Annotated in this window: 50 protein-coding genes, 1 tRNA gene and 2 pseudogenes (1 of these 53 only partly in view); 25 read left to right on the forward strand and 28 right to left on the reverse strand. The window is 66.8% G+C overall.

Annotated elements, in window-relative coordinates; all coding sequences use genetic code 11:
* Positions 1-175: the final stretch of an aldo/keto reductase gene (locus AC50X6_RS14170; RefSeq protein ID WP_494966838.1), read on the forward strand. 761 nt of this gene lie to the left of the window's left edge; the window shows 175 of its 936 coding nt (coding positions 762-936); its start codon lies beyond the left edge, outside the window; its stop codon occupies positions 173-175.
* A gap of 76 nt (positions 176-251) precedes the next feature.
* Here the strand turns inward: AC50X6_RS14170 and AC50X6_RS14175 are convergent, their stop codons facing one another.
* On the reverse strand, positions 252-515 hold the full coding sequence (locus tag AC50X6_RS14175; protein WP_494966839.1) for a hypothetical protein: 264 nt from the start codon (positions 513-515) through the stop codon (positions 252-254).
* 39 nt (positions 516-554) lie between these two features.
* Here AC50X6_RS14175 and AC50X6_RS14180 point away from each other — a divergent pair, with 39 nt between their 5' ends.
* Positions 555-788, forward strand: a complete 234-nt coding sequence (locus AC50X6_RS14180; protein ID WP_494966840.1) for a DUF5703 family protein — start codon at positions 555-557, stop codon at positions 786-788.
* Positions 789-838: 50 nt separating this feature from the next.
* Here the strand turns inward: AC50X6_RS14180 and AC50X6_RS14185 are convergent, their stop codons facing one another.
* Both AC50X6_RS14185 and AC50X6_RS14190 read right to left on the reverse strand, forming a co-directional pair.
* Positions 839-2,002 (reverse strand): acyl-CoA dehydrogenase family protein, encoded by a 1,164-nt coding sequence (locus tag AC50X6_RS14185; protein WP_494966841.1) that lies wholly within the window; start codon positions 2,000-2,002, stop codon positions 839-841.
* Positions 2,003-2,016: 14 nt separating this feature from the next.
* On the reverse strand, positions 2,017-3,321 hold the full coding sequence (locus AC50X6_RS14190; RefSeq protein ID WP_494966842.1) for a M20/M25/M40 family metallo-hydrolase: 1,305 nt from the start codon (positions 3,319-3,321) through the stop codon (positions 2,017-2,019).
* 153 nt (positions 3,322-3,474) lie between these two features.
* On the opposite strand from AC50X6_RS14190, the gene AC50X6_RS14195 reads away from it, so the two are divergent.
* Positions 3,475-3,557 (forward strand) — tRNA-Leu (locus AC50X6_RS14195).
* 89 nt (positions 3,558-3,646) lie between these two features.
* Here the strand turns inward: AC50X6_RS14195 and AC50X6_RS14200 are convergent.
* Positions 3,647-4,633: a hypothetical protein gene (locus AC50X6_RS14200; RefSeq protein WP_494966843.1), complete on the reverse strand. Its 987-nt coding sequence runs from the start codon at positions 4,631-4,633 to the stop codon at positions 3,647-3,649.
* Positions 4,634-4,849: 216 nt separating this feature from the next.
* Entirely contained in the window at positions 4,850-7,012 is a 2,163-nt protein-coding gene (gene malQ, locus AC50X6_RS14205) for a 4-alpha-glucanotransferase (RefSeq protein WP_494966844.1), read from the reverse strand.
* Between the two features lie 76 nt (positions 7,013-7,088).
* On the opposite strand from malQ, the gene AC50X6_RS14210 reads away from it, so the two are divergent.
* From AC50X6_RS14210 to AC50X6_RS14225, 4 genes are all read left to right on the forward strand, one after another.
* Positions 7,089-7,454, forward strand: coding sequence for a TraR/DksA family transcriptional regulator (locus AC50X6_RS14210; RefSeq protein WP_494966845.1), 366 nt, complete (start codon positions 7,089-7,091; stop codon positions 7,452-7,454).
* A complete protein-coding gene (locus tag AC50X6_RS14215) occupies positions 7,451-8,227 on the forward strand; it encodes a M50 family metallopeptidase (RefSeq protein ID WP_494966846.1) in 777 nt (258 codons plus the stop codon). The genes AC50X6_RS14210 and AC50X6_RS14215 overlap by 4 nt, the downstream gene beginning before the upstream one ends.
* 9 nt (positions 8,228-8,236) lie before the next feature.
* Positions 8,237-9,304: a glutathione S-transferase family protein gene (locus AC50X6_RS14220; RefSeq protein WP_494966847.1), complete on the forward strand. Its 1,068-nt coding sequence runs from the start codon at positions 8,237-8,239 to the stop codon at positions 9,302-9,304.
* A gap of 196 nt (positions 9,305-9,500) precedes the next feature.
* Positions 9,501-10,514: an FUSC family protein gene (locus AC50X6_RS14225; RefSeq protein ID WP_494966884.1), complete on the forward strand. Its 1,014-nt coding sequence runs from the start codon at positions 9,501-9,503 to the stop codon at positions 10,512-10,514.
* A 75-nt stretch (positions 10,515-10,589) separates the two neighbouring features.
* Here the strand turns inward: AC50X6_RS14225 and AC50X6_RS14230 are convergent, their stop codons facing one another.
* Genes AC50X6_RS14230 through AC50X6_RS14240 form a run of 3 tightly spaced genes read right to left on the reverse strand, consistent with a single transcriptional unit; the run spans position 10,590 to position 14,269 of the window.
* Entirely contained in the window at positions 10,590-11,501 is a 912-nt protein-coding gene (locus tag AC50X6_RS14230) for a MaoC family dehydratase (RefSeq protein ID WP_494966848.1), read from the reverse strand.
* Complete coding sequence (locus AC50X6_RS14235) at positions 11,498-12,838, reverse strand: 3-oxoacyl-ACP reductase (protein ID WP_494966849.1); 1,341 nt, start codon at positions 12,836-12,838, stop codon at positions 11,498-11,500. Before AC50X6_RS14235 ends, AC50X6_RS14230 begins: the two co-directional genes overlap by 4 nt.
* Before the next feature lie 9 nt (positions 12,839-12,847).
* A complete protein-coding gene (locus AC50X6_RS14240) occupies positions 12,848-14,269 on the reverse strand; it encodes an acetyl-CoA C-acetyltransferase (RefSeq protein ID WP_494966850.1) in 1,422 nt (473 codons plus the stop codon).
* A gap of 61 nt (positions 14,270-14,330) precedes the next feature.
* Between AC50X6_RS14240 and AC50X6_RS14245 the strand changes: the two genes are divergently transcribed.
* Together AC50X6_RS14245 and AC50X6_RS14250 are read left to right on the forward strand one after the other, a co-directional pair.
* Entirely contained in the window at positions 14,331-15,170 is an 840-nt protein-coding gene (locus AC50X6_RS14245; RefSeq protein ID WP_494966851.1) for a TetR/AcrR family transcriptional regulator, read from the forward strand.
* Positions 15,167-17,308 (forward strand): acyl-CoA dehydrogenase family protein, encoded by a 2,142-nt coding sequence (locus AC50X6_RS14250; RefSeq protein WP_494966852.1) that lies wholly within the window; start codon positions 15,167-15,169, stop codon positions 17,306-17,308. Before AC50X6_RS14245 ends, AC50X6_RS14250 begins: the two co-directional genes overlap by 4 nt.
* Positions 17,309-17,404: 96 nt before the next feature.
* Here the strand turns inward: AC50X6_RS14250 and glgA are convergent, their stop codons facing one another.
* Positions 17,405-18,610 carry a glycogen synthase gene (gene glgA / locus AC50X6_RS14255; protein WP_494966853.1) on the reverse strand — a complete coding sequence of 402 codons (1,206 nt, stop codon included), beginning with the start codon at positions 18,608-18,610 and terminating at the stop codon, positions 17,405-17,407.
* 96 nt (positions 18,611-18,706) lie between these two features.
* Between glgA and glgC the strand changes: the two genes are divergently transcribed.
* The 4 genes from glgC (at position 18,707) to AC50X6_RS14275 (ending at position 22,864) form a co-directional block, all read left to right on the forward strand.
* Positions 18,707-20,122, forward strand: coding sequence for a glucose-1-phosphate adenylyltransferase (gene glgC / locus AC50X6_RS14260; protein ID WP_494966885.1), 1,416 nt, complete (start codon positions 18,707-18,709; stop codon positions 20,120-20,122).
* 109 nt (positions 20,123-20,231) lie between these two features.
* Complete coding sequence (locus AC50X6_RS14265) at positions 20,232-21,752, forward strand: SDR family oxidoreductase (RefSeq protein ID WP_494966854.1); 1,521 nt, start codon at positions 20,232-20,234, stop codon at positions 21,750-21,752.
* 114 nt (positions 21,753-21,866) lie between these two features.
* Positions 21,867-22,337, forward strand: a complete 471-nt coding sequence (locus tag AC50X6_RS14270) for a pyridoxamine 5'-phosphate oxidase family protein (RefSeq protein ID WP_494966855.1) — start codon at positions 21,867-21,869, stop codon at positions 22,335-22,337.
* Complete coding sequence (locus AC50X6_RS14275) at positions 22,292-22,864, forward strand: hypothetical protein (protein ID WP_494966856.1); 573 nt, start codon at positions 22,292-22,294, stop codon at positions 22,862-22,864. Before AC50X6_RS14270 ends, AC50X6_RS14275 begins: the two co-directional genes overlap by 46 nt.
* Positions 22,865-23,013: 149 nt before the next feature.
* On the opposite strand, the pseudogene AC50X6_RS14280 reads toward AC50X6_RS14275, so the two are convergent.
* From AC50X6_RS14280 to AC50X6_RS14300, 5 genes and pseudogenes are all read right to left on the reverse strand, one after another.
* Positions 23,014-23,112, reverse strand: a pseudogene (locus AC50X6_RS14280) (IS481 family transposase); the annotation flags it as partial.
* A 166-nt stretch (positions 23,113-23,278) separates the two neighbouring features.
* Positions 23,279-23,527, reverse strand: a complete 249-nt coding sequence (locus tag AC50X6_RS14285; RefSeq protein ID WP_494966857.1) for a DUF4389 domain-containing protein — start codon at positions 23,525-23,527, stop codon at positions 23,279-23,281.
* A 3-nt stretch (positions 23,528-23,530) separates the two neighbouring features.
* Complete coding sequence (locus AC50X6_RS14290; protein WP_494966858.1) at positions 23,531-23,734, reverse strand: hypothetical protein; 204 nt, start codon at positions 23,732-23,734, stop codon at positions 23,531-23,533.
* A 130-nt stretch (positions 23,735-23,864) separates the two neighbouring features.
* Complete coding sequence (locus AC50X6_RS14295) at positions 23,865-24,800, reverse strand: NAD(P)-dependent alcohol dehydrogenase (RefSeq protein ID WP_494966886.1); 936 nt, start codon at positions 24,798-24,800, stop codon at positions 23,865-23,867.
* A gap of 30 nt (positions 24,801-24,830) precedes the next feature.
* Positions 24,831-25,730, reverse strand: coding sequence for an oxidoreductase (locus AC50X6_RS14300; protein WP_494966859.1), 900 nt, complete (start codon positions 25,728-25,730; stop codon positions 24,831-24,833).
* An 82-nt stretch (positions 25,731-25,812) separates the two neighbouring features.
* Here AC50X6_RS14300 and AC50X6_RS14305 point away from each other — a divergent pair, with 82 nt between their 5' ends.
* Complete coding sequence (locus tag AC50X6_RS14305) at positions 25,813-26,511, forward strand: TetR/AcrR family transcriptional regulator C-terminal domain-containing protein (protein ID WP_494966860.1); 699 nt, start codon at positions 25,813-25,815, stop codon at positions 26,509-26,511.
* A gap of 534 nt (positions 26,512-27,045) precedes the next feature.
* Here the strand turns inward: AC50X6_RS14305 and AC50X6_RS14310 are convergent.
* The gene (locus AC50X6_RS14310; RefSeq protein ID WP_494966861.1) at positions 27,046-28,470 is read right to left on the reverse strand and encodes an MFS transporter; all 1,425 of its coding nucleotides are present in this window, start codon (positions 28,468-28,470) and stop codon (positions 27,046-27,048) included.
* Positions 28,471-28,670: 200 nt separating this feature from the next.
* Here AC50X6_RS14310 and AC50X6_RS14315 point away from each other — a divergent pair, with 200 nt between their 5' ends.
* Entirely contained in the window at positions 28,671-29,507 is an 837-nt protein-coding gene (locus AC50X6_RS14315) for a helix-turn-helix transcriptional regulator (protein ID WP_494966862.1), read from the forward strand.
* Between the two features lie 91 nt (positions 29,508-29,598).
* Here the strand turns inward: AC50X6_RS14315 and AC50X6_RS14320 are convergent, their stop codons facing one another.
* Positions 29,599-30,057 carry a VOC family protein gene (locus AC50X6_RS14320; protein WP_494966863.1) on the reverse strand — a complete coding sequence of 153 codons (459 nt, stop codon included), beginning with the start codon at positions 30,055-30,057 and terminating at the stop codon, positions 29,599-29,601.
* 46 nt (positions 30,058-30,103) lie between these two features.
* Here AC50X6_RS14320 and AC50X6_RS14325 point away from each other — a divergent pair, with 46 nt between their 5' ends.
* The 4 genes from AC50X6_RS14325 to AC50X6_RS14340 all read left to right on the forward strand — a co-directional run bounded on the left by AC50X6_RS14325 (position 30,104) and on the right by AC50X6_RS14340 (position 32,696).
* Entirely contained in the window at positions 30,104-30,466 is a 363-nt protein-coding gene (locus tag AC50X6_RS14325) for a MerR family transcriptional regulator (RefSeq protein WP_494966864.1), read from the forward strand.
* Positions 30,467-30,490: 24 nt separating this feature from the next.
* On the forward strand, positions 30,491-30,886 hold the full coding sequence (locus AC50X6_RS14330) for a GNAT family N-acetyltransferase (RefSeq protein ID WP_494966887.1): 396 nt from the start codon (positions 30,491-30,493) through the stop codon (positions 30,884-30,886).
* Positions 30,887-31,081: 195 nt separating this feature from the next.
* Positions 31,082-31,936 (forward strand): alpha/beta hydrolase family protein, encoded by an 855-nt coding sequence (locus AC50X6_RS14335; protein WP_494966865.1) that lies wholly within the window; start codon positions 31,082-31,084, stop codon positions 31,934-31,936.
* A 127-nt stretch (positions 31,937-32,063) separates the two neighbouring features.
* Positions 32,064-32,696: a CG0192-related protein gene (locus AC50X6_RS14340; RefSeq protein ID WP_494966866.1), complete on the forward strand. Its 633-nt coding sequence runs from the start codon at positions 32,064-32,066 to the stop codon at positions 32,694-32,696.
* A 20-nt stretch (positions 32,697-32,716) separates the two neighbouring features.
* On the opposite strand, the gene AC50X6_RS14345 is transcribed toward AC50X6_RS14340, so the two are convergent.
* The gene (locus AC50X6_RS14345; RefSeq protein WP_494966867.1) at positions 32,717-33,169 is read right to left on the reverse strand and encodes a universal stress protein; all 453 of its coding nucleotides are present in this window, start codon (positions 33,167-33,169) and stop codon (positions 32,717-32,719) included.
* A gap of 291 nt (positions 33,170-33,460) precedes the next feature.
* Here AC50X6_RS14345 and AC50X6_RS14350 point away from each other — a divergent pair, with 291 nt between their 5' ends.
* Positions 33,461-34,195 carry a response regulator gene (locus AC50X6_RS14350; protein ID WP_494966868.1) on the forward strand — a complete coding sequence of 245 codons (735 nt, stop codon included), beginning with the start codon at positions 33,461-33,463 and terminating at the stop codon, positions 34,193-34,195.
* A 19-nt stretch (positions 34,196-34,214) separates the two neighbouring features.
* Here AC50X6_RS14350 and AC50X6_RS14355 read toward each other — a convergent pair whose 3' ends face one another.
* A complete protein-coding gene (locus AC50X6_RS14355) occupies positions 34,215-35,915 on the reverse strand; it encodes a GAF domain-containing sensor histidine kinase (protein WP_494966888.1) in 1,701 nt (566 codons plus the stop codon).
* A 168-nt stretch (positions 35,916-36,083) separates the two neighbouring features.
* Between AC50X6_RS14355 and AC50X6_RS14360 the strand changes: the two genes are divergently transcribed.
* Positions 36,084-36,572 carry a pyridoxamine 5'-phosphate oxidase family protein gene (locus tag AC50X6_RS14360; protein ID WP_494966869.1) on the forward strand — a complete coding sequence of 163 codons (489 nt, stop codon included), beginning with the start codon at positions 36,084-36,086 and terminating at the stop codon, positions 36,570-36,572.
* A 101-nt stretch (positions 36,573-36,673) separates the two neighbouring features.
* Here the strand turns inward: AC50X6_RS14360 and AC50X6_RS14365 are convergent, their stop codons facing one another.
* Genes AC50X6_RS14365 through AC50X6_RS14375 form a run of 3 tightly spaced genes read right to left on the reverse strand, consistent with a single transcriptional unit; the run spans position 36,674 to position 40,062 of the window.
* Positions 36,674-37,525: a transglutaminase family protein gene (locus AC50X6_RS14365; RefSeq protein ID WP_494966870.1), complete on the reverse strand. Its 852-nt coding sequence runs from the start codon at positions 37,523-37,525 to the stop codon at positions 36,674-36,676.
* Entirely contained in the window at positions 37,522-38,448 is a 927-nt protein-coding gene (locus AC50X6_RS14370; RefSeq protein WP_494966871.1) for an alpha-E domain-containing protein, read from the reverse strand. Before AC50X6_RS14370 ends, AC50X6_RS14365 begins: the two co-directional genes overlap by 4 nt.
* Positions 38,449-38,505: 57 nt before the next feature.
* Positions 38,506-40,062, reverse strand: a complete 1,557-nt coding sequence (locus AC50X6_RS14375; RefSeq protein ID WP_494966872.1) for a circularly permuted type 2 ATP-grasp protein — start codon at positions 40,060-40,062, stop codon at positions 38,506-38,508.
* A 100-nt stretch (positions 40,063-40,162) separates the two neighbouring features.
* Here AC50X6_RS14375 and AC50X6_RS14380 point away from each other — a divergent pair, with 100 nt between their 5' ends.
* A complete protein-coding gene (locus tag AC50X6_RS14380) occupies positions 40,163-41,254 on the forward strand; it encodes a YeiH family protein (protein WP_494966873.1) in 1,092 nt (363 codons plus the stop codon).
* 49 nt (positions 41,255-41,303) lie between these two features.
* Positions 41,304-43,934: an aminopeptidase N gene (gene pepN, locus AC50X6_RS14385; protein WP_494966874.1), complete on the forward strand. Its 2,631-nt coding sequence runs from the start codon at positions 41,304-41,306 to the stop codon at positions 43,932-43,934.
* A gap of 113 nt (positions 43,935-44,047) precedes the next feature.
* On the opposite strand, the gene lplAB is transcribed toward pepN, so the two are convergent.
* From lplAB to AC50X6_RS14410, 5 genes are all read right to left on the reverse strand, one after another.
* Positions 44,048-45,151: a lipoate-protein ligase LplAB gene (gene lplAB, locus AC50X6_RS14390; protein ID WP_494966875.1), complete on the reverse strand. Its 1,104-nt coding sequence runs from the start codon at positions 45,149-45,151 to the stop codon at positions 44,048-44,050.
* 99 nt (positions 45,152-45,250) lie between these two features.
* Positions 45,251-45,508, reverse strand: coding sequence for a type B 50S ribosomal protein L31 (locus AC50X6_RS14395; RefSeq protein ID WP_326967305.1), 258 nt, complete (start codon positions 45,506-45,508; stop codon positions 45,251-45,253).
* Positions 45,509-45,679: 171 nt separating this feature from the next.
* Positions 45,680-46,489: a TrmH family RNA methyltransferase gene (locus tag AC50X6_RS14400; protein WP_494966876.1), complete on the reverse strand. Its 810-nt coding sequence runs from the start codon at positions 46,487-46,489 to the stop codon at positions 45,680-45,682.
* A gap of 59 nt (positions 46,490-46,548) precedes the next feature.
* The gene (locus tag AC50X6_RS14405) at positions 46,549-47,334 is read right to left on the reverse strand and encodes a sulfite exporter TauE/SafE family protein (RefSeq protein WP_494966877.1); all 786 of its coding nucleotides are present in this window, start codon (positions 47,332-47,334) and stop codon (positions 46,549-46,551) included.
* Between the two features lie 18 nt (positions 47,335-47,352).
* Positions 47,353-48,138 carry an ABC transporter ATP-binding protein gene (locus AC50X6_RS14410; protein ID WP_494966878.1) on the reverse strand — a complete coding sequence of 262 codons (786 nt, stop codon included), beginning with the start codon at positions 48,136-48,138 and terminating at the stop codon, positions 47,353-47,355.
* A gap of 91 nt (positions 48,139-48,229) precedes the next feature.
* Between AC50X6_RS14410 and serB the strand changes: the two genes are divergently transcribed.
* Positions 48,230-49,138, forward strand: coding sequence for a phosphoserine phosphatase SerB (serB, locus tag AC50X6_RS14415; protein ID WP_494966879.1), 909 nt, complete (start codon positions 48,230-48,232; stop codon positions 49,136-49,138).
* Positions 49,139-49,212: 74 nt separating this feature from the next.
* Here serB and AC50X6_RS14420 read toward each other — a convergent pair whose 3' ends face one another.
* Complete coding sequence (locus AC50X6_RS14420; protein ID WP_494966880.1) at positions 49,213-49,965, reverse strand: SDR family oxidoreductase; 753 nt, start codon at positions 49,963-49,965, stop codon at positions 49,213-49,215.
* A gap of 220 nt (positions 49,966-50,185) precedes the next feature.
* Complete coding sequence (locus AC50X6_RS14425; RefSeq protein WP_494966881.1) at positions 50,186-50,605, reverse strand: Hsp20/alpha crystallin family protein; 420 nt, start codon at positions 50,603-50,605, stop codon at positions 50,186-50,188.
* A 280-nt stretch (positions 50,606-50,885) separates the two neighbouring features.
* Between AC50X6_RS14425 and AC50X6_RS14430 the strand changes: the two are divergent.
* Positions 50,886-51,184, forward strand: a pseudogene (locus AC50X6_RS14430) (hypothetical protein); the annotation flags it as partial.

The raw sequence follows: 51,184 nt of genomic DNA on the forward strand, positions 1-51,184 counted from the left end.
CGGGCGGACCGCCCTGGACGTTTCGCTCAGCTGGCTGCTGTCCCGGCACGGCGTTGCCACCGCGGTTGTGGGCGCACGGACGCCCGTGCAGCTGAAAGAAGTCCTGGATTCGACGCTGGCGGCGCTGCCGCCGGAGATCGCCCAGGCGCTGGAGGACGTTTCCAGGCCTGCCTGAGCCGGTTTTTCCCCCGGCTGGTTCATAGGGTTTCTGGGGGCGCACAGGGTTCCTGGGCTTCCAAAGAGCCTGGGGATCAGTCCAGGAGTATCTCAAGTTCTTCATCGTCGACGTCCTCATCCTCGTCGTCGTCGCTGTCGTCCTCGATGACCTGCAGGGGTGTCACTTCCCCATACGCTTCGTAGAGCGAGTCGTCGTAGACTTCGAAGGCATCAGCAACGGCGAAATACGCCGCTTCGACCGCGGGGTCCCCGTCGCCCCTGCGTGCGGCGACGGTTGAGAGGTGTTCTTCCAGGGCAGCCGTCAGGGACTGAAGCGCGACACGCGGATCGATGCTCATGACTTCACGTTAGCCGGAAAAGGATGAAAATGGAGAGCGATGAAGGAACATTTTCTGAGTAGTTCAGTCCGGCGGGAGCGGGACTACCTGAGGCAATACGAGTACCTCGTACTGACGGTAAGTCCTGATGATTCCCTGCCCGACGCCCGCCGCCGGCTGGTGGAACATTCCGAGTACGGCAAGTGGGAGCTGGAGCGCAGCATCCTTTATCTGGGCGGCGGCCGCCGCTTCTGGCTCCGCCGCAAAGTCACGCAGGTCCAGCGGACCGTGTAGGTGTAGGTCCAGCGGACCGTGTGGCCGCCGCCCGCGCCGGTTCGGGCACGTTAGGGTGTCTCCAGCGGTCCCAGCCAGGCGGTTGCCACCGTATTGTGCGCCGATTCGTCGTTGGAGGGGTGGAACATTCCCGCCAGCACATCCCGGTACAGCCGTTCCAGCTCGGACCCGCGGGAGTAGCTTGATCCCCCGGACACCCGGATCGCCAGGTCCACCACCGTGCGGGCGGTCTCGGTCGCGCTGACCTTGAGGCCTGCCAGCTTCGGGAACCACTGGCTGCCGTGATCGGCCAGCCCGTCGACGTCGGAAGCCACGCTCGACAGCTGGGGGTACAGCGCATCCATGGCCATCGCGGCGTCCGCCACCTTCCAGCGGGTGCCGGGGTCCTGGGTGTAGCTTCGGCCGCCGTTCTTGAAGGACGTCCGGTGCCGGACCGCCTCGACGCCGAGGGAGAGGGCCCGTTCGCCGATCCCCGTGTACACGGCTGCCAGTAGGGTTTCGAAGCACGCGAAGATGGCAAAGATCAGTGGATCCGTGTTCGGGCCGACCGGCAGTTTCCGGAAGATCCGGTCCGCCGGCACGACGGCGCCGGCCAGCACCGTCGTGTTGGACTGGCTGGCCCGCATGCCCATGGTGTCCCAGTCCGCCAGGATCTCGTAGCCGGGGGCGCCCCGGGTGATGAAGCCGTGCACCAGTTCACCCTCGCCGTCCCTGGCGGTGGCGTCTTTGCCGAAGATTCCCAGCCGGGTCCACACCGGCGAGAGACTCGTGAAGATCTTCCGGCCGGTGAAGGAATATCCGCCGTCCGGCTGCGGCTCGGCGGTGGTGCGGGAGTCGAAGAGTACCGAGTCGTTTCCCGCCTCGGAGTTGCCGAACGCGAAGATTTCCCCCTGCGCGGCCTCTGCGAGGACGAAGTCCAGCGAGGAATCGCCCCGGGCAGCCAGGACGTGCGCGACGCCGGTCCACACCAGATGCATGTTGATCGCCAGCGCGGTAGCCGGGGCCGCCGTCGCAAGCCTGCGCTGAAGCTGGGCTGCCGCCGCGAGCCCAAGTCCCAGACCGCCGTCGGACTCCGGGACGAAAATCCTCAGGTAGCCGGCCGCCGTCAGCTCCACGAGGTCCTCCTGGCAGAACGCGTTGTCGCGGTCGTAGCCGGCCGCGCGGCCGCGGATCCGTTCCAGCAAGGCATCGGGAAGGACGTCTTCAGGGCTCATCAGGCAGCGTCGTCTCAGTAGTTGGTCAGCAGGGTATCCAGTACCCGCGCACCGAACTTCAGCGATTCGGTGGGGACGCGTTCGTCCACGCCGTGGAACATACCGGTGAAGTCCAGCTCGTCCGGCAGCTGCAGCGGGGCGAAGCCATAGCCGGTGATGCCCAGCCGGCTCAGCGATTTGTTGTCGGTGCCACCGGAGAGAGTGTACGGCAGGACCTTAGCGCCGGGATCCTCGGTGTGCAGGGCATCGATCATCGAATCGACGAGGTTGCCGGCGAAGGGGACCTCGAGCGAGACGTCATTGTGGACGTAGCTGACGTCCACACCCTTGCCGGCCAGATCCCGGACGACTTCCAGGACGCGCTGTTCCTGGCCGGGCAGCGTCCGGCAGTCGATAAGGGCCTCGGCCGATTCCGGGATGACGTTGTGTTTGTAGCCGCCTTTGAGGAGGGTGGGGTTGGTGGTGTTTTGCAGGGTGGCGCCGACGAAGCGGGCCACTGTGCCGAGCTCCTTGAGGATCTCGTCCGGATCGTCCGGATCGAACTCGACGCCCGTGAGTTCCGTCACGCCGTCGAGGAACTGGCGGGTGGTGGGCGTCAGTTCGATGGGCCACCGGTACTCCCCGATGCGGGAGACGGCGCTCGCGAGCCGCGTGACGGCGTTATCCGTGTTGATCTGTGAGCCATGGCCGGCACGGCCGTGGGCGACGAGGCGGAGCCAGGAAAGGCCCTTTTCCGCCGTCTGCAGCAGGTAGGTGCGCTGGCCGCCGATGGTGGCCGAGAAGCCGCCCACCTCTGAGATCGCTTCGGTGGCGCCATCGAAGAGCTCGGGCCGCTTCTCGACGGCGTAGCGGGCACCGTAGGCGCCGCCGGCTTCCTCATCGGCGAAGAACGCGAAGATCAGGTCCCGCTTGGGTTTGCGGCCGGTCCTGGCGAAATTCCGCAGCACGGAGAGGATCATCGCGTCCATATCCTTCATGTCCACGGCTCCGCGGCCCCAGATCATGCCGTCCCGGAGCTCGGCGCCAAACGGGTCAACCGACCACTGATCGCGGAGTGCCGGGACCACATCCAGGTGCCCGTGGACCACGAGGGCGCTGGCGGACGGGTCCTCCCCCGCCAGCCTGGTAACAACGTTGGCCCGGCCCGGAGCCGACTCGAAGATTTCGGCGTCCAGGCCGACCTCGGCCATCAGCCCCGCGGTGTACTCGGCGGCCGCGCGCTCCCCCGGCCCGGTGCCGTCGCCGTAGTTGGAAGTATCGATCCGGATCAGTTCCTGGCAGATCCTGACGACTTCATCCTCGGGGCGTACTTCAGTCATGGTTAACTCCTCGTGGCGGCGGCCCAATTGCTGGCTTCAGCCTACCCACAAGCTCCGATTATTTGTTTGGCGAATAGTCATGCTAGAGTCTTTCTCGCTGCTTCGGAGGAAACCGAAACGCTGACAGGCGAAAGGTTCACCGAATTACCACCTGCGCGGGTGGCGGAATGGCAGACGCGCTAGCTTGAGGTGCTAGTCCTCGAAAGGGGGTGGGGGTTCAAGTCCCCCTCCGCGCACAATAAAAAAAGGCCCAGGAAACCACGGTTTCCTGGGCCTTTTTTGTGTTGTGCGTGGCCGGCGCTTCCGGGACCGCGCCGGCGGCGCGCTACTTGTAGAGGACCCGCTGGACCTGCAGGACCTCCGACGTGGAAACGACGTTGACCCGGACATATTCATCCACGCTGCCCTCGCCCTCAACCGTGACCCTGGTGAGGTTGGACGCGGCGCCGGAAATCCCGTAGAAGGACAGCCACTTCGAGCTCGTCAGCGGATTGTCCTTGGCATAGCTGTGGGAATCGCCGTTGAACAGGAAAACCCGCTTGCTGAAGGCCTTGCTCTCACTGGCGATGGCCCGGACGATGGTCTGGAAAGCATTCCGGTACCCCGTGGTCTGGGTCCCGGGGGCAAACATGTCCGCCTGGGTCATCAGGACCACGGCCCTGCTGTTGTTGGCCTTCGCGGTTGCAAACGCGCTCTTGACCTGGGCGACGGCAGCGTTCACCCGGGCCTTCTCCTCGGCCACCTGTTCCACGGTGGCTTTGGTGAAGCCTAGTCCGCTCCACGGCCGGAGGTCATTCTCCGATCCAACGATGTGGAGGGTCGAAATGGTCAGCCCGCCCGCGGCAAAGGAAACATTCTCCTTGTAGCCGGACTGGGCGGTTACGGAGATCGGGTTCTGGCCCAGTGTCCGGCCGGCCGTCGGGAAAAAGACGGACCGGATGGCCGAAAGCCGCTCCAGCGGATTGGCCTTGCCGATGCTGGCCCGGTGGCAGTCCGCCCACTCGTTGTCGCCCGGGGTGTACACCAGCGGGTCGGTAAATTGGTTGAAGTTCCCCTTGATCTTCTGATAGTAGGAGTCGGAGCAGACTCCCGCTCCGATATCGCCGAGGTGTCCTACCATGCGCACATCGGAATCCGCATTGATCTGTGCGATCCGTCTCGGGAAGAGGCTCAGTTGAGTGCTGCCGTAAGGAGTGTCACCAATGACGGCGAAACTGTAGATGGTGGCAGCGCCGGCATTGCCTACGGCGCTCCCGGCGATCCCCATCGCCAGGGCCAGTCCGGCCCCGGCTATCCGCACAACTCTATTCATTGGTTTCTCCCCACGGCATCGGACATGCCTGCGCAACGGATCGTTTGCTGGCGTTTGGCGTCAGAGTAGCCCGATCAATCAGGGATGGAACGAGTAGGCGCTACTTGCCCGATGGTGAAAAAACACCTAGATGATACTCGGGAGGATTTCTGCAGATCGCTCGTGGCAGGGACGGGACTGCTGCCGGGAAGTAACCGGGGGCTGTCCCGGCAGCACCTACTCCGCCGAACGAATCGCGTTCCGTACGGCTTCCAGCAGCGACCGGAAGCCGGGATCCTTGGGCAGGCTGTCGAGGAGAACGGTCCCGTGCGGCCCGGCCAGGGGTATGCGCCAGTTCGGGTATTCGGTACTGGTCCCGGGCTGGTTCTGGGTCCGGGTCTCACCGACCGCATCAACCAGTGCCACCCCCAGCAACGAGGACGGCGTCAGAGCGGTAAACGCGTAGAGAGCCTCGGTGATCCGCCGGACATCCGTGCCCGCGGCGCCCGCGGCCGGAAGCAGGCCGCGTTCGCGCACGAGCGCCAGGACTGTCTCCAGCTCGGCGGCGGACTCGGCGCGTTCCTCTTCCACCCGGCGCTGCAGCAGACCCAGCCGCTCGCGGAGGCTGATGTGTTCACCGGCCAGGTACCCCGCCGTCGGCGGCAGATCGTGGGTGTTGACGCTGGTCAGGCACTGCTGACGGTACCTTTCCGGCGGAAGTGGGCCGTCGGCGTCGTGCTCGAACCAGAGAATCGAGGTGCCGAAGATCCCCCGCTCGGCCAGATAGTCACGGACCCAGGGCTCAAAGACGCCCAGGTCTTCACCAATGACGATCGCCCCGGCGCGCTGCGCCTCCAGAGCCAGGATGCCGATGAGCGCCTCATGGTCGTAGTGGACGTAGGCGCCCTCCCCCGGCCCAGCGCCTGCCGGAATCCACCACAGCCGGAACAGCCCCAGGATGTGGTCCACGCGGATCCCGCCGGCATGGCGCAGCACGGTCCTGAGCATGTCCCGGTAGGCGGCATATCCCGACTCCGCCAGCCGGTCCGGGTGCCACGGCGGCTGGGTCCAGTTCTGGCCCTGCTGGTTGAACATGTCCGGGGGCGCACCGACCGTGACGTTCCGGGCCAGCACCCCGGCAAACGACCATGCGTCCGCGCCGCCAGGTTTCACCCCCACCGCAAGGTCGTGGATGACGCCGATCTCCATGCCGCACTGCTTCGCTGCGCGCTGCGCTGCCTCGAGTTGGAAGTCGCAGCACCACTGCATCCAGCGGTGGAACTCGATCCGGCCCGCGAGCAGGACCCGTTGCTCCCGGCAGTACGCGGTGTCCGGTCCGGATGCCTCCGCGGCCCACTGCGGGGCCCCCGGGGCCAGCGTCTCGGCCAGGGCGCACCAGAGGGCGAAGTCGTCCAGACCTTGCCCCTGTTCTGTGCAGAAATCCGCAAACGCGCATGCGCGGGCGGGATCGCGCGGGACCCCGAACACCAGCTCCAGGGCGGCCAGTTTTGCGCCGTACGCGGAGTTCCGGTCCAGCAGCCCGGACGAGTGGTTGGCGCCGTGCTGTTGATTGGCCAGGCTCTCCACCTCGGCCCGGCCGGACTGGCCAAGGTAGCCGTACTCGGTGATCTCTTCCACCCGGAGGTAAAGGGGGTTGAAGAAGCGCCTTGTGGTGGGCAGGTACGGTGAGTCTTCGACCGGCAGCCGGGGCTCGGCGGCGTGCAATGGATTGACCAGCAGGAAACCGGCGCCCTCCTGCCCCGAAATCGTGGCCAGGTCCGCGAGGTCCGCGAAGTCACCGATCCCCCAGGACCGGGAGGACCGGACGGAATAGAGCTGCGCGGTCAGTCCCCAGTTCCGCCGGCCCGCCAGCCGTGCGGTGGTGCCGAGGCTCCGCGGGGTGACGACGAGCGGGCACCGGGCTACCGTGCCGTTGTGCTCTGCCAGCAGAGTGTGCCAGCCGAGCGGCACCCGGTCCGGGACGGCGAAGGTCGCCCGGCCGGTGAGGACGCCATCGACGTCCACCGGCGCGTCCCAGTTGTCCCGCTGCGCTACCTCGTAGCTGCCGCCGTCTTCGGCGTCGATCCAGACGCGGACGGCGCTTCCATGCGGCAGATGGACATTGATGCGGAGCTCCTGCCCTTCACGGGCGACGACGACCGGCGGCAGCAGGCGCCGCCACGGCGCCAGTCTGGCCTCGTTCAAGGACCGTTCCGTTTCGGCCGTTCCCCCGGCCGGGACGCCCAGAGCCGCGAGGACGCTCCGCAGGGTGGTGTCCGAAACGGTGCGCTCGACGCCGTCCCAGCCCCAATAGGTGGTTCCGACGCCGTGGGCTGCGGCAAGTTCCCTTAGCAGATCGGCTGCGCTCTGTGCGTTGCTGTGGTGCGTACTGTCCGTCATGGGGCAACTCTAGACTCAGGCGTGTGCCCCGTGCCGTGGTGTGCACCGTGTGCGATCCGCGCTAGCCTTGCAGCCTATGGTCGACGTCGAACGTTTCCGGATTCTGCTGCTCGAGGAGCACCAACGGAAACTTACCCTCCTGCCCGCCCTCCACCAGGACATCACCTCTGTGACCGCGGCCCGGCAGGACTCCAACGTCGACGACGAACACGATCCCGAGGGTGCCACGATCGCCTTCGAACTCTCGCAGGCCTCGGCGCTGCTGGAGCAAAGCAGGGCCGGCCTGGCGCAGGTCGAGGCCGCACTGGCCCGCATCCGGGACGGCAGCTACGGGATCTGCCAGGCCTGCGCAGAGGAGATCCCGGAGGGCCGGCTTGAGGCCAGGCCCTCGACGCCGTACTGCATCCGGCACACCCCGGGTGCTTCCGGCAGGAAAGCATGAACGCCGCCGGGACCTGGTGGGACCGGATCATCGCCGGATTCGCGCAGGGCCCCGTCCCGCACGTCACCGGCACCGAACTCGCCCTGGTGGTCCTCCTCGCCGTCGCACTCTCCCTCCCCCGCGTGACCTGGCGGTATTTCGGACTGATGGCCACCGTGACCCACGAACTGGGCCACGCCTTCGCCGCGCTTATGACGGGCCAGCGCCTCGGCGGGATCCGGCTCAGCCTGGACCACTCCGGCACTACCACCACGTACAGCCGGCGCCCCCTGGCCGCCGTCTGGTCCACATTCTGGGGGTACCCGGTTCCCGCCGTCGTCGGTGCTGCCATGGTCTGGTGCGGCTTCAACGGCTGGGGACCGGCGGCGATGTCGGTCGGAACCCTCGTGCTGTTGGCCTCCTTCCTGTTCATCCGCAACGGGATCGGAGTGCTGATCACCGCGGCCGCGGCGCTGTCCGCCGTGCTGCTCGTCCTCTTTGTCCCGCCCGAATTCAACGGCCACGTAATGATCGTGCTCGGTCTGGCCCTCCTGGTCGCCGCTGTCCGGGACCTCGGGAAACTGGCCGCCGTCCATCTGCGGCGCCGGGACAGATTGCCGACGTCGGACGCCTACTTGCTGTTCCGGGCTACCCGAGTCCCCGCGGTCATCTGGATGGTGCTCTTTGCCGCGGTTGTGGGGGGTGCCTGGTGGTTTGCCTGGCAGCCGATGGCCCAGGTCTTCGCACCGTTGCCGGGGCCGGCGTTGCGGGGACCGGGCGCTCCCCCGGCATAGGCTGGGACCATGAGCCAGACACACACCGATGACCCCGCCGGCCACAGCACGAAGGGTGCCTATGTCACCGGCGGCGAGGAGTTCAGCCGGGACACCAACTACATCGAGGACCGGATCACCCGCGACGGTTGCCCGGGCAGCAACGGCGAACCCGGCTGGCCGGTGGAACCGGGCCGCTACCGCCTGATCGCGGCGCGTGCCTGCCCCTGGGCCAACCGGACGGTGATCGTCCGGCGGCTGCTCGGTCTCGAAGACGTCATTTCCCTCGGACAGCCCGGCCCCACCCACGACGCCCGCTCGTGGACCTTTGACCTGGATCCCGGCGGCAGGGATCCCGTGCTGGGCATCGAGCGGATCCAGGCGGCCTACTTCCTCCGGTTCCCGGACTACCCCCGCGGCATCACGGTGCCGGCGATCGTCGACGTACGCAGCGGCAAGGTGGTCACCAACAACTTCCCGCAGATCACCCTGGACTTCTCCACCGAGTGGACCGAGTACCACCGTCCGGGTGCGCCGGAGCTCTACCCGGAGCACCTGCGGGATGAGATCGACACCGTCAACAAGAGGGTTTTCACCGAAGTCAACAACGGCGTCTACCGCTGCGGCTTCGCCGGCTCCCAGAAGGCCTATGATGCCGCCTATGACCGGCTCTGGACTGCGCTGGACCGGCTGGAGGAACGCCTCACCGGCCAGCGGTACCTCGTCGGGGACACCATCACCGAGGCCGACGTGCGGCTCTTCACCACCCTGGCGCGGTTCGATGCCGTCTACCACGGGCACTTCAAGTGCAACCGGCAGAAGCTCAGCGAGATGCCGGCGCTCTGGGGATATGCCAGGGACCTGTTCCAGACCCCCGGCTTCGGCGATACCACCGACTTCGTGCAGATCAAGCAGCACTATTACATCGTCCATGAGGACATCAACCCCACCGGGATTGTGCCGAAGGGGCCGGAGCCCGGGAACTGGCTGAGCGCGCACGGCCGCGAAGCCCTCGGCGGGCGCCCCTTCGGCGACGGGACGCCGCCGGGCCCGGTCCGGGCGGGGGAAGAAGTGGCTCCGGGGCACGGGGCGGCCTGAGCCACCTTCCAGCACAGGCTGCGGGCAGGGACGGAGTTTGTCCACTTGTCGCAACATCGCCCCCGGCCTAGGGTGAGCCGGGATGAGCAATGAAAAAGACGCCAGCACGCCGCCGCCTTCCCCCGCGGCGAGACTGTGGCGGATCGTGACCGGCGGCGTGGCCTCGGCGCTGCTCTGGCCCCGGCTGCAACTGGCCATGAAGGCGGCGTTGGCTGCGGGCATAGCCTTCTTCATCGCCCCGTTTATGCCCGGGTCCGCGGCCGATTACCCCTACTACGCTCCGCTCGGCGCCCTCGTCGCCATGTACGAGAATGTGTCAGGGTCCATCCGCCAGGGTGTCCAGACGCTGGTGGGGCTGGCGATCGGCATCGGCCTGGCCTTTGTGCTCGTCAGCGTTGGGGACCCCACTCCGCTGTCGGTCGCCATCGTTATGGGCTTTGGGGTCATCCTCGCCGGGCTGCCGCGGATTGGCTCCGGCAGCGACTGGATCCCGACGGCGGCTCTCCTGGTCCTGCTGGTCGGCGGGAACAATCCGGACAGCTTCTCCTTCGGCTACCTGGTTCAGATGGGCGCAGGGGTCACCGTGGGCATCCTCGTCAACCTCCTCGTGTTCCCGCCGCTGTATTTCAACGCCGCAGCTCTGAGTATCGCGGAGTTGCGCCTGGCCCTCGCCCAGCAGATGCGGGACATGGGCAAGGCGTTGAAGGAGAGCTGGCCGCCGGAGCATGAGAACTGGTCCGGCCGTTCCGAGGCGCTCGCAGGCTCGGCCCGATCTGTCCGGCTCGCGGTGGAAAAGGCGGATGCCAGCCGGCAGGCCAACCCCCGGCGACGGCTCCATCCGCGGGATGTGGAGCTGGACTACCGGAACCTCCGTGACCTGGAGCGGGTGACGTTCCACGTCCAGGACGTGACGCAGGTCCTCTCGGATGTCATTTGGGCCGGAGACACGCCATTCGTTATACCGGATCAATACGCCGCCCCGCTCGCCGACGCCATGGCTGCGGTGGCTGACGTTCTGCGCTCCATCGAAGAGGAGAGTCCGGAACGCCAGGCGGTGCTGGCGGACGCGGCCGGCATTGCGGTGAAGGAGTTGACCGCCCGCATCGGCGCGGAGGAAGCGGCAACGGACGAGCCCAGTGCCGTGGAATCCATCCTGCTGAGCCTGCTCCGCATGCTCCGCGTAGTGAAGTCCGGCGGGGCCAGGACGTAGGCGGGCTCGAAACGGCGGCGGCCGCCCCAGGTGAAGGGACGGCCGCCGCCGTCGAAGATTCAGCCGAGTTTGGTGCTACAGCGCTGCAACCGTTCCGCTGAAGTGCTTGCGGCCGGACCTCGGGTTCCAGCCGACATAGTCGGAGCGCCGCCAGCCGCCGTCGCTGCCCTGGACGGTGCTGATGTCCAGCGCCACCCGCGCGGGCAGGTACACCGGCGCCTCAAAGGCGAGCTGCCAGCTGAATGTCTCTCCCTTTGCGGCGCCCACGTCGGCCAGTGCCCTTGAGGCGAGGTACATGCCGTGGGCGATCGACCGGCGCATGCCCAGGGCTTTGGCCGAGAGCACGCTCAGGTGGATGGGGTTGAAGTCACCGGAAACGGCGGCGTAGGCCCGGCCGGTGTCCACTCCCAGCTGCCAGAGGGCGGTGGGATCCGGGGCCGTGAAGTGCACCGGCGCTGACGGTTCCGATGGCTTGTCGATTCCGGGCAGGAACACGCCTTTGGCCAGGTAGCTGGACACGCCGCGCCAGCGGATCATGTCCTCCCCCGCCCCCCGGACCTCGGCCACGAGGTCCAGCTGGGTGCCCGAACGGTGGCCGCGCAGGTTCTCCGCCCAGGCCCGGATGTCCACCGCCTCGGTGAAGCGGACGGGTGCGGACTGGACCACATGGTTTTCGAGGTGGATCATCCCCAGCAGCGGCAGAGGGAAGTCATCGCGGTTCATCACACTCATCGCCAGCGGGAACGCCAGCGCATGGATGAAACCGGCCGGGAGGATGTCGCTTGCGGTTTCCCCGACCAGGTGCTGGTAGGCCGTGAGGTTCCCGGCCCCGGCCTTCACACCGCGGACCTCGTGGCTGCATAACGGAAGCGTGGTCCCAGTGTGGGTTCCCAGGATCCGGCGCCGCGCAGCGGTGGCGGCGGCGTTGACGTACTGCTTGGAGAGCGCCGGCATTTCGCCCAGGATGACGGGCTGCGAAGGGGTCATGCCCCCACCAGGTTCTGCCCGCAGACCCGCAGCACCTCTCCGGAGATCCCGCCGGCAGCGTCGCTGGCCAGGAAAGCGATGGCCTCGGCGACGTCCTCCGGCCGGCCGCCCTGCTGCAGCGAGTTGAGCCGGCGGGCCAGCTCGCGGGTGGCGAACGGGATCCGGGCCGTCATCTCGGTCTCGATGAAGCCCGGGGCGACGGCGTTGATGGAGCCGCCGTGGGCGGCCAGAAGCGGTGCCGTGGCCCGGACCATGCCCGTCACGCCGCCCTTGGAGGCGGCGTAGTTGGTTTGCCCGCGGTTGCCGGCGATGCCGCTGGTCGAGGCAACGGATACGATCCGCGGCGAGTTCCGGAAGTGCTCCGAGGCCAGCAGCGCCTCGTTGATGCTCAACTGGGCCGCGATATTCACGGCGATGACGGAGTTCCAGCGCCCCGCATCCATGTTGGCGAGCAGCTTGTCGCGGGTGATGCCCGCGTTGTGGATCACGATGTCGAGCCGGCCGTGGCGCGCCACGGCATGGTCGATGATCCGCTGGCCGGCGTCGTCCCGGCTGATGTCCAGCTGCAGCGCGGTGCCGCGCACCTCGTTGGCGACCGCTGCCAGGCGGTCCCCGGCCGCCGGGATGTCCACGACGATCAGCGTGGCGCCGTCGCGGTGCAGCGTGCGCGCAATCGCGGCGCCGATCCCCCGTGCTGCACCGGTCACGACGGCGACCCTGCCGGCCAGCGGCTTGTCCGCGTCGGCCGGCAAGTGCCCGGCAGCCGAGGTGACGGTCAGGAACTGCCCGTCCACGAACGCGGAGCGGCCGGAGAGGAAGAAGCGCAGCGCGCCGAGGGTGCTCGGGCTGGTGGTGCCCGCGCCGTTGGCGAGCAGAATGCCGTTGCCGGTGGCGCCGGCCCGGAGTTCCTTGGCCAGCGACCGCAGCAGTCCGTCGACGCCCTGCCGGGCCGCGGCAACGGCCGGATCGGCGGAATCCGAGGCGGCGCGGGACACGGTGATAACACGGGCGTTGGGCGCCAGGTCCCGCAGCGAGGAGGCCGCCGTCAGGACAGGCTGCTCCAGATCCCCGGGACGGGCCAGTTCGTCCAGCACCAGGATGATGGCGCCGAGCTTTTCCCTGGGCACGGCATGCCGGCGGACGTCCAGCTTCCAGGACAGCAGGGTCGAGGCGAGTTCGTCGGCGCCGCTGCCCGTGCCCTGGACCAGCACCGGCCCTTCGATAAGCGGCTGACCTGCCTTGTGGCGCCGGAGCACCACGGGCTGCGGGAGCCCGAGTTTCCTGGCGATGTCCTTGCCCAGGCCACTGCTCACGAACTGGGTGTATTTGTCGGTCATCCGGTCCCCTTAGTGTGCTTCGAGAATAGCGACGACGCCCTGGCCGCCGGCGGCGCAGATGGAGATCAGGCCGCGTGCCGGGCGTCCGTCGATCTGCCCCTTGGCATGCAGCATTTTCGCGAGCGAGGCCACGATCCTTCCGCCGGTGGCGGCGAAGGGGTGCCCGGCGGCGAGCGAGGATCCGTTGACGTTCAGCCTGGACGCCTCGACGCTGCCGAAGGCTCCGTCGAGGCCGAGACGGCTGCGGCCGAATTCCTCATCCTCCCAGGCGGCGAGGGTGCTCAGCACGGTACCGGCGAAGGCCTCGTGGATCTCGAAGTAGTCGATGTCATCGAGGGTCAGCCCGTTGCGGGCCAGCAGCCGCGGCACCGCGAAGGCGGGAGCCATCAGGAGTCCGTCCTTGCCGTGCACAAAGTCAACGGCCGCCGCCTCGCCGTCGACGACGGTGGCGAGTTTGGGCAGGTCGTGCGCGTCAGCCCATTCCTCGGAGGCCAGCAGCACGGTGGAGGCGCCGTCGGTGAGCGGCGTGGAGTTTCCGGCCGTCATGGTCGCCGCGGCGCCCAGGTTCTTGCCGAAAACGGGCTTGAGTGTGGCGAGCTTCTCGAGGCTGGTGTCGGCGCGCAGGTTGGAGTCCCTGCTGAGGCCGCGGTACGGGGTGATCAGGTCGTCGAAGAAGCCGGCATCGTAGGCGGCGGCGAGGTTCCGGTGGCTCTTGAAGGCCAGTTCGTCCTGCGCCTCGCGGGTGACGTTCCACTGCGCGGTGGTGAGCGCCTGATGCTCGCCCATGGACAGCCCGGTCCGGGGCTCGCCGGTGTTCGGGGCATCGGGTGCCAGGTCCTTGGGCCGGAGGCGGCTGAGGACCTGCAACCGCTGGGGCAGCGTCTTGGCGCGGTTCAGGTCCAGCAGCACGTCACGCAGGCCCTCGCTCACGGCGATCGGCGCGTCCGAGGCGGAGTCGACGCCGGCGGCGATGGCCGAATCGATCTGGCCGAGCTTGATCTTGTTGGCGAGGCCGAGCACCGTTTCCAGGCCGGTGGCGCAGGCCTGCTGCAGATCGTAGGCCGGCGTTTCTGCGGAGAGCGCCGAGCCGAGGACGGCTTCGCGCGTCAGGTTGAAATCGCGGGAGTGCTTGAGTACGGCGCCCGCGGCAACTTCGCCGATGCGCTCATCCTGCAGGCCGAAGCGGGCGATCAGCCCGTCGAGGGCAGCGGTGAGCATGTCCCGGTTGGAGGACTTGGTGTAAGCGCCTCCGTTCCGGGCGAACGGAATGCGGTTGCCGCCCACCACCACGGCCCTGCGGAGCGCCGGCAGTGCTGTAACTCCGGCCTGTCCTGCGGCTCGTCCTGTGTTCTGTCCTGTGGTCTGTCCTGCGGACCCTGCCGTCGGGGTCGATTCCTGGGGTCCGGGTACGGACTGTCCATTCACGGACATGGGCTGTCTCCTTTGATCAAAACGGTTACCGATACCCAGCGTACCTGATACGGTGGGTATCGTGAACAGCCCCCAGTCTGACTCTTCCGGCGGCGTCCCGGCCGGCGCCGTCGCGTCCGCCGGCGGCACCGTCGACGGGCGTGCCTCCCGCTGGCAGCCGCACCGCGAGGAACGCCGTCGGGAGCTCATCAAGTCGGCCCGCAAGGCCGTCCACGCGCTGGGCAGCGAAGCCTCGATGGAGGACATTGCCGCGGCGGCAGGGACCTCCAAATCGGTGTTCTACCGGTATTTCGGGGACAAGGCCGGGCTCCAGCAAGCGGTGGGTGAAGTGGTGCTCAGCCAGATGCAGCGGCGCATCCAGGAAGCGGTGCAGGGCGCCCAGACTCCCAGCGAGGGCCTGCTCGCCATGGTTTCCGCGTATCTGCAGATGGCCGAGACGAGCCCCAACGTCTACACCTTCGTCACCCGGTATGCACCCGCCGGCGCGGACGGCGCCGCCGGGTCCGCCGCCGGGTCCATTGCCACGGCGGGCGCCCTGGGCCACTTCTTTGCGGCGATCAGCGACATGATCGCCCGGCCCATGCGGAGCCACCTCGGCGACTCGGCCGTCCGCGAAACGGCAATCGGCTACTGGCCAAACGCCGCGATCGGCCTGGTCCGGAACGCCGGCGAGCAGTGGCTCGCCACTCCGGACTCCCCGTCCAGACCGGACCAGGCGGCGATGGCGCGCCAGATCACGCACTGGCTCTGCCTGGGCATCGCCCCCGAGCTCCGGAATCAGCCCGCCCCGCCCGCCGCGGCGCCGGCGGTGGCAGAAGACCCGGCGGAACCCGCGCAGCGCACCCAACTACCCACAACTTCAGAACCTACCTTGTCAGAACCAAAGAAGGAATCGACATGACTGAACTAGCGGACCGCGCAGCGGACCCGGCGATCGACCCGACGACGAACGCGAACCCGGCCGCCCGGTCGGTGGCTTCACCATCTGACGCCACGGACGCGGGAGCGCCCGCCGTCGACGTTGCGGCCCTCGGTGAACTGCTCCTCGGCAAATGGGCCGACACCCGGCGCGTCGCGCGGGCCCTTGCCGGCCGGCCCGAGCTGCACAAAACCGAAGGCCTGGGCCACACGGATCACCGGCAGCGCGTCTTCGGCCAGCTTAAAATCCTGGTAGAGAACGGCGCCGTCCACCGCGCCTTCCCGGCGTCCGTCGGCGGCGCCGACGAACACGGCGGAAACGTGGCCGGTTTCCAAGAACTTGTCATCGCCGACCCCTCGCTGCAGATCAAGGCAGGCGTCCAGTGGGGCCTGTTCGGCTCCGCCGTGAACCACCTGGGCACCGAAGAACATCACCGGACGTGGTTGCCCGGCATCATGAACCTAGAAATTCCGGGCTGCTTTGCGATGACGGAAACCGGCCACGGCTCGGACGTGGCCAGCATCGCCACCACCGCCACCTATGACCCGGCGACCGAGGAGTTCGTGGTCCACACCCCCTTCCGGGCCGCCTGGAAGGACTACATCGGCAACGCCGCCGTGGACGGCCTGGCCGCGGTCGTGTTTGCCCAGCTGGTCACCCGGGGAGTTAACCATGGCGTCCACGCTTTCTACATGGAGCTGCGCGATCCCGGAACCAAGGACTTCCTGCCCGGCATCGGGGGCGAGGATGACGGCGTCAAGGGCGGCCTGAACGGCATCGACAACGGCCGGCTGCACTTCACCAATGTCCGGATCCCGCGCACCAACCTGCTGAACCGCTACGGCAACGTCGACGCCGACGGCAGCTACACCTCCTCCATCGCCAGCCCGGGCCGCCGCTTCTTCACGATGCTCGGCACCCTCGTCCAGGGCCGGGTGTCGCTCGACGGCGCCGCCGTGACCGCCTCGAAACTGGCGCTGAAAACAGCCATCCAGTACGCCACCGAGCGACGGCAGTTCAATGCCTCGTCGCAGACGGACGAGGAAGTGCTGCTCGACTACCAGCGGCACCAGCGCCGGCTGTTCACCCGGCTGGCCACCACCTATGCCGCGGGCTTCGCGAGCGAACAGCTGCTGCAGAAGTTCGATGACGTCTTCTCCGGCCGTAACGACACCGACGCGGACCGGCAGGATCTGGAGACCCTCGCCGCCGCGCTCAAACCGCTCAGCACCTGGCACGCGCTGGACACGCTGCAGGAATGCCGCGAGGCCTGCGGCGGGGCGGGATTCCTGATCGAGAACCGCTTCGCCTCGCTGCGGGCGGACCTCGACGTCTACGCGACCTTCGAAGGCGACAACACCGTACTGCTGCAACTCGTCGCCAAGCGGCTGCTGGCCGACTACGCCAAAGAATTCCGGACCGTGAACTTCGGCGTGCTGGCCCGCTACGTGGTGGGCCAGGCCGCCGGTGCCGCGATCCACCGCACCGGGCTGCGCGGCGTGGCACAGTTTGTGGCCGACTCCGGCTCGGTGCAGAAGGCGGCCATCGCGATCAAGGACGAAGCCAGCCAGCGGACCCTGCTGACGGACCGTGTCCAGACCATGGTCGCGGAAGTAGGGTCGGCCCTCAAGGGCGCCAACAAGCTGCCCCAGGCGCAGGGCGCCGCGCTCTTCAACAAGCACCAGAACGAGCTCATCGAGGCCGCGCAGGCGCACGCCGAACTGCTCCAGTGGGAGGCGTTCACCGAGGCGCTGGGCAAGGTCGCGGATCCGGGGACCAAGGTGGTCCTGACGTGGCTGCGGGACCTCTTCGGGCTGTCCCTGATCGAAAAGAACCTGTCCTGGTACCTCATGAACGGACGGCTCTCCATGCAGCGCGGCCGCACGGTTGGCGATTACATCAACCGGCTCCTGGTCAAGATCCGTCCGCACGCCCTAGACCTCGTGGATGCGTTCGGCTTCGGTCCGGAGCACCTCCGGGCCGAGATCGCCACGGGCGCCGAAAAGGTCCGGCAGGATGAGGCCCGGGAGTACTTCCGCGGGCAGCGCGCCAGCGGACAGGCACCGGTGGACGAGAAAGTCCTGATCGCGCGCACGGCGAAGACGGCCCCGCGCCGCTGACCCGCCGCTTCGCCGGCGGGAGAACGACGACGGCGCCGCACCTCACCCGGGGCGGCGCCGTCGTCGTCCGTATTTGCCTTATTTCCCGTAGGTGCCTTAGGAACCGTGCGGAAGCACCGAGCGGTACACCTCAAGGGTGGTTTCCGTGATGGACTCCCAGGAGAAGTGCTCCTCCGCCCGGCGCCGGCCGGCCTCGCCCATGGCACGCGCCCGTACGGGATCGGACACCACCTCGGTGAGCGCCGCGGCGAATTCGGTGACGAACTTTTCCGGATCGAGCGGGGTTCCGGTGCCGTCGGTGACCTGCTCGAGCGGAACCAGCAGCCCGGTCTGGCCGTGCCGGACGACTTCGGGTATTCCGCCGGTGGCGCTGGCCACCACGGCGGCGCCGCAGGCCATGGCCTCGAGGTTCACGATGCCCAGCGGCTCGTAAATCGACGGGCACGCGAACGCGGTCGCGTGGCTGAGCACCTGGATGACCTCGTTGCGCGGCAGCATCCGTTCGACCAGGATGACTCCGCTACGCTGGCTTTGCAGCTCCTCGATCAGGCGGGCCGTTTCGGCCGCCAGCTCGGGGGTGTCTGCGGCACCGAGGCACAGGACCAGCTGCACCTCGGACGGGAGCTTGGCCGCGGCCCGCAGCAGGTACGGGACGCCCTTCTGCCGGGTGTTCCGGCCCACGAAGACGACGCTTGGCCGCTCCGGATCGATGCCGAGGGCCCGGATAATGTCGTCCCCCTCGTCCCGGTTCCAGCGGCCCACGTCGATGCCGTTGTGCACCACCTTGACCTTGGCCGGGTCCACCGCCGGGTAACTGCGCAGGATGTCCTGCCGCATGCCCTCGGAGACAGCAATGATGGCCGCGGCCGCTTCGTAGGCGGTCTTTTCCACCCACGAGGACACGGCGTAGCCGCCGCCGAGCTGCTCGGCCTTCCACGGGCGCAGCGGCTCCAGGCTGTGGGCGCTGAGCACGTGGGGAATCCCGTGCAGCAGCGACGCAATGTGCCCGGCCATGTTGGCATACCAGGTATGCGAATGCACGAGGTCGGCGCCGGCAATGTCGGGGGCCATCCGCAGATCCACACCCAGGGTCTGGACGGCGGCGTTCGCTCCGCCTAGATCCTCCGGCACCGCGTAGGACGTGACCGTCGCTCCGTGGTAGTCGGATTCACGGGGCGCGCCGAAGGCACGCACCTGCAGATCCACGTGGTGGGCCAGCACCCTGCTGAGCTCGGCCACATGGACCCCGGCGCCGCCATAGATTTCGGGCGGGAATTCTTTAGTCACAATGTCTATACGCACAAACCCCAAGGTAGTCGTTACGGTGGAACTGATCTAGTGTGAAGACGTTCGGGCGTGCCGGACTGTTTTGGGGAGTAACAAAGGCGTTCAGGAGCGATCACCATGCCGAATAAAAGAGTTCTGGCCATTGTCCTCGCGGGTGGCGAGGGGAACCGGCTGATGCCGTTGACGGCAGACCGGGCCAAACCCGGAGTGCCGTTTGCCGGAAGTTACCGGCTCATAGACTTCGCCCTGTCCAACCTGGTCAATTCCCGGTACCTGCAGATCGTCGTCCTAACGCAGTACAAATCCCACAGCCTTGACCGCCACATCTCCGAAACCTGGCGGATGTCCACACAGCTGGGCAACTACATCGCCTCCGTTCCGGCGCAGCAGCGGGTGGGCAAGAGCTGGTTCTTGGGCAGTGCCAACGCCATCTACCAGTCGCTGAACCTCATCCAGGACGCCAGCCCGGACATCGTCGTCGTGGTCGGTGCCGATCACGTCTACCGCATGGACTTCGCGCAGATGGTGGACTCACACGTCGCCAGCGGCGCCAAGGCAACCGTCGCCGCCGTGCGCCAGCCGCTGAGCATGGCCGACCAGTTCGGCGTGATCGAAGTGGACCACAACGATCCGCGGAAGATCGGCGCGTTCGTCGAGAAGCCGTCCTCCACGCCCGGGCTCGCCGCCGATCCCTCCCAGTTCCTGGCCTCCATGGGCAACTACGTCTTCGACGCCGACGCCCTCGTCGAGGCCCTGCACGTCGACGCGGAGCGCCTCGACACCAAGCACGACATGGGCGGGGACATCATTCCCTACTTCGTCAACAAGGGCGAAGCCGGCGTCTACGACTTCACCCTCAACGATATCCCCGGCTCCACCGAACGCGACCGCACGTACTGGCGCGACGTCGGTACGATCGACTCCTTCTACGACGCGCACATGGACCTCATCTCGCCGGTGCCCGTGTTCAACCTCTACAACTCGGAATGGCCGATCTACACGCGGCAAAGCATCTCGCCGCCGGCAAAGTTCGTCCGCGGAGTGGGCAACACCGTCGGCACGGCCCTGGATTCGATCGTTGCCAGCGGGACAGTGATCTCCGGCGGCATCGTCGAGGGCTCCGTGCTTGCCAACGACGTCTATGTCGGCACGTCCAGCCGGGTGCTCGATTCCGTGCTGATGGACAAGGTCACCATCGGTGAAGGTGCCGTCGTCAAGCGCGCCATCATCGACAAAAACGTCAAGGTCCCGGCGCATGCGGCCATCGGCCTCGACGCCGAACTGGACCGGGCCCGCGGCTTCAAGGTCACCGACACCGGTATCACCGTTGTTTCCAAGGGACAACTGGTCCCGGACCCGGGCGAGGCAGAGCGCGTCCTTTCCTCCGCCAACCTGATTCTGGTGCCGGATGCTGTCAAGGCCGCCACAGAAAACTGGCCGGCCCTGCGGGAGTCCGTGGACAAGATCGCAGAAGTGCAGGCCGCCGCCGTCGGCGTCGCAACTCCGCGGTCAGCCACAGCGGGCTAAACGCAATCTCCCGGGCGGCGCCGGGCGCGGCGGTCGGGCGTCGAGGTCGGGCCGCGGCGCCGGGCGCCGGCGTCGGGCCGGGCCTCCGGCAGGCTGTAAAATTGGGGCAATGAGCTCCCCCGATGTGCCTTCTGACCTGCCTTCCGGTCTGACTCCTGCCGATTTTACTTCAACGGATTTAACCGCAGCGGACTTGACCGCAGCGGAAATCGAGGCCTGCCTCAAGGTCCTGAACAGCATCCACGTCTACGACGAGGAGCACCCGGACTACGTACTGGTGCGCCGCGCCACCGGCAAGATGTTCAAGGCCGTCAAACGGCACCGCAGGGTCAGCAAACGGGACCTCATCGCTGAAGCGGACCGGGCCGTGCTGGCCCAGACCGCGACGGCGGCCCCGGACCGGATCGACGACGAGACCCGCGGCAACAAACTCGCCGCCTCTGCCACCGGCGAGATCGCCGGGCACCTGATCAAGTCCCGGCCCTGCTACATCTGCAAGCAGCACTACACGCAGGTGGACGCCTTCTACCACCAGCTGTGCCCCGAGTGCGCCGCCTTCAGCCACTGCAAGCGGGACGCCCGCACGGACTTGAGCGGCCGCCGCGCCCTCCTCACCGGCGGCCGGGCCAAGATCGGCATGTACATCGCGCTGCGCCTGCTTCGCGACGGGGCCCACACCACCATTACCACCCGCTTCCCCAAGGACGCCGTACGCCGCTTCGCCGCCATGGAAGACAGCGGCGACTGGCTGCACCGGCTGCGGATCGTCGGCATCGATCTCCGCGATCCCTCCCAGGTGATGGCACTGACGGACACCCTGGACGCGGCCGGACCGCTGGACATCATCATCAACAACGCGGCCCAGACGGTTCGCCGTTCCGGAAACGCGTATCAGCCCCTCATCGACGCCGAGGACGAGCCGCTGCCCGCCGCGCTGCAGCCGGCCAACGGCGGCCCCGACCTCGTCACCTTCGGCCACGCCCATGACAAGCACCCGCTAGCACTGGCCAGCACGGTGCTGGAGCATCCGGTCCTCGCCGGCGACGCCATCACCTCGCTCGCCCTGTCCACTGGCTCCGCGTCGCTCGAACGCATCGCCGCCGGCACGGCCATCGACGCCGGCGGGCTCGTCCCGGACCTCGCAGCCATCAACAGCTGGACGCAGGTGGTGGACGAGGTCGATCCCCTCGAGATGCTTGAGGTCCAGCTCTGCAACGTCACCGCGCCGTTCCTGCTGGTCAGCCGGCTCCGGGGGGCCATGAAGCGCTCCGCCGCCCGGCGGAAGTACATCGTCAACGTCAGCGCCATGGAAGGCCAGTTCTCCCGCGCCTACAAGGGCCCCGGCCACCCGCACACCAATATGGCCAAGGCTGCGCTGAACATGATGACGCGGACAAGCGCCCAGGAAATGCTGGACTCGGACGGCATCCTGATGACCGCCGTCGACACCGGCTGGATCACCGATGAGCGCCCGCACCACACCAAGGTGCGCCTTATGGAGGAAGGCTTCCACGCCCCGCTGGACCTGGTCGACGGCGCCGCCCGGGTGTACGATCCGATCGTTGCGGGCGAGTCCGGTGAAGACCAGTTCGGCGTCTTCCTCAAGGACTACAGGCCCAGCCCCTGGTAGGCCCTCCCCCGGCTGCCAGCGCCTGCCGGGCTGCGCTACGTGCCGGACTTCGGGCCGGTCTTCGGGCCGTATGGCCCTGACGAGGTTCCCCGACGGTACGTGTAGCGTGGGTCTATGAATACAGAGACGACGCCTGCGCCGAATTACGAGCTGTCCATCGACGAATGTTGGGGCTTGCTGGGCACCGAAGTCCTCGGACGCATTGCCATGATCGTCGACGGTCATCCGGAGGTCTTCCCGGTGAACTTTGTCCTGGAGCGCCGTGCGATCGCCTTCCGTACCGCGGGCGGAACCAAGCTCTGGGGCGCCATGACGGCCAAACCCGTTGCCTTCGAAATCGACGGCTATGACGCCCACGAGCAAACGGCGTGGAGCGTGATCGCCCGCGGCGAGGCCGAGCTGATCGAAAGCCAGGACGATAAGAACGCTGTGGACGCGAAGCTGCTGGAGCCGTGGCAGGCAGGCGACAAGGACTTCTATGTGCGCGTGGCACCCAGGGTGCTGACCGGGCGCCGGTTCAAGGTCAACAACCCTGACCTGTGGAAGACCAGGCTCACGGATCCCCGCCGCCAGTCCTTCGAATAGACCTGCTGTCCAGCAAAGCCGTCTACGTCGACGACGCAGGCAACCACGTGAACTCTGACGTCCTGCCGGTTTTCCCGCTTCCAGTCAGGGACCACCAGCCAACCATGATGCCCGGTAGCGGTGACTACGATGCCCACGAGGGATACGGCGCGAACAAAGTCGCCGCCGAACAGGTCCTACTCGACAGCGGCCATCCCGTCACGGTCAATCGTGCATCCAAAGTCCACGGAGCAGGCGCAACCGTGCCCCGGGAATGGATGTTCCTCAAACGCGTCCTCGACCGGCGCCCCGCCCTGTTCCTGGCCGCCGCCGGCGCGGGAGGCGACCACGCGACTGCCGCCGTCAACACGGCCGCCCTCATCGAAACAGTCGCCGCACGCCCCGGACAGCGGATCCTCGACAGTGCCCATCCTGATGCACCAACCGGCCTGGACATCGCCCGCGCCATCGCGGACTATCTGGGCCATACGTGGGAAGAGATCCTGCTCGACGCCTCGAACCATCCGGACCCCGGCGTCCACCCTTAGGCATTCAACCCGCCGCTGATCCTCGACACCCAGGCTTCCACGGCGCTGGGTATGACTCTCATTTCTTTAAACGTGACCGAACCGGGCTCCCAAGCAGCGAACGCCGTCGGCGCCGTCCGGACGAGGTGATTTCGATGTGATCGCTCGTTGTACTGCCCGGCCAGGTTGGTTAACCGGCTGATGGGTGGATGGCCTCGGATAGCGGTGCGGGGTCTGTGGTGATTGTGTCCAGGAAGAGCTATTTCTCGCGAGGGCCTTGGGCTAGGCGGAATGGCGGGTACTCGTCACTGCACCGCCGGTCCATACACCCCACCTGCCCCCGGTGACGGCTGCGATGATGACAAGGTGCGGCAGCGCGAACAGCCAGGACTTGAACAGTACCTTCCAGGGCGACAGCGCCGACGGGTAGGCGACCTACAAGGTAGCCGGGTAGGAAGTACGCGCGAGCGTGAACGGAGGGTAGCGGTCGCTTCCCAGAACGCCGTTCGCGTAGAAAGCGACGCGCCAGTTCCAGCGAAGCACGCCGGTCGTGAACTGAAACAGTGACGCCGGGTAGCGTCGCGTGAAGAGAATTGCGAATCCGGCGGCTACGGTAACGACGACGACAGCGATCCACAGGACTCCGAGCACGACGAAGTGAGGTATGGCGAGCAGCCACTTCACGAGTCACATCCACCGTGTCAGCTTCGGGTCGAGTTTGCCCTCGAGACTGACCGTCCGGGCCGTCAGCCCGGCTCGTTCGGTGGTCTGGATACTCCGGCCAACGCCGGCTGCCCCGACGAGAATGAGGGTAATGGCGGCGAGCACAGCGCCGACCGCGATGAGCGGCGGCCAGTCCAACGCAAGCGCGGCGGGGGGCGGCTGCACCAAGCAGCACCCCTGCGATGAGCGTGAGCAGGTGCGCCCCGCTCATCTTCCGGCGGGTTTCGGGCGTGGTGATAGACATAGTGGGGTTCCTTGCTGTGGGTGATGCGGCTCGACCGCCGGTTGGCGGGCGAAGTCAGAGGGTGATGACGAGCTTTCCGCGGGCGTGCTGGTCCACGAAGTGGCGCACAGCCGAGGGCACGTGGGCGAGGGGGTAGGTGCGATCGATCACGGGCCTGATGTGCCCGGCCTCGATGAGTTCTCGCAGTTCGTTGAGCGCCTGCGCACTACCGTGCTGGGAGAACAGTTCGAGCCTCTGGCTGACGAACGGCGAGATGACGACAGCAGTGAGGATACGACCCATAGGGCCGAGGACCCGCCCGCCGGTTCCGCTCGAGAGCACGAGCGTGCCCGTCGGCGTGAGCGTCCTGCGGAGCCTGGCGAGCGAATGGTAGCCGATGAGGTCGAGAATCACGTCGTAACGCGCACTGCCCTGGGTGAAGTCGCTGAGCGAATAGTCGATGACGTGATCGGCGCCCAGGGATCGCACCAGTTCGGAATTGCGGGAGCTGGCTATGGCGGTCACTTCGGCGCCGAGCGACTTCGCTATCTGCACAGCAAAGGTGCCCACCCCTCCGGATGCTCCGTTGATAAGCACACGGTATCCGGGCTTCACCGCGCCCGCGTCGCGGAACCCGAGCAGCGCCGTCATGCCGGAAAGGGGTACTGCGGCCGCCTCCTCAAAGCTGAGGTTCAAGGGCTTTCTGGCGAGCATGGTGGCGGGCGCGGCGGCGTACTCGGCAAAGGTTCCCGATTCGAGTTCACCGTAGACCTCATCGCCGGGCACGAAGGTTGTGACGCTTGCGCCAACCATCTGGACGATGCCCGCGACATCCTTCCCGCGGACGATGGCCTTGGGGCGCTTGAGTCCGAACGCGAGGCGAGCGATGAGCGGCGTGCCGGAGACGTAGACCCAGTCGGCGTGGTTGAAGCCCGACGCGCACTCGCACGAGCACTTCGTCGGCGCCGATTTTGGGGCGGTCGATCTCTTCGACTGCGAGCACGTCGGCATCGCCGTACGCACGCTGAACGATGGCTCTCATCAGATGCCCTTCAGCTGGGCAGTGGGAAACCGCACGCCGGTAAGGTCTTCCGAGGCGGCCCACAGACGGGCCGCAATGATGGGGTCGGATGCTGGGTCCGAACGCCCGACGAGCTTTGGCGGTCCTGCCATCTCGTGTCGCTGGCTGGGGCCAACGGAGCTACCCCCGGGCAGGTCCTCGGTCGCTGCGAAGAGCGTGGGGGCGGCGCCAGTCGCGGCATCCTGCGCGAACAGACGTACGACGATCTTGGCAAAGACCGTCATGACTGCGCTCTCTGAGCTCGACATGAGATTCGTCGCCGCCATGCCAGGGTGAGCGGCGGTCGCGATAACAGGAGAGCCGGATGCCGCGAGCCGCCGCTGCAGCTCGAGCGTGAACAGAAGGTTGGCGAGCTTCGACTGCTCATAGGCTCCGGAGCCGCTGCTGTACCGACGGGTCTCCCAGTTGAGGTCGTCGAAGTCGATCGTTCCCGAGCGGTGAGCACCGCTGGCGACTGTGACCACACGGCCTTTGATTCGTGGAAGCAGCAAGTTGGTGAGGGTGAAATGACCAAGGTGATTGACTCCGAACTGTAGTTCGAACCCGTCTGCGGTGCGCCCCAACGGGGGAACCATCACCCCAGCATTGTTGACGAGCACGTCGATATCAGAGTGCCAGTTCTCCGCGAACGCACGAACTGACCGAAGGTCGGCAAGGTCGAGAGTGCGCACCTCAGTCGATCCCGGGAGCGTGGCGGCGGCAGCCCTGCCCCGTGCCTGGTCGCGCACGGCGAGCACAACGTGCGCGCCCTTCGCGGCGAACACTCGTGCGGCCTCGAGGCCTATACCACTGTTCGCGCCAGTCACGATGATGGTCCGACCATGCAGCTTCGGAATTCGATCATTCGTCCAGTGGGACATGTCATTGCCTCCACGAAATCGGTGTGACCATACAGCGTAAGGTCGATTGCATGAGGTTACCATACGTTGTAAGGTGCTGTCTATGGTTCAGAAAACAACACGCCAACCAGTCACCCGCGATCGAGCGATTCAGGTCGCAACGACCCTTGCGGACGCTGGCGGTATCGACTCCCTGAGCATGCGCAAACTCGCCGCAGAACTCGACGTCGAGGCGATGTCGTTGTACTACCACGTGAAGAACAAAGGGGACTTGCTCGACGGAATGCTCGACGCGGTGTACTCGGAGTACTTCACCCCGCGTGCGGGCGACGAGTGGCGGCCAGCGATGCATGCACGAGCCGAGTCGACTCGGAACGTCCTTGCGAGACATCCCTGGGCAATCAGCATGAAGTCGCGGACGTCACCGGGCCCGGCGACATTGGGTCACCTCGACTCAGTGATTGGATGCCTCGGGGCCGCGGGCTTCTCGATGCCCATGATCGGGCACTCGATGTCCGTTCTCGACAGCTACGTGCAGGGCTTCGCCCAGCAGGAGGCGTCGCTACCCCTCGACCCAACGGGCAATATCGGTGCCGCAACGGAGGAGATCATCGCCCAGCAGATGAGCATGGCCGAGGATTTCCCGAACCTCGCCAACATGGCGAGCACCCTCATTCTCACCCCGGGTTACGCATACGGCAACGAGTTCAACTTCGGCCTCAACCTCGTTCTCGACGGCCTTGCGGCCGCGCTGGAGGGATCTCCCCAACTAGCGCCCGGTCGGCGGACATCCATCCAGTAGCGCAGACAGGGCGGACCGTGGGGAGGGAACGCCCGTCCGGGTCAACGCGGTCCCCCGCGGCATCATCGCCACACCCATGGTCGACCGCATGCAGGAAGCCGACGAACTGGACCTGGACGTCGCCCTCGTGGAAACCCCGCCGGCGCCTCGGGGCTTGAGGACCAATGCTCGGGAAAATTACGCCAAGCCGGTGGGGTCGGGTAGGAAAAGTTCTTCTTTCCTGCAGCAGATGCACCGTTCAGCCAGATAATCTTTGTTCTCCTCGTACATAGGGTCTTCGTCGAAGCGTGCCATGCACGCTGGCACCGGACGCTGCTTCAGGGAAGCACACCCTTCACCGGCCCGATTTGCTGTAGAACGAAGTTCCCGCACCTCGCGCCGGCGACGGCTCCCGTTCTGTGGTTGTCACCCACATTTTGTGGATCAAGTATGCGTGCCGATGATCGCAGAATGTGATCTCCGCGCCCCCGGGTACTCGCGGCCAGCGTTTGTTGACTGGAACACCTACTTATTCTCGTTTTGATTTGATGACTGCTAGTTGCCCCGACGCCATGGCAGTACGCGGGACCCGGTTCGTTGCCATGAACGGCCATCTAAGAACACGGCGATGACGAGCGCTGCGGTGAGGCAGAGGCCTGCATTGACGCCGAGGGCGGGGAGAATGCTCTCCAGAACCTGGGCGGGCGATGGGTCGGCTGACCTGCTTGGCAGGCCTGCCGTGATGATGGTGCTCATGACGGGGATGCCCACGGTAATGCCTATTTGTTGGCTCATGGTGGTCAGCCCGGTGGCGAGGCCCTGCTCATGGTTCGGCAGGCCGGATGTGGCCGCGACCATGAACCCGACGATGGCGGCAAGGTTGGCAACGCCGCCGACAAAGGTGGCGATCAGCACCAGGATCAAGGAAGACGGGCTCGTGGTGATAAACAGAAGAGACCCGGTGGCGGCGGCCTGGATAGTGAGTCCCGTGATGATGGTGTTCTTCGTGCCCAAGCGTCCAATGATTTTGGGGGCGAGGATGCCGCCGACGACGGTTCCCGCGCCAAGCACGGCGAACGTCAGGCCCGCGCCGAGCGGTGCGTAGCCGAGGACCTGTTGGAGGTAGAGGGTGAGCACGAATACAAGTGAGGTTTCGGTGGCGAACGCGAGGATCCCGGCTACGTTTCCCCAGGCGATGTTGTTCCGCTGCAGGATGGATACGGGGACCAGGGCATGCGATGTGTTCTTTTCAATGCGGAAGAAGAGGGCGAACAGCACCGCGCCCGAGGCCAGCGGCCCCCACGACAGCGGGTCGGACCAGCCTTTTTCGCCGGCGGTGGTCAGGCCGGAGACGAGCATGAGCAGGGCGAGGGTGACCGTGGCCGCGCCGGGGACATCGAGTTTCCTCCTCGCTCCGCGGGCGGATTCGGTCAGTAGTTTCGGTGCAAGGATCAGGACAAACGCAGCGACGGGGATGTTGATGAAGAACGCCCACCGCCAGGACAGCAGGTCTGTCAGGAGTCCGCCGAGTATCGCACCGGTGGTGAAGCCGGCGGCCATCAGGGAACCGTTCAGCCCGAGGGCTTTGTCCCGCAGCGGCCCCTCGGGAAAGGACGTGGTGAGCAGGGACAGTGCGGCCGGGGTGACGGCGGCGGTCGCGATACCCTGGGCAATGCGGGCCGCCAGCAAAAGGCCCGGTTCCGTGGCGAGCCCACCGATCAGCGAGCCGATGCCCAGCAGCGCCATGCCGGCGATGAAGAGGCGTTTACGCCCGAACAGGTCAGCAACCCGTCCGAGAAACAGGGTGAAACCGGCCGCGCAAAGTGCGAAGGATGTTGCGATCCATTGCAGGTGCTCCAGGGAGAAGCCGACGTCGGACCCGATCCGGGGCAGGGCCACGTTGAGGATGGAGAAGTCCACCGCCAGCGTGAAGCTGGCTGTCAGCAGCAGGACCATGATCAGACGCTGACGGCCCGTCATCCGGACAGGCTGCTGGGACCCGGTGCGCGTAGCGGGCGGGGAGGTATCCCGGGTTGTCATAGCTGGGCTTCCAATCGATAAGGTGCGGGTGGGAGTTTCCTCTCCACCGTGCCCGGGCCGACGATGAACAGCCACGCCGTGTTGTGGGTAGCACTGGCAGTGCTACCCACAACCGACGCCAATCGTGAATACTCGGGGACATGAACCAATCAGGCGCCATGGGCGATTTCCTCCGCAAACGGCGCGCGGCCCTGAGCCCCGGCGACGTCGGACTCATGGACTACGGGACCCGGCGGGTTCCCGGGCTGCGGCGCGAGGAAGTAGCGATGATGGCCGGAATGAGCGTGACCTACTACGCCCGGCTCGATCAGGGCCAGCACGTCAACGCCTCCGACGCCGTCATCAACTCACTCTCCCTGGCCCTGGTCCTGACCGAGGTGGAGCGGAAACACCTCTCGGACCTGTCCGGGAGCAGACGGCGGACCAAGAAGTCGGTCCGCAGCCGGCCCGACCATGCCCGGCCCGGGACGAAACGGCTGATAGACACCATGCACACAGTGCCGGCAGTGGTACTCGGCAAGCGCACGGAAGTGCTCGCTTGGAACACGGCCGGCCACTGTCTGCTCGCCTCCCATCTGGACTTCGAGTCCCCGCAAACCCCTTCCCTGCGCCCGAACATGACCCGGATGCTGTTCCTGGACGGACCCACCCGCGGCCTCTACCCGCAGTGGCGTACCGAGGCAGGCAGGGCCGTGGCCTCGCTCCGTCTGCTCTCGGGACGGTTCGCCGACGACACCGACCTCGCGGCACTCGTGGGCGAGCTGACCCTCAAGAGCCCCGAGTTCGCGGTGATGTGGGCCGAGCACCCGGTGGATAACTGCATGACAGGCACCAAAATCATGCACCACCCCGATCTCGGGCTGCTGGAACTCGGGTTTGAGGTCCTGACCATGCCGGACGATTCCGGCCACCGGATCCTCACTTACACTGCAGAGCCCGGCGGGACCACCGCCGACGCGCTCACCCGCCTTTCATGAACCCATTGCCGCGGCCAGCCGGGACCCGCTGATGGCAGCACAAGAGAGCCACAACGGCAGCCGGGAACGCCGGCCCGGCCTGGTGGATGGGTCAAAGCTGTTTGAAACCCTGGCGGGCGCTTCGCTCCTTGACCGGTTCGAGTTCCTGGAAAAGCGTTACCTGAAGGCCGGCGGGACCGGCGAGCCTGGAATTAAGCGACCGCCAGGGGGTTTCCCTCGGTGCGGCAATCAGGGTTGCGCCCGCGGCGACGAGCTCGTCCGTAACGGCCGCGGCATCATCGACTTCGAAAGCCACCCGGATCCTGGCGCTCGGCTGGCCGCCGGCTTCAACCCTGTCGATCATCTTCACCTGTGCCGGGTTGGAAAGCTCCAGGGTGGCTCGGCCGGCTTCCAGGATGGTGACTCGGGCGTCCCCGTCGCCCTCAAAAGCGGCCTGTTCGGTCAATCCCAGAACGTCACGATAGAACGTGAGCGCAGCGTCATAGTCTTCAGCCTCTACGATGAGGCGGAGCTGTCGGACCGGGTAGTTAGTGCCGTTTTCAGTAGTCATGTTTGTACCGTAGGACCTGACATCAATGTGAGGGGCAAATCGACATATGCGTATCGGTGAACTTGTGGCCGAGACCGGAGTCAGCGCACGGTCCCTTCGCTACTACGAGGACCAGGGCCTGCTGGCCGCAGACCGCAGCCCCTCCGGACAGCGCATCTACAGTCCCGGCGCCGTGTCTCGCGTACTCCTCATCCAGCGGCTTTTCAACGCCGGACTTTGCAGTTCGACCATGGCCGGACTCCTGCCATGCCTCAGCGATCCTGGGATGAGAACACCGGATCTCAACACCCGGCTGGTGCTCGAACGGGAGAGAATCACGGCGGCGATGAAAAAACTGGCGGGGAACCGCAGTTCATTGGACCGTCTCATAGAGGACGTCCGGGGAAACTCACCCCAATCGAAGGCGTAACAATCGTCCGGAGCCTGCCCGCTGCTGGGAACTCACGACGTCGAGTCGCCAGCGGGTGATGAGGCGTGGTTGGGGCGGTTTGCCGGCGAGTCAGGACGATGTACGTACGGATGGATCATCGAGGACGGACACTCCGTCGTGGGCGGGACCGCGCTGCGGCACGAGTCCTATAAGTCAGTGGCACAGGCCGGGCATATCGGCTTCGGAGTCCGGCCGTCAGCGCGGTGCCGTGGGCTCGCCGCGTGGGCGCTGGGCCGAATGCTGGACGAGGTGAAGGTGCTGGGTATGGACCGTGTGCTCCTGGTATGCGAGGCCGGCAACATCGCGTCTGCGAAAACGATCGAGAGCCGGGGCGGGGCCATGTCAGATCTCGCGGACCCCAGACGCAGCTCCGCCTGGCGTTACTGGATCCGGCTCTAAACGCGCCCAATGAGGGACGCTGCACCGGTGGTGGCCGGCTTTTCCGCGGAGCATAATGACGATCCCGTTTGGTGATGTACAGTCCGGGCTATCGATCCAATAGTCCGGGAACACGCACGAGTCAGCACCGCCGGCGGCGATCTCGATGCCCTCGTTCACTATTTTCCCTCGCCGGTCCCCCGGCCGGGACTGGTCATGGTGGACGGTTCCGGAGACGGCACAGCGGATGGCTGGGGCGGGGCTGCTGACATGCTCGTCTTGTGCGGCGCCGTCGTCCTCACGCATGACAAGCCCGGCTGCGGGAATTCTACTGGTGACTGGCGGACTCAATCGCTGGCTGCCCGGGCGGAAGAATCCCTAGCGGCGGCGGCGGCACTGAGATCCCACCCAGCGGTGGCAGGTATGGAGTGCGGTTTGTACGGCGTGAGTCAAGGCGGCTGGGTGGCGCTGATCGCGGCGGCCCTGGATGCCCGGGTCCGCTTCGTCATCTCCAATTCGGGGCCGGGGGTATCACCGGCATATCAGGACCGCTTCAGGATCCTGAACGACTTGCGGCAGGACGGCCAAGATGACATAGCTTTAACGGAAGCCGGCCGGTGGCTCGATGAACGCGCAGACCGTCTGCTTGCCGGGCAGCTCCTGGAGGATGTCCTGGCCCGTCAAGAGAGCTTCAAGGGAAGTTCTTGGTACCACATCACGACGCGCTACTTCGACACCGCAGAGATGCTGGGATTCCTGACCCGGGTTCTCGACTTTGACCCCGCCTTGATCCTGCCCAAAGTCCTATGTCCGGTCCTGGCCCTGCTGGGGGCATCCGATGCCCTGGTTCCTGTCCCCGAAAGCCTGGCTGCGTTCTCGACGCTGCTCCCGCCGTTACCCGGAAATCCACATGGCATCGCCGTGTTCCCTGGCGCAGGACACGGCCTGTTCGTAGAAGACCCCGATCCGGCTATCGACAGGTCCGCACAGCTGGCTCCCGGCGTGGTGCACATGGTCCGGGCCTATATTCACATGAATACGTCGGCCCCGGCCGAGGACCACCGCAACTGACAGGCACCGAGTCGGTGACACTTCGGCGGCGATGCAAGAAAGTCGAGTCCAACGTGCCCGGGAGGCTGCGGCGCAGCGCCTCCGGTCCGGAAGCACTTGGCCGGCGGCTGCGGTTAGGCTAGCTGTCATGGCAATCCTCCACCAGGCCGAATTGCGGCCGACGAAACTTGAACTCATCGAAGAGTGGCTGCCCCGCCAGCCGTGGTTCCCGGAGTCCGGCACCGCAGCCCTGCACAAAGTAGGCTCCTATCGGTTCGACGACCCTGCCGGCGAGGTCGGGATTGAGACGATGCTCGTCTCAGCGGGGAACGCCACCGTTCAAGTACCACTCACGTACAGGGCCCAGCCCCTGGCCGGCGCGGAGTCATGGTTGATCGGAACGATGCAGCACTCATTTCTCGGCACGAGATGGGTTTACGATGCCTGCGCCGATCCCACCTACGTGACAGCGTTGGCTGCAAGCATATTGCTGGGCCAGCCCCAGGCAGAGCAGTACCTCGAAGTGGCGGGAAAACTTGAATTGCTGGAGCAGTCCGTCGTCGTACACGCCACCGGAGCTAAACTCGATGCCATTCCTGTCGTCTCTTCGGCCACCCCAAACACCACCGCCGCCGGCACCACTATCGAGACCGGAAACCTCCACGTACTCGTTATCCGGCGATTGGACCTTGATCAGCAACCAGTTGGCCGGCTCACGTTGACCGGCACCTGGGAAGGGCAAAAGGTCGACGTCGAACTCGCTGCTATCACTATGGCCTGACCGCTGAGGCAGGACCCGCCCTACGTCGCTGCCTGAGCTTCCGGAGTGTGCACGACGAGCACCGGGCAATGGGCGTGCGCCACCAGGGCGGAACTCACCGAGCCCAGGAGCAACCCTCCGAAGCCTCCGTGCCCGCGCCGGCCCACAACGATCATGTCCGCCTCCCGGCTGGCCTCGATCAGTGTGTGCCTGGGGTGGCCCTGGACGAGTCGGGCTTCCACGTTGGCCGGGGCCTCGGCGCCGAAGGCCTTCACGATGCTCTCCTGCAGGATTTCACGGGCACGGACGTCGAAGTCGTCGATGCCCATCGCGACGTAGCCGTCATACACCGGAGGGACGTCCCAACTCGCCAACGCGACCACCGTGGCAGAGAGCGGCACTGCCAGGGCTTGCGCCCGGCGGAGTGCTTCGACCGAGGCGTCTGAACCGTCGACCCCCACTACAATGGTCCGGACATCCCTGGCTTCGGTCATGGTTGATCCCTTCGAGTGCTGATGGTGCGTCATCCAAGGATAGCGGCGGTCCACCGGCGGCGTTCAGGGTCTAAGGTCACGGCCATCACGGATCAGCCGCGGACGGCGGTGCCCCGATAGGCCCTATGACCCTTGTCCGCGTTTAGGCTGGGTACAAGAATTGCAGAGGCCGGGGACGGACAACCCCCGGGCAGCGAAGAGGATTCAGCCGGGGCGCCGGTACAACCGGCGCGACAGGCTGGGTAACACCGCATCACACGAGGCTGCGCAGGCGGCCGGGACGGGAGAATCATGATTGCCTGGGCAGACACAGGTCCCGCTGCACCCGACAGGGCGCCGGCCGTCATCCGCGTCTTCATCCTCGATGACCACGAACTCGTCCGGCGTGGGCTGCAGGAACTCCTGGAAGGCGAAGGGTTCCTCGTCGTCGGGAGTTCCGGGTCCGCCGTCGAAGCGACGCGCCGCATTCCCGCGCTGCATCCGGACGTGTGTGTCCTCGACGCGCGGCTGCCGGACGGAACGGGCATTGAGGTATGCCGCGACGTACGCTCCGTCGACCCCTCCCTTAACTGCATCATCCTGACGAGCTACGACGACGACCAGGCCCTGCGGGGTGCGGTGCTGGCCGGAGCCAGCGGCTACGTCCTGAAGGAAATCGGCGGCACCGATCTGATCGGGGCGCTGCGACGGGCGTCCGCCGGCGAATCACTCTTCGAGGAAGGCGTTGCAGCAGGCATCATCGACAGCCTTGCAGAAGCCGAAGAAGTGGACCCGCGGACATCCTCCCTCACACCTCAGGAGCGCCGGGTGCTGGAACTGGTGGGAGGCGGACTCACCAACCGCCAGATTGCCGCCGAAATGTTCCTTGCCGAGAAGACAGTCAAGAACTATGTTTCGTCGCTACTTGCCAAGCTCGGCTTCGAGCGGCGCACCCAGGCGGCCGTCTTCATCGCAAGCCCCGCCATACCGCTACCGCTTGGAAGTCGTTCGACCGCGGACGGCGGCCGCCCGCACAGCCTCCGCTGAGAACATGGGCCCGCCGTCGTTAGATCGGCACCGACCACTCAAGGCTCGTACCGGCGTCGGGCGCGCTGGTGACCGTGCATTCGCCGTCCAGCATCTTCGCCCGGTCCTCCAGGTTCGTCAGTCCGTTGCGCTTCTCTGGCTCGGCGAACCCGGAGCCGTTGTCGGTGATGACCACGGTCACCCGGCCCTTGATCACGCCGACCGACACCGAGATGGCATCGGCGCCGGAGTGCCGGATGGCGTTGCTGAGCCCTTCGGAGACGACGGCGACAACGTTGTCCGCCTTGTCGGGCGTGACCACGTCCACGGGGCCGGTGATGGTCAGCCGGGGCGTGAACGGCATGGACTTGGCCGAGCTCTTGGTGACCCGCCGGATCCGTCCGCTGAGCAACTCGGGTTCCCCGCCGCTGCTCCTGAGAGAGTAGATCGTGTCGCGCAGGCTCCGGATCGCCTCGTCGAGTTCTCCGGTGATGTTCCGGATCCGTTCCGTCGCGAGCTCGTCCTTGGTGAAGCGCATCAGGCTCTGCACGCTGAGTCCGGCCGCGAACAGCCGCTGGATGACGAGGTCGTGCAGGTCCCGGGCGATCCGGTCGCGGTCCGTGAACACCAGCAGTTCTTCGCGGAGGCGGTGGACGCGGGCGAGTTCCAGGGCGAGGGCCACGTGGGATCCAAAGACGGCCCCCATCTCGATGTCTGTGCGGCCGTAGTGGAGCGAGTCCGTCTCCCGGGCCAGCAGCAGGAGCCCGTGATGCGCCCCCTGGGTGCTCAGCGCCACGGCAAGCAGCGGTCCGGTGAGCCGTTGGTCTATCTCGCCGAAGAGGCCGGAGGCGTCGTCAAGGACCACCGGCTCACCGCCGTCGAAAACGCTCTGGAGCAGCGGGGAATCGAGCATCAGCGTCCGGCCGGAGAACTGGGCGCCGAGCTTGCCGGCGACGCCCGCGACAATGTGGCCCTGGCCGTTGACGGCCGGTGCGACGAGCAGGGCAAGCTGCGAACCCGACTCCTGCAGGGCGCGGCTGGCGATGGGATCCAGGCCCCCTGAGGTGTAGTCCCGGTCGCTGCTGAGCATCAGCCCGGAGACGTCCATACAGGCTTCCAGCCAGCGCGCCCGGCGCCGGGCGTCGTCGTAGAGCCGGGCGTTTTCAATCGCGACGCCGGCAGCGGCGGCGAGGGCGACGGCCAGGCCCTCGTCCTCGGCCGTGAATTCGTTGCCGTCGTCCTTCTCGGTCAGGTACAGGTTGCCGAAGACGACGTCCCGGACACGGACGGGGACGCCGAGGAAGGACTGCATGGGCGGGTGGTTCGCGGGGAAACCGTAGGACTCTGGATGCCGGCGCAGGTCATGGAGCCGCAGCGGGCGGGGATCGGTGATCAGCAGGCCCAGCACGCCGTGGCCGGTGGGCAGCGGGCCGATCTTGTGCGCCAGTTCCCCGTCGATGCCGACCGTGATGAAGTGGCTCAGCGCCCGGTCATCCCCGATCACGCCGAGGGCCCCGTAGCGGGCTCCCAGCAGCCGGCACGCGGACTGGACGACGCGTTCGAGGACGGCGTCAAGGCTCAGGTCTTCGGCGACGGCGACGACGGCCTCCAGCAGGCCGGCCATCCGCTCCTGGGTCTGGAGCAGAGCCTCGGACCGGGCATCGAATCCCTTGAGCACCCTGTCGATTCCGGGGTGCGGCCCGGCGCCGGCGTGCTCCAGGTTGTCCCCGATTGAATGCATACTCATTGCCCCAATTCACTACGACCAACACGGCCATCAGCGACGCTGACGACGTGCTGCCAGACTACCCCGCATCCGGCCCAAGGACCCGGGAAGCAGCGGCTTGTTCCTTCGAATGTCACCTTGTGCCCTACCCCGCCGGCGACGGATTGACGTAGGCTCGGCGGCATGACTACTGAACCGAACCCGGGCGAACACCAGCCGCCGCACGACGTGGAAAACCTCGACCACCATGAATGCTGGCGGCTGTTGCGCAGCGTCACGGTGGGCCGGCTGGCGGTGTGGGTGGACGATCATCCCGACATCTTTCCGATCAACTACAAGGTGGACCACGGTTCCCTGGTCTTCCGGACCGCTGGCGGCACCAAGCTCCAGGCGGCAACCGGCGACACCGCGGTGGCCGTGGAGGCCGACGGCGTCGACGCGGACAGCGGCGTCGCGTGGAGCGTCGTGATCAAGGGCCAGGCGGCCCCGGTGCAGAATCAGCAGGAAGTCCTGGACACGGTGGGGCTGCTGTTGTTCCCGTGGCAGGCAGGCAAGAAGGAACACTTCGTGCGGATCACGCCCGACACCGTCACAGGCCGCCGCTTCAAGGTGGTACCGCCGTTGACCTGGTGGACGCCGCTGGACGATGCCGCCCATTCCGGACCCGAATAGCCCCGAATAATCCCGTTGCGCTATCAGCTGTGGCTGTTCTGAGGGCTTCAGAGCAGCTGCAAGTGATAGCGCAACGCTGGTGTCCGGCGCCGGTGGGTCGGCTAGGCCAGGCGGGTCATTTCCACGCTCACGCTGAGCTCTGAGCCGCCGCCGCCGGACAGAATGCCCTTCAGCGGCGGCACATCGCGGTAATCGCGTCCACGGGCCACCGTGACGTGGAAATCGCCGGCGGGCTTGTGGTTGGTGGGGTCCCAGCTGCGCCATTCGCCGTCCCACCATTCCAACCACGCATGGGACTGCCCGGCGACCGGCTCGCGCAGTTCCGCCGTCGACCGCGGGTGCAGGTAGCCGGACACATACCGCGCCGGGATGCCGCGGCTGCGCAGCGCGCCGATGGCCAGGTGCGCGAGGTCCTGGCAGACGCCCTGGCGCTGGATCCAGGCTTCCTCGGCGTTGGTGGTCACGCCGGTGGATCCCAACATGTACGTCATTTCACCGCGCATCCAGTCAAAGACCGCCAGGGCAGCCCCGTGCGGGTCGCGGCCCCCGACGACTCGGGGAATGATGCCCAGGACCTCGGCGCCCGGCCCGGTGAGCTGCGACTGCGGAAGCCAGTCGCTGTACCTGTTGAGGGTGTCCGGGGCAGCCAGCACGTCCCAGCCGACGATGTCCGCCCCGGCCGGGATCTTTTCCACCCGGTGCACCTCCACCGTGGTGGTGGAGACGACTTCCAGGAACTCATGCGGCATCTGCATGTCAAAGGCCGTGACCCGGGTGCCCCAGTAGTCGCGGTAGCTGCTGACGGCCGCCTGCGACGGCGAGACTTTCATCGAGGACTCCAGCACCACCTGCTGGGGGTCCGTCAGCGGCGTCATGCGGGCTTCGTTGTAGGAGAGCGTGACGCGTTTGTTGTACTGGTACGCGGTCTTGTGGATGATGCTGAGCCGGGTCATGAAACTTCTCCCACCCAGGCCAGTTCGTCTGCCTGATTGAAGTATTTGCGGGAAATGGCGTCCGAGGCCTGTGAGACGGCTTTCTGCACGCGTTCCATGTGTTCGGGCAATTCCGACATCAGGTCATCGGTGCGGTGGAACTCGAGGAAAGTCCGGGCCTGGCCCACAATCCGGCGGGCGTCGTTGATGAAGCCGACACGCTGGGCCGAGGGGTCCAGCATGGCCAGGCACTCGTCGGCGTCGCGCAGCGCATACACGATGGAGCGCGGGAACAACCGGTCCAGGAGCAGGAACTCCGCCGCGTGCTGGTCGCCGAACGCGGCGCGCCGGGTCCGCAGGAAGGACTCGTAGGCCCCCGCGCAGCGGAGCATGTTCACCCACGACATCCCGGCCGAGAGGACGTCCCTGGTGGAGAGCATCCGCGCGGTCATGTCGGCGCGTTCCAGAGACCGGCCCAGGACCAGGAACTGCCAGCTCTCGTCGTGGCTCACCGTGGTGTCCGCGAGGCCACTTACCATGGCCGTGCGTTCCAGCACCCAGTTGCAGAACCGGTAGGTGCCCACCACGTCCCTGCGGTGCTGGTTGAGCCCGTAGTACGTGGTGTTCAGGCTCTCCCAGAGCCCCGACGACACCGTTTCCCGGGCGCGGCGGGCATTCTCCCGCGCCGCGCCAAGGGACCCGGCAATGGACGTGGCACTCTGCTTGTCGTAGGCGAGGGCGTTGAGCAGCTCGGGGAGGCCGAAGTCCTCGCTCTGCGCCCGGGCGCCCATCACGGCGAGGAGTTCCTGCGCCACGGCGCGCTGTTCCTCCATCGGCAGGTGGTTGAGCCGCTCAAGGTGGACGTCGAGGATCCGGGCGGTGCCGTCGGCCCGTTCCACATAGCGGCCGATCCAAAACAGTGACTCGGCGATACGGCTAAGCATCCGCGGTTACCTCCTGCGCATCGGATATCTGAAAAGAGAAACTTAGCGTGCCGGGGGTCACTGCTGCTGCTCCTTCTGGCTGTCGCGCCAGTTGCTCTCCACGGGCCAGACCGAGACCCGCTCGCGGATTGCGATGGCCGGCCGGGGAATGGTCTCCACCGGGACCTGCGGCGAATCCGCCAGCACCCAGGTGTCCTTGGAGCCGCCGCCCTGGCTGGAGTTCACGATCAAAGAGCCCTCCTTGAGCGCGACCCGGGTCAAACCGCCGGGCAGGACCCAGACGTCGTCGCCGTCGTTGACCGCGAAAGGGCGAAGGTCCACATGCCGCGGGCCGAACCTGTCGCCGCTCAGCGTGGGGACGGTGGAAAGCTGCAGGACCGGCTGCGCGATCCAGCCGCGGGGATCCGCGATGACGCGGCTGCGCAGCGCCTCGAGTTCGTCCTTGGACGCATCCGGGCCGATCACCAGCCCCTTGCCGCCGGAGCCGTCCACAGGCTTGACCACGAGCTCGGCCAGGTTGTCCAGGACGTATTCCCGGGCTTCCTCCTCCTCCAGCCGGAAGGTGTCCACGTTGGCGATAACGGGCTCTTCGTTCAGGTAGTAACGGATGAGGTCCGGCACATAGCTGTAGACCAGCTTGTCGTCGGCCACGCCGTTGCCCACGGCGTTGGCGATGGTTACGCCGCCGGCGCGGGCGGCGTTGACCAGGCCCGGGCAGCCGAGCATGGAATCGGCGCGGAACTGCAGCGGGTCGAGGAACTCGTCGTCGATCCGTTTGTAGATAACATCCACACGCTGTTCGCCTGCGGTGGTGCGCATGTAGACCCGGTTGCCGCGGCAGATGAGGTCGCGGCCCTCGACGAGTTCCACACCCATCAGGCCGGCCAGCAGGGTGTGTTCAAAGTAGGCGCTGTTGAAGACGCCCGGGGTCAGCACCACCACGGTGGGATCGTCGACGCCGGCGGGGGCCGTCTTGCGCAGGGCGGACAGCAGGCGGCGGGGATACTCTTCGACCGGCCGGATCAGCTGCTGGCCGAACGCTTCGGGCAGGCCCTTGGCCATGGCCCGGCGGTTCTCCAGAACGTAGCTCACGCCGGACGGCACCCGGACATTGTCCTCGAGGACGCGGAAAGTCCCCTCCGCATCGCGGACGACGTCGATGCCGGAGATGTGGACGCGGACGCCGCCGGCCGGCTCAAAGCCGTGCACCTGGCGGTGGAAGTGGGCGCTCGTGGTGACCAGCTGGCGGGGGATCACGCCGTCGGCCACCACCGTCATTTTGTCGTAGACGTCGTTGAGGAAGGCTTCGAGGGCCCGGACGCGCTGGGCCACGCCTTTCTCCAGGATGGTCCATTCGTCGGCCGGGATGACCCGGGGGACGATGTCCAGCGGGAAGGGCCGTTCCTCACCCGCGAAGTCGAAGGTGACCCCGCGGTCCAGGAACGTGCGCGCCATGGAGTCGGCACGGGCGGTGACATCGGCCAGCGAGAGTTCCCGCAGGGCCCCGGCAACCTGCCCGTAGGACTTCCTGGCCTGCTGGCCCGGAGCGAACATCTCGTCATAGGCGCCGGTGCGGCCGGCCGCTTCGGAGTAATCCTGGAAAAGGTCAGACATGCCCACTAGCCAATCACCTTTTTGTTACGAAATCATGTCGGCAGGGCCGCGTCGGGTGGTGCGCACCGTCTTTTCCGGCCGCTTGCGGCAAGGTAGGGGCGTGCCCTTGTTCCCCCTGAAGCCCACAACAGCCACTTCCACGGCAGGTCCCGGCCTGCTCGCCGCCGCGGCCGCCGTCGGGCTTGCCCTCGCCGTCCACACGCTGGTCCCGGTCCTGCCGTCGATGACGCTGGCAGTGGTGCTGGGACTCCTCGCCGCGAACCTTCCGGGCGTCTCCGTCTGGACCGCGGGCGCAGGACGGCCGGGACTGGACTTCGCCGGCAAACACCTCATGCGCGCCGGGATCGTGGTCCTCGGCCTGAAGGTAAGCATCATGGATGTGCTGGGGCTGGGCTGGGCCGCCCTGCTCCTGATCACGGGCGTGGTGCTGGCCGCCTTCGCGGGAACCTACGGCATCAGCCGGCTGTTCCGGCTCCCGCCGCACGTGTCCCTGCTGATCGCCACCGGCTTCTCGATCTGCGGGGCCTCCGCGATCGGAGCCATGGCCGCGGTCCGCCGGATCCGGCAGGAGGACACCGTCCTCCCGGTGGCCCTCGTGACCCTGTGCGGCACGCTCGCCATCGGCGGGCTGCCCCTGCTGATGCGGCCCCTGGGGCTCGGCCCGGAAGAGTTCGGGGCCTGGGCCGGGGCCTCGGTGCACGACGTCGGCCAGGTGGTCGCCACCGCGCAGACGGCCGGGACGGCGGCGCTGGCAGTCGCCGTCGTCGTCAAACTGACCCGGGTGGTCCTGCTCGCGCCCATGGTCGCCGCCGCGGGTCTGCACCACCGCTTTGGTGCCGCTGCCACTACCGCCGCCGCTGCCGGGGCTGCCAGCGCCGGCCCTGGCACCGGACCGCACACCGACGGCGGCGCGGGCGCGAGGCGTCCCCCGATCGTCCCACTATTTGTGCTCGGCTTCGTTGCACTGGCGGCTGTGCGGTCCACGGGCTGGCTCTCCCCCGGTGTCCTCGAAGCTGCCGCCGTGCTGCAGGACCTGCTGCTGGGAATGGCGCTCTTCGGCCTCGGCTCCGCGGTACGGGCGGGCCAACTTCTGCACACCGGCGCGCGGGGGCTGCTGGCCGCGCTGGCATCCTGGCTGCTGATTGCCGGGCTGGGACTGGGCGCCGCGCTCCTCATGCTCCGGCAGGGTTGAGCCGCCGGGCGGGTGAGCCGGGACACAGCATGCGTGATTAGATAGCGGGGTGTCGAACCAGAACCTGCGCCGCGATGAAGCCGCGGCCCGCTCAGCCATGATCACCACCCACAGCTACGATGTGACCCTGGACGTCCGGCAGGCAGTCGATGTGAACGTCGCAGGCTACCCCAGCCGCAGCATGATCAACTTTTCCGCCGGCGAGGGCACCTCCACCTTCCTGGACTTCATCGGCAGCGACGTGCACAGTGTGTTCCTCAACGGCGCGGATCTTCCCGTCGCCGACGTCGTGGACGGCTCCCGGATCCGGCTCGAGAACCTCCGGGCCGAGAACCAGGTCACCGTGAACGGCACCGCGCTCTTCAGCACCTCCGGCGAAGGCATGCACCGCTTCTTCGACCCGGCCGACGGCCACTGCTACCTGTACACCCAGTACGAGCCCGCCGACGCCCGCCGGGTCTTCGCGAACTTCGAACAGCCCGATCTCAAGGCCGAATTCACCTTCCACGTGATGGCCCCCGCGGAATGGCAGGTGGCCTCCAACGGCGTCGAAACCCGGCGCACCCCGCTGACGTCCGACCCCGCCACGAGCCGCTGGGACTTCGCCCCGACCAAGGCGATGTCCACCTACATCACCACGGTGCTGGCCGGCCCCTACTTCAAGGCCGAGGACGCCTGGCGCAAAACGCTCGACGACGGAACCGGCCTGGACGTTCCGCTGGCCCTGTACTGCCGCGCCTCGATGGCACCCTCCTTTGACGCAGCGGCGCTTTTCACGCTCACCAAGAACGGCCTGGACTTTTTCAACGACCTCTTCGACTTCCCGTATCCATGGGGCAAATACGACCAGGCTTTTGTGCCCGAGTACAACCTCGGCGCGATGGAGAACCCCGGGCTGGTGACGTTCACCGACAGCTATGTGTTCGTCTCCCGGGCCGCAGATTCGCAGTACCAGGCCCGCGCCAACACCCTGCTCCACGAGATGGCGCACATGTGGTTCGGCGACCTCGTCACGATGCAGTGGTGGGACGATCTATGGCTCAAGGAGTCCTTCGCCGACTACATGGGCACCCTCGGCGTCGACCGGACCACCGGCTGGTCCACTGCCTGGGTGAACTTCGCCAGCAACCGCAAGGCCTGGGCCTACATGCAGGACCAGCTGCCCACCACACACCCCATCGTCGCCGACATCCCGGACCTTGAGGCGGCCAAGCAGAACTTCGACGGGATCACCTACGCCAAGGGTGCCTCGGTGCTCAAGCAGCTCGTTGCCTTCGTGGGCTTCGAGGCGTTCATTGCCGGCTCCCGGCAGTATTTCAAGGACCATGCCTACGGCAACACCACCCTGGCTGAACTGCTGGCCGCGCTCGGCGCCGCCTCCGGCCGCGACCTCGGGGAATGGGCACGCCAGTGGCTGCAGACCGCCGGCATCTCGACCCTTTCCAGCGAGATCGAGGAGAACGACGGCGTGCTGGGCACCGTGACACTTGTGCAGGACGCGGAGGACCCCATCACCGGCCGGCAGGAACCCCGCCCGCACCGGCTGCGCATCGGCCTCTACGAGACGGACGACGCCGGCGCTTTGGTCCGCACCGACAGCATCGAGGCCAACGTCAGCGGCGCCCGCACCCTGGTGGCGGAACTGTCCGGCAAGGCGCGCCCGGCCCTGCTGCTGGTGAACGACGAGGACCTCAGCTACGCGAAAGTGCAGCTGGATCCCTATTCGGAAGCCACCGTGCGGAGCTCCCTGGATAAACTCGGCGACCCGATGGCCCGTGCCCTCTGCTGGACTGCCCTGTGGGATTCGGCCCGCGACGCCGTCACGCCGGCGTCCCTCTACGTCGGCGCCGCGCAGCGCTTCGGCCCCGCAGAAACCGGCATCGGCGTCCTGCTTAATGTGCTTGGCAATGCCGCCACGGCGATCGAACGCTACGTGCCCAGGGCCCGGCGGGCCGAGGTCCGGCACGGATTCCTGACCGTCGCGGCCACCGAACTCCGGCGGGCCGAACCGGGCTCGGACCAGCAGCTGGCGTGGGCACGCACGCTGGCCGCCACGAGCCGTTTCGACGCCGGTTACCTCGACCAGGTCCGCGGCATCCTGGACGGCAGCACGGTTATTGACGGACTGTCCGTCGATGCCGAACTGCGCTGGAACCTGTGGCACGCGCTGGCCGCCAACGGCCAGGCCACCCCGGAGCAGCTGGATGGGGAGCTGGCACGGGACAACACCGCCGCAGGCAAGTCCGGCCACGCCACCGCCCTCGCTGCCCGCCCCGAACCGGACGTCAAAGAAGCGGCCTGGCAGGAAGCCGTGCACGGCGCCGCGCTCTCCAACCAGCTGCTGAGCGCCACCATTGCCGGTTTCACCACCGCCCCGGCGTCGCTGCTTGGCGGTTTCATCGACCGGTATTTCGAGTGCCTGGAGGAGGTCTGGGCCGGGCGCAGCATTGAGATTGCCAGCCGGATCGTCCGCGGCCTTTACCCGGCCGGGCAGGATCTGGACGGGCACGGTGCCGACCCGGATACACACGCCGTGATCGCCCGGACCGACAATTGGCTGGCCGAACACCCGGAAGCGCCGCGGGCGCTGCGCCGCATCATCATTGAACAGCGCAGCCACCTGCACCGTGCCCTGAAGTCACAGGCGCTGACTGCGAACCCCCCATCGACTGCTCCGTAACTGCCCTTTTGGCGGCTCAGAACGGCAGTTGGGCCCACGCCGGCGGCGTTCCCTGGCCGAGCTTGCGAGGGGAGGGAGCCGGTGGGGAGCAATCGACGGGCTTGTAGGGCGCTTTATGGCACGCGGTGCAGCCATTCCGTGGTGCCGAACTTGGTATCCACCCGGTCCTGTGCGGCGGCCAGTTCGGCATCGGTGAGCTCCGAGGCCGTCGCGGCGTAGCGTTCGGTGAATACCTCCATCATGGCCGCTACGATTTCGCCGCGGGCCAGCCCGGTCTGGCGGCGCAGCGGATCCACCCGCTTCTTAGCACTTGTGGTGCCCTTGTCGGAGAGTTTCTCCTTGCCGATCCTCAGTACCTCGACCATTTTGTCGGCGTCGATGTCATAGCTCATCGTGACGTGGTGGACCATGCCGCCGTTGGCGAGCCGCTTCTGCGCGGCGCCGCCGATCTTGCCCTGTTCCGTGGCAATGTCGTTAAGCGGGACATAGAAGGCGCTGATCCCCAATTTCTTGAGGGCAGCCATGACCCAGGCATCGAGGAAGCCGTATGAGTCCGCGAAGCTGATGCCGTCGACGAGGGTCTGCGGCAGGTACAGCGAATAAGTTATGCAGTTGCCGGCCTCCATGAACATCGCGCCGCCGCCGCTGATCCGGCGGACCACGCTGATGCCGTGCCGGGCCACGCCGTCGGGATTGAGTTCGTTGCGGACCGACTGGAAACTGCCGATCACTACGGATGGTTCCTCCCAGTCCCAGAAGCGCAGGGTCGGGTTCCGCCGGCCGGCGCCGACCTCTTCCGCGAGCACTTCGTCCAGGGCGACGTTGACGTGGGTGGGCAGCACCGAGGGAGCGATGATGTTCCAGTGGTGGTCGGCCCAGCCGGTGGCCTTCGCGAGGGCACGCCGGACGGTGACGGCCACGGCGTCCGCGGAGAAGCCGAACAGGACCGCGTCTGCGGGCAGGGCCGCGGTCACGGCGGAAGCGATGTCCGCGGCGCAGGCGTCCGCCGGGAGGCCGGTAAGGGCCCGGTTGATCGCCAGCAGCGCCTCGTCCGGCTCGAGGAAGAAGTCGCCGCTGAGCGAGACATTGGCCAGGACGCCGTCGACGACGTCGAAGTCGGCCACCACGAGTTTGCCGCCGGGGACTTTGTACTCCCCGTGGCGGCGGCCGCCGTCGTCATCGCTGCCGGATGGGGTGACGAGGGGAAGGGATGTCATGTCCTCAATCCTGCCACGGCTGTGCGGCGAGGGGCCCGGACCCAAAAAACCCGCACCGTAAACGGTGCGGGCTTTTCCGAAAGACCTTGGCGGAGAAGGTTACTTCTTGCCGCCGAAGCCCTTGAAGCGAGCGTTGAAGCGCTCGACGCGGCCTGCAGAGTCCATGATGCGCTGCTTGCCCGTGTAGAACGGGTGGGACTCGGAGGAGATTTCGACGTCAATAACCGGGTAGGTGTTTCCGTCTTCCCACTCGATGGTCTTCTTGGAAGACACGGTGGAGTTGGTCAGGAACTTAACGCCGGAAGCCAGGTCGTTGAAAACAACAGCTTCGTACTTCGGGTGGATATCAGACTTCATAATTGGGCCTTTGTTCGCACAACTGGATTTTGCCAGTTGCCAGGTATGAATGGGATGGCCGGCGGAATGCACCGGACGGCCAGCTGTTAATCATAGCGGAAAGTCCGGGCCCCTGCCGCCTGTCCAATCCCAAGGTTTAGTCCAGCCCGTGGGCCGTACATCAGTACCGCTTCAGTGGTGTGGACGGAGTTCCCAGAACGCCACGGCGGACGCCGCCGCAACGTTGAGCGAGTCGACGCCGGCGCGCATGGGGATCTTCACGGTGAGGTCGACGGCGGCGAGGGTTCCTGCACTCATCCCGGCACCCTCGGTGCCGAGCACCAGGGCCAGCTTCTCCGGTTTCCGGGCGGCCAGTTCATCGAGGTCCACGGCGTCGTCGGTGAGCTCCAGGGCGGCCAGGGTGAAGCCGTACTCCTTCAACACCAGCAGATCCCCCGGCCAGTCTTCCAGCCGCGTCCAGGGCACCTGGAACACGGTTCCCATACTGACCCGGACGCTGCGGCGGTACAAGGGGTCCCCGCAGCGCGGCGAAACGAGGACGGCGTCCACGCCCAGCGCCGCGGCTGAGCGGAAAATCGCGCCCACGTTGGTGTGGTCCACAATGTCCTCCAGTACGGCGACCCGGCGCGCCCCGGCGAGCAGGGCCGGCAGCGGAACGGGTTCCGGGCGGTGCATGGCGGCCATCGCGCCGCGGTGCAGATGGAACCCTGTGATGTCCTCAAGAAGCGCGGCGGAGCCGATGTAGGCCGGCACCTCCGGATACTGCGCAAAGACGTCCCCAAGGTCCTCAACCCATTTTTCGGCCAGGAAGAAGGAGCGCGGCCGGTGTCCTGCCGCCAGCGCACGGCGCAGGACGCGGGAGGATTCCGCAATGTACATGCCCTCGGCCGGTTCCCGCAGCTTGCGCAGGTGCACGTCCGTCAGCCGGGTGTAGTCGGAAACCCGCGGGTCGTCGGCGGATTCGAGGTGGTGGAAGGTCACTGGCGGGCCATTTCAGCGGAAGGTTGCAAGCGGAGGTTTCTACAGTCGGCGGGAACGGGCTATTCGAACAGCTTGGCGATCATAAAGCCCAGCGCTGTGAGGCCCAGGCAGAAGATGACCCCGCGCAGGACCACCGGGGAGAGCTTCCGCCCCACCTTGGAGCCGATCACGCCGCCGATCAGGGAGCTCACGGCGATCAGCCCGACGACGGTCCAGTTGATCCGGTCGAAGGCGAACAGCAGGTAGGAGGCCGCCGCGACCACGTTCACGCCGAGGACCAGAAAGTTTTTCATCGCGTTGGCGTTCTGGATGGTCCCGGTCATGAACACCCCGAGGATACCGACCAGCAGGATGCCCTGCGCGGCCACGAAGTACCCGCCGTAGACACCGGCCAGGTAGACCAGGCCCACGAGGATGACGCCGTGGCTCCGGTCGCGGATGGCGTGTCCGGGGTTCTGTTCCCGGTTCCGGACCCACTGCTGGAGCTTGGGCTGGAACACGACCATCAGCAGTGCCAGCACGATCAGCGCGGGGGCGGCGTAGTGGAAGACCGTCTCCGGCAGATGCAGCAGCAGGTAGGCGCCCGTGATGCCGCCCAGCAGAGAGGCAGGCAGGAGTTTCAGGAGCTGCCTGCCACGGCCGGCGACTTCCTTGCGGTAGCCCCAGGCCCCGGCCGCGTTGCCGGCCACGAGGCCCATCGCGTTGCTGATGGACGCCGTGACGGGCGCGTAGCCGAGGGCGATCAGGACCGGGAAGGTAACAAGGGTGCCGGACCCGACAACGCTGTTGATGGTTCCGGCCCACAGCCCGGCGAAGAAGATGAAGACGCTGCTGAGGAGCTCCACGCGCTGCCCGCGGCCCGGTCAGCGGCGGGCGGTGGCGGTGTAACGCCCGGCGGTGACGCTGACGTCCAGCGGCAGCCCGAAGGTCCGGCTCAAGTTTTCGGCGGTCAGGACCCCGGCGAGCGGACCCTGGGCGATGACGCCGCCGTCGCGCATCAGCATTGCGTGTGTGAATCCGGGCGGGACCTCTTCGAGGTGGTGGGTGACCAGGACGATGGCGGGGGCATCTTCATCGCGGGCGAGCTCGCCAAGCCGGTGGACGAGGTCCTCGCGGCCGCCGAGATCGAGGCCGGCGGCCGGTTCGTCGAGGAGCAGCAGTTCCGGGTCCGTCATGAGGGCGCGGGCGATCTGGACGCGTTTGCGTTCCCCCTCGGAGAGCGAGGCGAACGGCCGGTTGAGCAGCGGTCCCATACCCCATTCGTTCAAGAGGCCAAAGGCGCGGCGTTCGTCGTCCTTTTCGTAACCCTCGCGCCAGCGCCCGGTGACGCCATAGGCGGCGGTTACCACGACGTTGAGGACCGTCTCGTGTCCGGGGATCTGGTTGGCCAGGGCAGCGGAGGACAGGCCGATCCGCGGCCGGAGTTCAAACACGTCGACGGCGCCGAGGATTTCTTCCAGGATGCCGGCCATGCCGGACGTGGGGTGGATCCGGGCGGCGGCAACCTGCAGCAGCGTGGTCTTGCCGGCGCCGTTGGGACCCAGGATCACCCAACGCTCGCCTTCTTTGACCTGCCAGTCCACCTTGTTCAGGAGGGTTTTAGCCCCTCGTACAACGCTGACGGCGGCCATTTCAAGAACATCACTCATAGGAGTAGACACTAGGACAAAAGAGTGGACGACTGATAACCGGAACACCACGGATTCGGGCCGCCTCGGTGCGCTCGCTAGGATTGCAGCCATGACTTTGAACGTGACCGCGGTCAGCTACGGCCTGAAACTGTCCCAGCCCGAGGTGCGGCGTCTACGCGCCGCGCTGACCGACGCCGGGGTGACGCTCGACGCCGGGGCCCGCACCGGAGATGGCCGCTTTGAGGTGTACACGGCCGGCGGAACGCTGGAGACCGGCCCCGCCGACGTCGACGGCGAATCTGCGCTGGCCGGGCTGCGCCGGGCGGTAGCGGACAACGGCGTCGACGGCGTGGACACCGCCATCATGCCGGCGGCCCTGCGCAACGCCCCACGGAAATTCCTCATCATGGACGTGGACTCGACACTGATCCAGCAGGAAGTCATTGAACTCCTGGCCGCCTACGCCGGCAAACGCGGGGAAGTCACCGCGGTGACGGAGGCCGCGATGCGCGGCGAACTGGACTTCGCCCAGAGCCTGCACGCCCGGGTAGCCGTCCTTGCCGGGCTGCCCACCGACGTCGTCGTGTCCGTCCGTGCCGAAGTGACGCTGAGCCAGGGCGCTGCCGAACTGGTGGCGGCCTTCCGGTCAGCGGGCCACGCGGTAGCCGTGGTGTCCGGCGGTTTTAACCAGGTCCTCGGGCCGATCGCCGAGGGCCTCGGCCTGGACTACTGGATCGCCAACGAACTTGAAATCGTCGACGGCGCCCTCACCGGAAGGGTCCTCGGCGACGTGATCGACCGTGCGGCCAAGGAGAGGTACCTGCGCGAATGGGCCGGGAAAGAGGGCATCCCGATGGAGCACACGATTGCCGTGGGCGACGGCGCCAACGATCTTGACATGCTGGGCGCCGCCGGGATCGGCATCGCATTCAACGCCAAGCCGGCCGTCCGTGCCGTCGCTGACGCCGTGGTGAACCTGCCGTACCTCGACGCCGTCCGCCATATCGCCGGGGTCTGAGGCCGGGCTGACAACGACGAAGGCCGGGGCGGTTTGCCCCGGCCTTCGTTGCGTTCCGCCCGCGTGGCGGGTGCCTAGTTGGTGCTCTTTCCAAAGTAGTCGGCTCCGCCGACATACTCAGTGTGGCCCGGCTCGACGTCGGCTGAGACCATCCTGGCGACCTCGGCGGCGAACTCCTTGACCGAGTAGAGCTTCCCGGCTTCGGCGCGGCGGGCCTCGATGGCGCCCGGGTTGGAGCGGTCCAGCAGGGTGGCAGTGACGGTGCCCTCGATCATGTCACCGGAGACGACTACGAGGGTGATGCCCTTTTCGGCCAGGTTCGGCACGAGCTCGCGGAGCGCATCCTCGCCGGCGCGCTTGCTGCGGGCCACCTGCTCGTACTCCGGCATGGTGGGAACTGTGGTGATGAAGTGGGCCTGGTGGCTGGTGACGAAGACCACGCGGGAGCCCTCGGGCATCAGCAGCACAGCAGCATTGAGCATGTTCACTTGGGCGTCACGGTTGAGCTTGAGCGCGTAGCCCTCCTCCATCCCGGATTCCATCCCGCCGGAAGCGTTGAGGACCAGGACATCGAGTGAGCCGAAGTTCTCCATGGCGGCGCTGGCCAGGGCCTGTACGCCTTCCTGGCTGGTGAGGTCTGCGCCCACGGCGGCGGCGCGGCCGCCCGCGGCCTCGATCTCCGCGACCACCTTGTTGGCGCGGGGCGCCTTCTGTCGGTAGTTGACCACGACGGCGGCGCCCTCGGCGGCGAGGAACTTGGCGACTTCGGCACCGATGCCCCTCGATGAACCGGTCACAATTGCGGTCTTGTTGTCCAGCAGTCCCATACGAGCTCCTTTGTTCCAAACGTCCAAAAACGGTGGGTCTGCAGTCCATCATGCCAGCGGCGCCGGGGTTTTCGGTTGTTCGGGTTCCACAAAGAAGGCGTATGGGGCTAGTTCCCGCGGCGGGGAGCCTTCCACCGGGGTGGCGGACCGGCTGCGGGGTGGCGGACCGGCTGAGGGTGGCGGACCGGCTGCGGGAAGTCCGCGGGAACGGCAGCCAACGTCAGCTGTGGTCGATCCTGATCTTTTTTGCGGGAGCGTCCGGCGCTGTCACGGGAGCAGGCGCCCTCACTTCCAGGACCCCATCCTTGTAGGTGGCCGTAATGTCCTCTTCCCGGGCGCCCGGCGGCAACGCAATGCTGCGGGTGAACGAACCGTAGCGGAACTCCGAGCGGTAGCCGGCCTTGCCCGTGTGCTCGGTGGTCTCCTCGCGTTCCGCTTTGATGTGCAGCATCCCCTCGCTGACCGAGACGTCGACGTCCTTGTCAGGATCGATCCCGGGTACTTCCGCGCGCACCACTAGGGTGCTGCCGTCCACGAACTGTTCGACCTTGATGGACGACGCCATCGTCAGGTCACCGTCGAGGAAACGCTTGATCGGCTCCAACACGTCCGACGGTACCCACTTGTTGAGTTCAGCCATGATTGTCCTCCTGGGTCCATGCCCCTGCCCTGGTGTGGTCATGGGCTGTAGCACCATTAAACACCCGAGAGCACCTTGCTTTAAGGGCAAAAAGTCCTATCGTCGCTGACACGATGCACCCCGCGGGGTGACAGGACCGGCTGGTCCCGCTGCGGCAGTCGACGACGGAGCTGCCGCGGGGACACCCCTTTTTTGGGGACAACCTCCGGGCATCAGCCGGGCCAGCGTCACGCAAACCATTTCCATCATTGTTGTCAGTGGCTCCTGATCTAATTGAAGTATGGAAAGCAGGGCGGCATGGAGTGCGGAGAGCGGGGCGGCGGTGGCGGCCGTCGCCGCGTCCGCTGCCGTGCTGGCTGCCTTCATCGGCGCCGGCGCGGGTAACGCTGATCCGTCCGGTGCCGGTCCGCTGCGGGACGGGGATCCGCCCGACGCCGGTGCCCGGGCCCTGGGGGACGGCAATCCGGTGCGTGATCTGGCCGATGATTGCCTGGACGCTCTCGCGGACGTGGCCCGGCTGGAGGCCCGGACCGCGGCACTGAAAGTGCGGCTGGCCGCGGACTACGCCCAGGCCACCCG

This window comes from Pseudarthrobacter sp. HLT1-7, assembly GCF_059383435.1.

Coding starts and splice junctions, on each gene's coding strand:
- AC50X6_RS14325 (WP_494966864.1), top strand. CDS start 30,104: ATGCGTATCGGTGAACTTGTGGCCGAGACCGGAGTCAGCGCACGGTCC.
- lplAB (WP_494966875.1), bottom strand. CDS start 45,151: ATGACATCCCTTCCCCTCGTCACCCCATCCGGCAGCGATGACGACGGC.
- AC50X6_RS14300 (WP_494966859.1), bottom strand. CDS start 25,730: ATGTCCCACTGGACGAATGATCGAATTCCGAAGCTGCATGGTCGGACC.
- AC50X6_RS14240 (WP_494966850.1), bottom strand. CDS start 14,269: ATGTCCGTGAATGGACAGTCCGTACCCGGACCCCAGGAATCGACCCCG.
- AC50X6_RS14420 (WP_494966880.1), bottom strand. CDS start 49,965: ATGGGACTGCTGGACAACAAGACCGCAATTGTGACCGGTTCATCGAGG.
- AC50X6_RS14360 (WP_494966869.1), top strand. CDS start 36,084: ATGACTACTGAACCGAACCCGGGCGAACACCAGCCGCCGCACGACGTG.
- AC50X6_RS14395 (WP_326967305.1), bottom strand. CDS start 45,508: ATGAAGTCTGATATCCACCCGAAGTACGAAGCTGTTGTTTTCAACGAC.
- AC50X6_RS14180 (WP_494966840.1), top strand. CDS start 555: ATGAAGGAACATTTTCTGAGTAGTTCAGTCCGGCGGGAGCGGGACTAC.
- AC50X6_RS14185 (WP_494966841.1), bottom strand. CDS start 2,002: ATGAGCCCTGAAGACGTCCTTCCCGATGCCTTGCTGGAACGGATCCGC.
- AC50X6_RS14340 (WP_494966866.1), top strand. CDS start 32,064: ATGGCAATCCTCCACCAGGCCGAATTGCGGCCGACGAAACTTGAACTC.
- AC50X6_RS14210 (WP_494966845.1), top strand. CDS start 7,089: ATGGTCGACGTCGAACGTTTCCGGATTCTGCTGCTCGAGGAGCACCAA.
- AC50X6_RS14410 (WP_494966878.1), bottom strand. CDS start 48,138: ATGAGTGATGTTCTTGAAATGGCCGCCGTCAGCGTTGTACGAGGGGCT.
- AC50X6_RS14270 (WP_494966855.1), top strand. CDS start 21,867: ATGAATACAGAGACGACGCCTGCGCCGAATTACGAGCTGTCCATCGAC.
- AC50X6_RS14310 (WP_494966861.1), bottom strand. CDS start 28,470: ATGACGGGCCGTCAGCGTCTGATCATGGTCCTGCTGCTGACAGCCAGC.
- AC50X6_RS14265 (WP_494966854.1), top strand. CDS start 20,232: ATGAGCTCCCCCGATGTGCCTTCTGACCTGCCTTCCGGTCTGACTCCT.
- AC50X6_RS14295 (WP_494966886.1), bottom strand. CDS start 24,800: ATGCCGACGTGCTCGCAGTCGAAGAGATCGACCGCCCCAAAATCGGCG.
- AC50X6_RS14370 (WP_494966871.1), bottom strand. CDS start 38,448: ATGCTTAGCCGTATCGCCGAGTCACTGTTTTGGATCGGCCGCTATGTG.
- AC50X6_RS14175 (WP_494966839.1), bottom strand. CDS start 515: ATGAGCATCGATCCGCGTGTCGCGCTTCAGTCCCTGACGGCTGCCCTG.
- AC50X6_RS14220 (WP_494966847.1), top strand. CDS start 8,237: ATGAGCCAGACACACACCGATGACCCCGCCGGCCACAGCACGAAGGGT.
- AC50X6_RS14190 (WP_494966842.1), bottom strand. CDS start 3,321: ATGACTGAAGTACGCCCCGAGGATGAAGTCGTCAGGATCTGCCAGGAA.
- AC50X6_RS14335 (WP_494966865.1), top strand. CDS start 31,082: ATGGTGGACGGTTCCGGAGACGGCACAGCGGATGGCTGGGGCGGGGCT.
- AC50X6_RS14320 (WP_494966863.1), bottom strand. CDS start 30,057: ATGACTACTGAAAACGGCACTAACTACCCGGTCCGACAGCTCCGCCTC.
- AC50X6_RS14250 (WP_494966852.1), top strand. CDS start 15,167: ATGACTGAACTAGCGGACCGCGCAGCGGACCCGGCGATCGACCCGACG.
- AC50X6_RS14425 (WP_494966881.1), bottom strand. CDS start 50,605: ATGGCTGAACTCAACAAGTGGGTACCGTCGGACGTGTTGGAGCCGATC.
- AC50X6_RS14305 (WP_494966860.1), top strand. CDS start 25,813: ATGGTTCAGAAAACAACACGCCAACCAGTCACCCGCGATCGAGCGATT.
- AC50X6_RS14200 (WP_494966843.1), bottom strand. CDS start 4,633: ATGAATAGAGTTGTGCGGATAGCCGGGGCCGGACTGGCCCTGGCGATG.
- AC50X6_RS14365 (WP_494966870.1), bottom strand. CDS start 37,525: ATGACCCGGCTCAGCATCATCCACAAGACCGCGTACCAGTACAACAAA.
- malQ (WP_494966844.1), bottom strand. CDS start 7,012: ATGACGGACAGTACGCACCACAGCAACGCACAGAGCGCAGCCGATCTG.
- AC50X6_RS14235 (WP_494966849.1), bottom strand. CDS start 12,838: ATGACCGACAAATACACCCAGTTCGTGAGCAGTGGCCTGGGCAAGGAC.
- AC50X6_RS14345 (WP_494966867.1), bottom strand. CDS start 33,169: ATGACCGAAGCCAGGGATGTCCGGACCATTGTAGTGGGGGTCGACGGT.
- AC50X6_RS14225 (WP_494966884.1), top strand. CDS start 9,501: ATGAAGGCGGCGTTGGCTGCGGGCATAGCCTTCTTCATCGCCCCGTTT.
- AC50X6_RS14375 (WP_494966872.1), bottom strand. CDS start 40,062: ATGTCTGACCTTTTCCAGGATTACTCCGAAGCGGCCGGCCGCACCGGC.
- AC50X6_RS14355 (WP_494966888.1), bottom strand. CDS start 35,915: ATGCATTCAATCGGGGACAACCTGGAGCACGCCGGCGCCGGGCCGCAC.
- AC50X6_RS14230 (WP_494966848.1), bottom strand. CDS start 11,501: ATGACCCCTTCGCAGCCCGTCATCCTGGGCGAAATGCCGGCGCTCTCC.
- serB (WP_494966879.1), top strand. CDS start 48,230: ATGACTTTGAACGTGACCGCGGTCAGCTACGGCCTGAAACTGTCCCAG.
- AC50X6_RS14215 (WP_494966846.1), top strand. CDS start 7,451: ATGAACGCCGCCGGGACCTGGTGGGACCGGATCATCGCCGGATTCGCG.
- AC50X6_RS14350 (WP_494966868.1), top strand. CDS start 33,461: ATGATTGCCTGGGCAGACACAGGTCCCGCTGCACCCGACAGGGCGCCG.
- AC50X6_RS14315 (WP_494966862.1), top strand. CDS start 28,671: ATGAACCAATCAGGCGCCATGGGCGATTTCCTCCGCAAACGGCGCGCG.